The sequence below is a fragment of the Streptomyces sp. NPDC051563 genome (assembly GCF_044454225.1).
Lineage (GTDB): Bacteria > Actinomycetota > Actinomycetes > Streptomycetales > Streptomycetaceae > Streptomyces.
Genome location: NZ_JBITDL010000028.1, coordinates 54,900 through 111,174 on the forward strand (window position 1 = coordinate 54,900; position 56,275 = coordinate 111,174).

A 56,275-nucleotide genomic window follows, 5' to 3' on the forward strand; every position below is an offset into this window, starting at 1 on the left:
GGCCACCGCCGCGTACCAGATCGAGGGCGCCGCCCGGGAGGACGGCCGGACCCCGTCCATCTGGGACACCTTCTCGCACACCCCGGGCAAGGTCTTCGAAGGCCATACCGGTGACGTGGCGGTGGACCACTACCACCGCTTCCCCGAGGACGTCCGGCTGATGTCCGAACTCGGCCTGGGTGCCTACCGGTTCTCCGTGTCCTGGTCGCGCGTCCAGCCGACGGGCCGGGGCCCGGCCGTGCAGAAGGGGCTCGACTTCTACCGCAAGCTGGTGGACGAGCTGCTCTCCGCCGGTGTCACGCCCGCCCTCACCCTCTACCACTGGGACCTCCCCCAGGAATTGGAGGACGCGGGCGGCTGGCCGGAGCGCGCCACCGCCGAGCGCTTCGCCGAGTACGCGGGGCTCGTCGCCGACGCCCTCGGGGACCGGGTGAAGCACTGGATCACCCTCAACGAGCCCTGGTGCAGTGCGTTCCTCGGGTACGCCTCCGGTGTGCACGCCCCGGGCCGGACCGACCCGGTCGCCGCCCTGCGCGCGGCCCATCACCTCAACCTCGGCCACGGGCTCGCCGTGCAGGCCCTGCGCGCGGCGCTGCCCGGGGACGGCCAGGTCGCGGTCTCCCTCAACCTCCACGAGGTACGTCCCCTGACGTCCTCGGCCGCGGACCGGGAGGCGGCCCGGCGCATCGACGCCGTAGGCAACCGGATCTGGCTCGGGCCGATGCTGGAGGGTGCCTACCCCCAGGACCTGCTGGCCGACACCGCGCACCTGACCGACTGGTCCTTCGTACGGGACGGGGACACCGCCGCGGTGCACCAGCCCCTGGACCTGCTCGCCGTGAACTACTACACCCCGACGGTCGTCTCGCGGGCGGCGGAGGGCGAAGGGGTGCCGCAGGACGACGGGCACGGCGACAGTGCGCACTCGCCGTGGCCCGGCGCGGAGGGCGTGGCCTTCCACCGGGCGCCGGGTGAACGTACGGCGATGGGCTGGCCGGTCGATGCGAGCGCCCTGTACGAGCTGCTGACCCGGACCGCCGCCCGGTATCCCGGGCTGCCGCTGGTGGTCAGCGAGAACGGGGCGGCGTACGAGGACGAGGTCGGTCCGGACGGCACGGTGCACGACCCGCTCCGCGCCGCCTACATCCACGCCCACCTCGACGCCGTGCACCGGGCGATCAGCGAGGGGGTGGACGTGCGCGGGTACTTCCTGTGGTCGCTGCTCGACAACTTCGAGTGGTCGTACGGGTACGCCAAGCGGTTCGGTGCGGTCCACGTGGACTACGAGACGCTGGAGCGCACGCCCAAATCGAGTGCCCGCTGGTACGCCCGCGTGGCGCGCTCCGGTGAGCTGCACGCTCCGTCGTAGCGGGTGCACGTCCGCCGGCGCCGGGCGTCCGGGCGCCCGGGGTCAGGCCGGCGGCACGGCGGCCGGGCCCCGTAGGGAGCGGCGCATCAGCAGCCCGTAGAGGGCCGCGGACACGATGATCCCGGCGGGCAGGGAGAGGTCCACACCGCCCAGGGCCCGGGCGACGGGGCCCGTGTAGAGGGTGTCCACGCAGAGGGCGGAGGCCGCGATGCCCGCCGTCAGGGCCAGCGCGCCGGACCGGTTGACGCCCCCGGTGTACCAGAAGGGGCTGCCCGGGGTCTCGTCGGTGAGGGCGGGGCCGTCGTAGCGGCAGCGGCGGAGCAGGATGTCGGTCGCGTAGACGGCGGTACCGGGGCCCAGCACGACGACGGTCAGCTGGAGGAGGTTGCCGACCGTGTCGAGGAAGTTGGAGACGAGGAGGGCGTAGAGGGTCACGCCGACCCCGAGCGCTCCGTCGACCAGGACCCCGAGGGAGCGGCCGACGCGGACGCCGGCGGCCTGGAGGGCGAGGCCGGAGCTGTAGGCGGTCATGGCGTTGTTGGCGATCGTGCCGAGCACGATCGCCGACAGGAACACGGGCGAGAACCAGGAGGGCAGGATGCCTTCCAGTCCGGCCTGCGGTTCGGTCATGTCCACGACGGTCGCGGCGAGGGCGCCCAGGGTGCTGAGGAGGACTCCGGGCAGGAATCCGCCGAGCGCCGTCCAGCCCGCGACGGCCCACGGAGAGGTCGTGCGCGGCAGGTAGCGGGAGAAGTCCGCGCTGTTGGCGTATGAGAGCGGGCCGGACGCGATGAGGGTGACGCCCGCCGCGAGGGCGGCCCACAGGGCAATGCCGGTCAGGGGTTCTCCGGGCTGGTGGCCGAGGTCGGCGCGGGTGCACACGTAAGCGGCGACGAAGGCGAACGTGACCGTGAGGGCGATCGCGATCGGAGGGTAGAGCGTGACCATGGTGGCGTGTCCGTAGACGCCGATGGCCAGGGTGACGGCCGCGATGACCACCACGACGGCGACCTTGACTCCGCTGGTCGTCTCGATGCCCGCCTTCTCGACGAGGACGAAGGCGGCGACCGCGGCGGCGGCGAGGTTGAGGGCGATGTAACAGATGCAGAGCAGCCAGCCGTTGACGGCGATGTTCACCCGGTTGCCGCGGATGCCGTACATCGCCCGCGCGACCACCTCGCTCGGCGTCCCCGAGGCCGGCCCCGAGACGGCGAGCAGGCCGATCGGCGCCCAGAACAGGCTGCCCGCCACGATGACCGCGACGGCCTGCCACAGGCTCAGGCCCATGAGGACGAGGGCGCCGCCGACCACCATGCTCAGGTAGTTCACGTTCGCCGCCGCCCAGACGGCGAACAGCTCGCGGGCCCGGCCGTGGCGTTCCCCGTCGGGGACGTGGTCGATGCCGTGGGCCTCGATCCTGCCGGGGCGGTCCGTATCCGCGCCCGCGCCCGTGCCCTTGTCTCTGCCCCTGCCCCTGCTCGTGCCCGCGCCCTTGTCCGGATCCGTGGCTGCCATGGAGACCTCCGTCTGCGGTGTTGCCCATCTGCGTGTCATGGCGGAGGCGTTCGCGCGCTCTCTCCTGCGATCTTCACGCACCCGGGTCGCGGTGACGTACGACGACATCAGCGCTCTCGGGCGCCCCGGCCGGCCGGGGTCTCGGTCCCGGTACTCGGCCCGAACCCCTACGAGGGCCGCACGCAAGGCAGTTGTCGCTGACGGGTACGGTTTCGGCATGGACGATTACGCAACGAATTCGACATACGGCGACGCGATCCTGTCGGAGCTGATCAAGGACACCGCGCGGGTGCAGCTGGTGAAACTGGGCGGCGGCGGGCTGTCCCTGGACTCGGTGGCGCAGGACTGCGGTCGTACCGTCACCGAAGTGCGGGCCCTCTTCCCGGACCGGGACGAGCTGCTGACCGCGCTGGTCGTCGATGCCTACGACGCGTCCGGCGCCGCCATGGAACAGGCCGACGAGGCCGCCGCCGGGGTCGGCGCCACGGCGGGTGCGCGGCTGCTCGCGGTCACGCGCGCGCTGCGGCAGTGGTCCTTCGACCACCCCGCCGAGTTCACGCTGATCTACGGATCGCCCGTACCCGGTTACCACGCCCCGCAGGACACCGTCCTGCCCGCCTCGCGCACGCCCGGCGTCCTCGCCCGCATCGTGGGCGCGGCCTTGGCGGGCGGCGAACTCACCCCGCCCCGGCGAGCGGTGCCCGGGCCGCCGCTGCTGCTGCCGGCTGCCGTGGAGGCCTTCGGCGGCTTGCCCCCGGAGCCGTTCCCGGACGTCATCGAGCGCGGGATCGTGCTGTGGAGCAGCCTGATCGGACTTCTCGTGTTCCAGGTCTTCAGCCGCACCCACGACAGCGTCCGGGACGAGGCCGCCTTCTTCGACTACGCCATCGCCGTGGCGGCCGAGGGCATCGGACTCGTGGTCCCCCTGGACGGGGACGCCTCCTGACGACCGGGGTCCTCGACCAGGGATTTCGCGAGCGGGTTACCGTATCCCTTCATTCGAGGGGGAACACCGATGTCGCATCACAGTGGGTGGGAAAACCACCCGGGTCAGCCCGTGCCGCCGCAGTGGGGAGGTGGCTGGATGCCGCCTCCCGCACCACAGCCGGGCGTCATACCGCTGCGCCCGCTCGCCACGGGCGAGGTGCTGGGCGGGGCCTTCGGGACGTTCCGGCGCTACTGGAAGCCCCTGATCGGCGTCATGGCCGCGGTGCAGGGGATAGCGATCCTGCTCGTGACCGCGGCCTTGGCCCTCACTGTCGTCGTCGCCTACGACCGGTTCGGCGCCGTCTTCGACCTCGCCCCGGGAGAAAGCCCAGAGGGCTCGGACGTGGCGGCCCTCTTCCTGTCCTTCGTACCGGCGGGCGTGGTCCTGCTCCTCGTGATGACGGTGGCCGCCGGGATGTCCAGCGCCCTGTGCCCCGCGGTGATCCAGGAGGCGGTGCTCGGGCGTCCCGCGACCTTCGGCTCGATGTGGCGCCGCAGCTGCTCCCGGCTGCCGTCGGTGCTCGGCACCGTCCTGCTCGTCTCGCTGATCGCGGGCGCACCCGCGCTCGTGCTGTACGCGATCTGCATCCCGCTGATCATCATGAACACGGACCTGGACGGCTCCGGCCCGCCGGCCGCCTTCGGAGTGCTCCTCCTGGGCTCGCTGCTGTGCGTCCCCTTCTCCGTCTGGATCATGGCCAGGTTCAGCCTGGCGCCCGCCGCGGCGGTGTGCGAGGGGCTCGGCCCCGTCGGGGCCCTGCGTCGCTCTGCGCACCTGGTGCGCGAAGGCTGGTGGAGGGTGTTCGGCATCTCGCTGCTCGGGTACGTCGTGGCATCGGCCGCGGCGTACGCCATCCAGATGCCGTTCGGCTTCGTCGGCATGTTCGGCCTCTTCCCGGTCCTGCCGGGACCGGACGGTGCCGCGGCGGAGCCGAGCCAGTTGGTCTTCGGGTTCCTGATCTACGGGGTGACCATGCTGCTCGGCATCGTCATCAGCTCGCTGTTCCAGTTCAGCTACCCGCAGCTGGTCCTCGCCCTGCTCTACGTCGACCAGCGGATGCGCAAGGAAGACCTAGCGGCGACCCTCACGGCCGCCGCACATCCGGCGCCGGCGGCGGCGCCGTAGGGGGTGTCTTGCCGATCGGGCCGGGCGCGCGGGCGCGCACCTACAATGCTCGAATGATCTTCATTGTGGTCAAATTCCCCGTCAAGTCCGAGTACGTCGAGCAGTGGCCCGAGCTGGTCGCGGAGTTCACGCAGGCCACCCGTGCCGAGCCGGGCAACCTGTGGTTCGAGTGGTCCCGCAGCCTGGAGGAGCCGGACACCTACATGCTCGTCGAGGCCTTCCAGGACGGCGCCGCGGAAGCGCACGTCACCTCGGCGCACTTCCGCAAGGCCCTGGAGACCATGCGCCCGCTGGTCACCCGGACGCCGGAGATCGTCAGCACGACCATCGAGGGCGCGACCGGCTGGAGCCCGATGGGCGAGCTCCAGATCGACTGACAACCGCCCCGCACCACCCCGCACCCCGGATCCACGCCCGGGTCTGCTCCCCTTCACGCCCCGGCCGCTCCCGGGCCCTCCCCGTGCCACGTGCCGCGGAGCGCCCCCGGGAGCGGTGCGCGTGCAACACGTTCAGCAGCCGCGTCCGATTCAGCCTTTGAGGCGACACCCCGATGGCGCAGCGGCCGTAGCGTTTCTTCCTTCATGCCGCTGAGCTGCGGCGATGACGCCGTACCCGGCCTCCGGCACACGCGTTCCCCGTCCTCTCCGCACCCGCCGTTGTCTTGACGCGCCCTACAGTCGTGCCGCTCCCCCGCGATCCCCTGAGAGACGTGCGTGACTCCCCTCCTGCCTTGCCCAGAAGACCAGTCGACACTCTGGGCCACCCCTTCCGCCCCGCCCGCGGCGGTACTGGAGGGGATCGCCGGTTACGTTCCGCCCCGGGTGGTCGCCAACTCCGGACTCCCCTCGGCATGGGGCATCGACGACGCCTGGGTGCACCGCCGCACCGGGATCCGTGAACGGCGCCGGGCCGATCCCGGCGTCTCCACCGGCGAACTCGCCCTCGAAGCCGGGCGCCGGGCGCTGGCCGTGGCGGGCGGCGCTCCCGTGGACACCGTGCTCGTGGCCACCTCCACGCCGGACCGGCCCATGCCGGCCATGGCCCCGCAGCTGGCCACCCGTCTGGGCCTGGGCGGCGCCGCCGCCTGGGACGTGAACGCCGCCTGCAGCGGCTTCCTGTACGGGCTCGCCACCGCCGCCGGCGCCCTGCTGTCCGGCTGCGCGGACCGGGTGCTCCTCGTGGCGGCCGACCTGTACTCCACGCTCCTCGACCCCGAGGACCGCTCGGCCGGCATCGTCTTCGGCGACGGGGCGGGCGCCGTCGTACTGCGCCGGGGCCGCTCCGGGGAACCGGGGAGCATCCTCGCCTTCGACCTGGGCAGCGACGGCTCGGGCGACGAGCTCATCGAGGTGCGCGGCGGCGGAGCCCGGGAGCGCTCGGCCCCGGACGGCTACGGCCCCGCCGACCGGCACTTCCGCATGCAGGGGCGCGAGGTGTTCCAGCACGCGGTGACCCGGATGACCCAGTCCTCGCAGACCGTACTGAAGCACGCGGGCTGGTCGCCCAAGGACGTGGACCGGTTCTGCGCCCACCAGGCCAACGCCCGCATCGTGAAGGCCGTCGGGGAGCGCCTGCCCGTCCCCGGTCCGCGCCGGGTGAGCAACATCGAGCGGGTCGGCAACACCGGCGCCGCGTCCATCCCCCTCGCCCTGGCCGACGCCGCCTCGCGCGGCGAACTGCACGCGGGGGAACGCGTGTTGCTCACCGCCTTCGGCGCCGGACTCACCTGGGGGTCGGCCGCCCTGCTCTGGCCCCGGCTCGACCGTGCGGTGCCCGGTATCGAACCGTCGCCCTGATCGACCGGTCAGACCGTCCTCACCACCGTGCTCACAGGGAAGTTCGAGTTCGCCCCCGAGAGCGTCCTTCCCGGCGCCACCCCGGAGAACCTCGACCGGGACACGCTCGCCCTCGGTGAGCTCGTGCCCGTGCTCCACTCCAAGCGGACCGAGCAGGACGCCCTGTGACGGGCTCCCCGCGCCCCCGCGCCGTGTCCGTCACCGGTCTGGGGCTCATCACCCCGGCCGGGGTCGACCGCGAGGACACCTGGACCGGGGTGCTCCGCGGCCGCAAGGCCTGGCGGATGGGCCGCTTCACGCAGCTCGCGGTCCTGGCGGCCCGCGATGGTGGACCCGCTGCTGTACGCCGGCATCCTCGCCGATGTGGAGGAACCGGCCACCGCGCACGTGGTTGCGGCCGAACTCGGCCTTTTCCCGCGTCCGCGGAGAACCGAACGGGTCCGAACGGCGTGATACCCCACACCACATGCATGGGCATGCACACGGACTCGGGGGAACACGGGTGGGATTTACCAGGAAGGCCAGAACGGCAGCGCTCGCCGCAGCGGTGACGGGGACTCTGCTCACGGGCACGGCGGCGGCCGGCATCACACCGGCGCTGGCCGCGGGCACCGCCGCACAGGACGGCACGGGGGGTCCGGTCGCGGACCGGGCGAAGAAGGAGACGAAGCCGCCGGCGACGGTGACCCTGATCACCGGCGACCGGGTCGTCGTCAAGGGCGACGGCAGCGTCGAACAGCTGCTGCGCGGCGCGGGCCGCGAGGGGACCTCCTTCTCGGTGCGCCGCGAGGGCGCGCGCACGTACGTCGTTCCGCAGGACGCCTTGCGCCTGGTCGCCGACGGGGTGCTCGACCGGCGGCTGTTCGACGTCGCCGGGCTGGTCAGGGACGGGTACGACGACGCGCACCGCACCACGCTGCCCCTGATCGCCGGCTACCGCCGCGACGCCTCGGGGGCCAGGACCTTCGGGGCCTCCGGCGACACGCTGGCGGCGGTGGCCCGCGACCGCCGCGAACTGCCTGCGGTGGCGGGCGAGGCGTTCAACGCGCCGAAGGCCGACGCCGCGGCCCTCTGGACGGCGGTCACCGGCCGGAAGGACGCCCGCACGCTGGGCTCCGCGCCCGAACCGCCGGTCGCGCACCTGTGGCTGGACGGCAAGGTGAGCGCCACCCTGGACAAGAGCGTGCCGCAGATAGGCGCGCCCGCCATGTGGAACGCGGGCTTCACCGGCAAGGGCGTCAAGGTCGCGGTCCTGGACACGGGGGTCGACGAGACCCACCCGGACCTCAAGGGCGTCGAAGTCCTGCAGAAGAACTTCAGCAGTTCGCCCGACTCCAAGGACCGGTACGGGCACGGTACGCACGTGGCCTCCACGATCGGCGGGTCGGGCGCGCGGTCGGGCGGCCTCTACAAGGGCGTGGCACCCGATGCGCAGCTCCTGGACGGCAAGGTCCTGGGCGACGACGGGTTCGGCTCCGACTCCGAGATCATCAGCGGCATGCAGTGGGCCGTGGACCAGGGCGCGACGGTCGTCAACATGAGCCTGGGCTATCCGGACACCCCCGGTGTCGACCCCATGGAGGAAGCGGTCGCCCGGCTCTCCGGCAAGGCGCTCTTCGTGGTGGCCGCCGGGAACGAGGGCGACAAGGCCGCCACGCTGCGCTCGCCCGGCAGCGCCGCGGCGGCGCTCACCGTCGGCGCGGTGGACAAGCAGGACCAGCTCGCGGAGTTCTCCAGCCGCGGTCCGACCGCCGACGGACTGACCAAGCCGGACATCACCGCCCCGGGCGTCGACATCACCGCCGCCTTGACCACGCAGGGCCCCAACCCCGCGCCCGACGAGGGCTACACCAGCATGTCGGGCACCTCGATGGCCACCCCGCACGTCGCGGGCGCCGCGGCCCTGGTCAAGCAGCAGCACCCGGGCTGGAGCCCGGCCAGTATCAAGGCCCTGCTGACCGCCTCGGCCACGCCCAACCCGAAGCTCAACGCCTACCAGCAGGGCGCGGGCCGGGTCGACCTGGCCCGGGCCGTAAAGGCCGTCGTCAGGGCCGATCCCGGTTCCCTCGCCTTCGGTACGCACCTGTGGCCGCACGCCGACGACCAGCCGGTGTCCAAGCCCCTCACCTACCGCAACCACAGCACCAAGCCGGTCACGCTGAAGCTGAGCACGGCCGGCACCGGCCCGACCGGCCGGCCGGCACCGGCCGGGATGTTCACCGTCAAGGACCCCCAGCTGACCGTCCCCGCCGGGGGCAGCGCGACGACCACCGTCACCGCCGACCCCCGCAAGGGCTCCGTCGACGGCGTCTTCGGCGGAACCGTGCTTGCCTCCGGGGGCGGGCAGGAGGTGCGCACCGGTCTCGTGGTCGAGCGCGAGGTGGAGTCCTACGACATCACCCTGAAGCACCTGGACGTCAAGGGCGCGAACCCGGCGACGTACTACACCACGGTCACCCCGCTCGGCGCGGGCCCGGACGCCCGCCGCGAGGTTCCCTACGACCCGAGCGGCACGGTCGTCCAGCGGCTTCCCAAGGGCGACTACCTGCTGGAGGCCGTCGTCTGGGGCCCGGACGCCACCCTGGGCTTCTTCGTCCAGCCGGTGCTGAAGGTCGCCGGGAAGGCCACGATCACCTTCGACTCCCGCAAGGCCAAGCCGTTCGCCGTCATCCCGCCGGATCCCGGCGCGAAGCTGGTGAGCGGGTACGCCGGGTTCTCCGACGATGCCGCGATGGTGTCCGACATGTGGGCCACCGACGGGACGACGAAGATCCTCACCCAGCACCTGGGCCCGGCCTCGTCCACGCTGCGGGCTCAGTACAACGGTCTCTGGAAGACCCCGGGGGCGGCGGGCAGGAACGTCGACTACCGGCTGGTCTTCAACCGGACGGGCACGTGGTTCAACGGGCTCGAGCGCAAGCTCACCCGGGCCGACGTCGCCGAGGTCAAGCTCGGTTTCGGCGCCTCGGTCACCGGGGCGAAGGCCCAGGTGACCGCGATGGCGACGGACGACCACGGGTACACCGCCGGGGTGATGGACCCGCCGGTGCAGAGCCTGCCGCTGGCGAGCACCCAGTACGTCACCACGGAGGGGGTGCGCTGGTCCTGGACGGCCTCGCAGCTGGACTCCGCGGGCGAGACGCGCATCCTCTACACGCACGACCGGGCGTCCTACAAGCCGGGCAAGCGCTACGCGCTGAACTTCAACACCGGCGTGGTCGGCCCCGACCTGGATGCCGGTGACGAACAGGGCGGCTGGCGCAACGGCGACTACCTGGACGCCAACGTCGGACTGTTCAACGACGGCAGTGGTCACGCGGGCTACTCCTTCACCACCGGGGGCTTCACCCGGCTGGAGTCCGGCGGGCGCGTCATCGTCGAGACCCCGTCCACCGGCTGGATCAGCGCCGACGTCCCGGCCGGCTCCGCCGTGTACCGGCTGACGAAGGAGGCGACCCGGTCCGCCAAGGACACCGCCACCAGCACGAAGGTCCGGGCGAGCTGGACGTTCACCTCGGCGCGTCCGGCAACCGACCAGCAGGTGAAGCTGCCGCTGTCCTCGGTGCGGCTCTCGCCGAACCTGAGCCTGGCCGGAACGGCGCCCGCGGGCGGCGCGCTGAAGGTGCCGCTGCGGATCGGCGGGCCGGCCGCCGCGCAGGGGCAGGTCGCCGCGCTGACGGTCCGGGCCTCCTTCGACGGCGGCAAGACCTGGCAGCTCCTCCCGGTGGCGACGGACGCGCAGGGGGCTCGTTCGGTGACCGTGCAGCACCCGGCGACGGCCAAGGCCGTGTCCTTCCAGGTGGATCTGCGGGACAAGGCCGGCAACACCGTACGGGAGACGATCACGAACGCCTACCTGCTCGCTCCCTGAGCCGACCGCACGACGTTCCGGCCCGGCCCCGCACCTCGCGGGTGCCGGGCCGGACCGGTGCCCGGCCGGTGCCGGGCCGGTGCCGGGCCGCGTTCGGCGCTGCGGCGCGGTGCCCCCGGGGGGCGGTTTGACCCGGTGGTGGGCCGCTCGCTTTGATTGCTCCGGTCGACACGCGTAGGTTCGTGCGCTTGTCCGTGGAACCGTGTGCGCGAGAGAGCGAGGGCTGCGCCGATCATGCCGATCACGCCGATCACGCCGATGAAGCGGATCAAGCGCATCACGGGGACCAGGCGGTCGCTGGGCCGGCAGTTCCGGTGGCTCTGGACGGCGTACGCGGTCAGCACGCTCGGCACCTGGCTCGCGTTCGACTCCTTCGCCCTGATCGCGATCCTCGCACTGCACGCCGGTCCGGCCCAGGTGTCCGCACTGGCCGCCGCGGGGCCGGCGGTCGCCGCGGTGGTGGCACTGCCACTCGGCCCCTGGGTGGAGTTCCGCCGCAAGCGGCCGGTGATGATCGCGATGGACCTGATCCGGTTCGCGGCGCTGATGAGCGTGCCGGCGGCCTACGCCCTCGGGATGCTCGGCCTCACCCAGCTCCTCGTCGTCGCGGTCCTCGTCGGTGCGGCGGACATCGCCTTCACGGCGGCCGGCGGCGCCTGCCTGAAGGCCCTCGTCCGGCCGGAGGACCTGATCGTCGCGAACGGCCGCTTCGAATCCACCACCTGGACCGCCACCATGCTCGGCCCCCCGCTCGGCGGTGTCGCGATCGCCGCGTTCGGGCCGGTGATGACGGTGGTGGGCAATGCGGTGAGCTACCTGCTCTCGGCGGCGGGGATCCGTGCGATCGGCGGCGAGGAGCCGCGCCCCGCCGCACCGGGCCCGGACCAGGGACCTCCGGCCCGGCCGCGCTTCCGCGACCTGTTCGAAGGCTGGCGGTTCATCCTGGCCGACTCCGAGCTGCGTCCCCTCCTGGCCAACACGATCCTGGTCAGCGGCCTGATCATGGCAACCGCACCCCTGCTCGCCGTCCTCATGCTCGGCCCGCTCGGCTTCGCGCCCTGGCAGTACGGCCTCGCCTTCGCCCTGCCCTGCGCCGGCGGCCTGCTCGGCTCGCGGCTGGCCCCGCGGCTCGTCGAGCGGTTCGGGCAGCACCGGGTCATGATCACCGCCGGTGTGCTGCGGGCGTGCTGGCTGCCCTGGCTGGCCCTCGTCCACTCCGGGACCGGCGGGCTGGTGCTCGTCATGGCCGTCGAGTTCGGGCTGATCACCTGCATGGGCGTGTTCAACCCGGTGTTCGCCACCCGCCGGCTCAGCCGGACCCCGCCGGACCGGGTGGCCCGCGTCCTGGCCGCGTGGTCGGTCACCAGCAAGCTGTCCATCGCCGTACTGACCGCCCTGTGGGGGCTGCTGGCCGCCTTCACGGGCCCCCGCCCCGCCCTCCTGGCCGCCGGTCTCCTGGCCATGGCCACCCCGCTCCTGCTCCCCCGGCGCGAGCGCACCCTCCGGGAAGAGGGGCGCGCGCCGGGGGGCTGAGGCCGGGCCGCGGGTCAGGAGATGGTGAGGAAGCGGGCCGTGCTCGGTACTCCCTGGGCGTCGAGGGCGAAGAGCAGGTAGGTGCCCGGCAGGACCACGCCGGGGTCGGCGGGTATGGACACCGTGTGGGTGCCGGTTCCCGTGGCCTTGGAGACGAGGGGGATCCGGCGCTGGTCGTTGTCCGTGGAGTGGGTCGCGGCTGCCGCCCGCATCAGGACGAAGGATGCCGCCGGTGTGGACGTGGAGGTGGAGAGCGTCAGGGTGGTGCCGGGCGCCGTCCTGGCGGGGGCGCCCCCGGTGATCTCGGGGCGCGGCTTCGGCGATCCGTCCGGGTTGAGCAGGTACGGCGGCGTGAAGACGGCCCCGTCGGCGTGGTTGGTGGCGCAGTCGCCGCACAGGCCTCCGCCGCCGGAGAAGACGCGTCCGTCCGGCAGCAGGTTGGCCGTGCTGTGGTAGTTGCGCGGCACGGCCATGGTGGCGAGCGGGGTGAAGACACCGGTCGCGGGGTCCCACAGTTCGGGGGTCATGACCGAGGTCGCGTCGCTGAAGGGGACCGGGTAGCTCTGTCCGCCGAAGACGATGACCTTGCCGTCGGGCAGGACCACGCTGTTGGCGAAGGCCCTGGCGTAGGCCATGTCGCCGGTCCGGGCGGTCTCGACCTGGGTGCCCGCGATGTTCACGGTGTAGGCGCGGCGCGTGGCGGGGGTGTTCTGGTAGGCGGGCGAGCCGCCGAGGGTGAGCAGTTTGCCTATGTCGTAGGCGACGGCGTTGCCCGTCATGGCGTCGCCGCTGTCGGACCGGGTGCCGGCCGGGGTGATGCTGCCCGTACCGGTGGTCGAGATCCAGTTCATCTGCTTGCTCGGGCCCAGTTGCAGCACCTTGCCGCCCGAAGTGGCGTGCAGCCACATGTGGTTATCGGCGCGATAGGGGCCGGCCGGGTCGGCCGTGGAGGCCTGGAGGGCGGGGACTGCGGGGAGTCCGCGCCAGGTTCCGGTGGCCGGGGACCAGACCTCGGCGGCCTTGTCGCCCGCGGGACCGCTCCAGGATCCGCCGAGGACGAAGGCCTCTCCGGTGGAGAGCAGCGTCATGGCCTGGTAGCCGCGCGGGATGTTCATGCTGGCCGTGGCCGACCAGGCGTCGGTGGCGGGGTCGTAGATGCTGGCCTTCTCCGCGTTGCTGCCCCCGGTGACGAGGACGCGGCCGTCGGCCAGCATGGCTATCCCGGGGCAGAACATGTCGTGCCCGGTGTTGTCGATGCGGCGCTGGGTGACCTTGCCCGTCTTCAGGTCGAGGATCGCGGTCTGGGTGTAGCCGTTGCTGCCGCCGAAGCGGTCCACGGCGTACGCGGACCAGGCCAGCAGCTTGTCCCCCGGCAGGACGGCGGTGGCCACGGGAACCAGCGGGAAGCCGGTGATCCGGCCCCAGGAACCGTGGGCGGCGGGGCTGGCCGGACCGCTCAGGCGGATCTCGGCGGCCGATGTCCACGGTCCGCGGGCGCCGGCCTCGGTGGTCACCGTCAGCCGTACGAACCGGGCGTTCTCGGTACGGGTGAAGGTGGCGGTCTTGACGTTGTCGTCGTCGCGCCAGGTGCCCGCGGCCACCGGTGCGCCGAAGGCGGTTCCGTCGGTGCTGGTGGTGACGGTGTAGGCGCCCGCCCGGCCGTTGGCGCCGTTGGTGCGGGGGTGGTAGACGAGCGCCGAGGCCGCGGCCGTGCGGTGCATGTCGATGGTGATGCTGTGCGGCAGCGGGGCCGCGGTCGCCGACCACCTGCTGTGCCAGAGGGTGGCGGTGTCACCGTCGAGGACCTGAGAGGCGCGGCCGTCCTCGCGGACCGTCTCCTCGTCGCTCGCCACCGCCGTCCACCCGGTCCGGGCCAGGTCCACGGTGGCTTCCGGGGTGCCGGGGTCGCCGAGCAGGTTGATCTCGGCGGCGGAGGTCCACGGGCCGCGGGCGCCGGCCTCGGTGAGCGCCGTCAGCCGTACGAACCGGGCTCCCTGCGGGGCGAAGCCGAGTGTTTTGGCGCTGCCGTCGTCCGCGAGGGTGCCGCCGGCGACCGGCGCCGGCCAGCTGACCCCGTCCGCGCTGAGGCTCAGGGCGTACTCGCCCACGCGCCCGTTGACCCCGTTGGTCCGGGGGGTGTAGACGAGCGCCGAGACGACGGCCGTGCGGTGCATGTCGATGGTGATGCTGTGCGGCAGCGGGGCCGCGGTCGCCGACCACCTGCTGTGCCAGAGGGTGGCGGTGTCACCGTCGAGGACCTGCGAGGCGCGGCCGTTCTCCCGCACCGTCTCCTCGTCGCTCGCCACCGCCGTCCACCCGGTCCGGTCGAGGACGGGAGCCGCCGGCTCCATGGCGTTCGCCGGTGCGATGCCGTGGTGCGGCGACTGCTTCGCCGCCTGATCGCCGAAGGGCGCGGGTGACGGCGCGGAGGCCGACCGGGGATCGGGGCCTCGGCCGGCCGCGGCCTGGCTCGCGACCCCGAACCACGGCGTGAAGCCGATCAGCAGCGCGCCGAGGCCGAATGCGATGAGCAGACGTGACCGGCGGAGCAAGCGGGGTGGGGCGGGGAAGCGCCTGGACTGCAATCTGACCTCCTGGGGCGAACCGGCATGACCCATGGAAGATAGGTCAGCCCGTCAACAACTCACCCGAAGCGGAGGAGAGTTGACGCAAAAGCGCAGCCATCGACGCGATCCGGGAGGCGGGACTTCGCGGACACGCCCCAGCGGTGAACCCGTACCGGCAAGGGGCAGCGCGCCCCGGATCGGGCCGGGCGGTCCGGTCGCGGGTCCGGACCCGCGACCTAGACCGGCACCGTGCCCGCGGCGGTGAACGGGCCGCCGTGGCCGGTGACGATCAGGTCCGCCGCGGCGGGCACCCGCAGCCGGGATCGTCTCCGAGGTCCGCGTACGGGGGCGGGCGGCTCCCTGCTCGCCTGGGCCCGCGAGCACCTCCACGAACCGCTCCCCGTCACGGAACTGGCCCGCCGGTTCACCGCCGCTACGGGCACGCCCGCCCCCGCACGCCTGGCTACGGAACCCGCACCTGAGCAGCGCCGCGGTCCTGCGCGAGCAGATCGTGCGGCGCAGGGGAGTTCCGCCCTGCTCCTTCACGAGCACGCCCTAAGGCCGCCGCCGTCGTCGCCTCCCGCCGGGACCCCGCGGCGGTGCGGCCGCCCTGTCCTATGATCGCTCCCGTGACCTCCGCACTGATCCTCATCGACCTGATGCCCCGCATCATCGACATGCCGGTCGCCCCTCACTCCGGTGAAGAAGTACTGGGCCGCTGCCTCCGGCTGGCCGAGGCCTTCAGGGCGAACGGGCGCCCGGTGGTGCTCGTACGAGTGGACCGTCCGGGGGTCGCCGAGCAGCCGCCGGGCAGCGGTTTCGCCGACGGGCTGGTGCAGCCGGGCGACGTCCGGATCGTCAAGCACACCGTCGGAGCCTTCCACGAGACGGGCCTGGACGAGCAGTTGCGCGATCTGGGTGTGGACACGCTGGTGCTCGCCGGTCTGGTCACCACGATGGGGGTCGAGTCCACGGCGCGGGCCGCGAGCGACCTCGGCTACGAGCTGGAGTTCGTGGCCGACGCCATGTCGGGTTTCGCCGCGGACGAGCACGATTTCACCGTGGAGCGGATCTTCCCCAGGTTCGGCGACGTGCACGACACGGCGCACTACGCCTGACCACGATCCCTGTGGACGACGTGAACGACACGGACGACGTGAACGACGTGAACGACGGTGACGAACAGCCCGGGCCCGCGACCGTTCGCGTGTTCATCGCCCTCGCCCCGCCCGACGACGCGAAGGACGAACTCGCGCGTGAGCTGGGTCCCGCGTACGCCGCGTACCCGCACATGCGGTGGAACCGCATCGAGGACTGGCACATCACCCTGGCGTTCCTCGGCGAACTGCCGGTCGGGGCCGTCCCGCTCCTGCGGCCGCCGCTAGCTGAGCTCGCGGCGGTGCGCGGTCCCGTACGCCTGGCCCTGCGCGGGGGCGGTCACTTCGGCGAGCGGGTGCTCTGGAGCGGGATCGACGGGGACCTCGACGGGCTGCACCGGCTCGCCGCCGATGTCCGCGCCGTGGTCAAGGAGTGCGGCATCCCCTTCGAAGACAGGCCGCTGCGACCCCACCTGACGCTGGCCCGCGCCCGCCGCAACGATGCGTCCTCCGCGGTGGAGGCCGCCGCCGGGCTCGCCGGGTTCACCGGACGGCGCTGGCGGACGGAGCGTCTGCACCTGGTCGGCAGCAACATCGGCCGCGGCCCGGGGCCGATCCACTACCGCGACATCGAGGCATGGACTCTCGGCGGCACGGAGGATCCCGGCGTCGACGGCCGCGAGGGCTGAACCCCACCGCCCCTCCCCCGCTTCACCGTTCGGCGCCTCGGACGACGAGGCCGGCGAGGCCGACAAGGCCGACGGGCGGGCCTCCTTCATTCGCGTAACGCGCACAGCACCCCGCAGAGAAACCCCTTGACGCAAAGCCGCTTAGCACTAAGCTACTTCCTAGCAATCTAATCGGGGGGAGATCGACGTGACCAAGGGCATGCGCGAAGAACGGGTGACGGGCGAACGGTCGCTGCTGCTCGGGGTGGGCATCAGCGCGATCGGGATCGGGATGTACATCCCCTTCTCGCTCGTCTTCTTCCACCACGTCACCGGCCTCTCCTTCGCCCTGGTCGGCATCGTGCTGACGGCGACCGGTCTGGCCGGGCTCGCGGTCATGCCGCTCGCGGGCTCGGCCGTCGACCGGTTCGGGGCCAGGAAGGTCAACCTGCTGCTCTACGCGGTACGGGCCCTCGGCTTCGCCCTCTACCCGTTCGCCGGGTCCCTCCCCGCCTTCGCCGCCGTCGCGCTGATCACGGCCCTCGCCGACCGCTCCTTCCCCATCGTGCAGCAGTCGCTCATCGGCGAAGTGGCCCGCGGCGGCGCCCGTGACCGGCTCCAGGCCTCCATCCGGGCCCTGCAGAACGCGGGCATGGGGGCCGGCGCCCTGATCGTCTCCGGGGTCCTGGCCCTGTGGGGCACGGAGGGGTTCACCTACACCGCCTGGGGCAACGCGGTGGCGTTCGCCCTCGCCGGACTCCTCGTCAGCCGCGTGCGGCCGGTACGGGACCACGTACCCGGCGCGGCCGGCGCGGGCGGCGCACCCCTCTCCGCCAAGCGCCCGCCCGCCGGCTACCGGATGGTGCTCGCCGACCAGCCCTTCCTGGGCCTGACCGCCGCCAACTTCCTCACCGCGCTCGGGTATTCGGCCCTGTCCGTCCTCTTCCCGCTCTACATCACCACCTGGCTGGACGGCCCCGACTCCCTCACCGGTGCGGCGTTCACCGTCAACACCGCCCTCTGCGCCGGGGTCGGCGTCCTGATCGCCGGCCGGGTACGGCGCTCCGGAGCCCGGCGCACCCGCTCCGCCGCCCTCGGGGCGCTGCTCTTCGCCGCGGCCTTCGTGGGGCAGATCGTGCTCGGCACGGTCCGGCCGGGGCAGACCGCGACGCTGGTCGCCCTGCTGGTGATCGTGGTGGTCTACACGGTCGGCGAACTGGTCCACAGCCCCTCGGGCGGCGCCCTGTCGGTGTCGGCCGCGCCCGAGTCCGTGCGCGGCCGCTACCTCGCCACCTACCAGCTGTCGTACTCCCTGGCCACGGCCCTGGCCCCGTCGCTCTTCACCGGACTGCTCGCGCTCGACGGCCGCCTGCCCTGGGCCTTCCTGACCGTCGCCGCGCTGGGCGCCGCGTTCGCGCTGACCCGACTGGAGCGCCACCTCCCGGCGGAGGCGGTGTACGCCGCGCAGCCGTCGGCGACTCCGGCTCCCTCCCCCTCTCCGGCCCCGGCCCCGGCTCCGGCCCCGGCTCCGACTCCGGCTCCGGCTCCGGCTCCGGCACGCGAACCGGCCGTCAGCGCCGGCGCCTGAGGGCCGTGGTCAGGCGGGCTGCCACAGTTCGATCCGGTTGCCCTCGGGATCGGTGACCCAGCCGAACCGGCCGACGCCGTCCATGTCCTGGGTCTCCTGCGCCACGTCCGCCCCCTTGGCGCGCAACTGCGCGAGCATCGCGTCCAGGTCGCGGACCCGGAAGTTCAGCATGGTCTGCTGGGCGGGGGAACCGAAGTAGTCGGTCCCGGACTCGAACGGCGCGAACACGGTCGGCCCGGCAGCCTGGCGCCACAGCCCGTGCTCGTCCGAGTCCAGCCCCAGGCAGTCCCGGTACCACGCGGCCAGGGCCGCCGGATCTGCGGCCCGCACGAAATATCCACCGATTCCCAGCACACGTTCCATACCCGCGATCCTGCCAGGCAGCCGTCGCGATCCCTTGCCGAGCGCGCCGACTCACTCCCGCCCGGGTCCGGCCGTCAGGGTGGTGTGGAAGCGGTAGCGGTCGGCGCGGTAGACGATGCGGTTGCATTCGCAGGGGCGGCCGTGCTGGTCGTAGGTGAGCTGTTCGATGTGCAGTACGGGCGCCCCCTCGGGCAGGTCCAGCAGGGGGGCCTCGTCCGGGGGGACGAGGGAGGAGTGGACGGTGTAGCTCGCGCGGGTGGGGACGATGCCTCGTGCGGTGAGCTCCGTGTACAGCGAGGCCGTGGTGTAGTCGGGCTCGCCGATGCCCGGGGCGCGCTCGGCCGGGACGAGCGTGACGGAGTGGCACATCACCACGTCGTCGAAGAGCCGCACCCGGTCCAGCTCGAAGATCAGCGCCCCGGGCAGCACCTGGAGGGTGTCCGCCTCCTCGAAGTCCGCCGGGCGCAGCCCGGCGGCGAACACCCGCGCGGTCGGCGTGAAACCGAGCCGGCGGCCGTACTCCTTGAGCCCGCCGATGAGCTCGGAGGTGTGGTCGAAGGCGGGGAGCGCTCCGGAGCCGGCGCCGGCCGCGACGTGCCAGCCCGCCCGCTGCGCCGAACCGACCTTCCCCTCCTCCTGGAGCGCGTGCAGTGCTTTGCGGAGCGTGACCCGGCTGACGCCGAGGCGCTCGCAGAGGTGGCGCTCGGAGGGGAGGCGCATGCCGGGGGCGAGGGCGCCGGCGGCGAGGGCTTCGGCGATCGCGTCGCGCGCCTGTACGTGGACGGGCCGCGATCCGTCCCGGAGGACGGGCCGCAGGTCGAGAGGCTGATTCACCGCTCCAGTATTCACCGGCGCGCCCGTCTCCGTACCAGGAATGGACCAGAAGGACGAGCCCCATCCGGGCCGGTTCGGGCTACGGGCCTGGGATGACGGGACCTTCGGCCGGGTTCCCGTCCTCCAGGGTGGTCTAGTTTTGGTCTATATCTGGTCCATGAAAAACAGGAAGAAGCACACGGAATGAGCAGCCGACGGGGCTTCGGGATCGTCAAGGGCATGCAGGAGATCGGCCGGAGCCTGCAACTCCCGCTCGCGGCGCTGCCGGCCGCCGGGATCATGGTCCGCCTGGGCCAGCCGGACGTGTTCGGCTCGGACGGCCTGGGCTGGACCAAGGCGGCCGAGGTCTTCGGCCTCGCCGGCAACGCGCTGCTGGGTGCGCTCCCCCTGCTGTTCTGCGTGGGCGTGGCCATCGGGTACGCGAAGGAGGCGGACGGCTCGACCGCGTTCGCCGCCCTCGCCGGCCACCTGGTCTTCGGCAAGGTCCTGGAGGCGTTCCCGGACCAGGTCACCGACAAGCCGACCGATCCGGGCGTCCTCGGCGGCATCGTCATCGGACTGATCACCGCCGTGCTGTGGCAGCGGTACCACCGCACCCGGCTCCCCGACTGGCTCGGCTTCTTCAGCGGACGCCGCCTGGTCCCGGTCCTCATGGCGTTCGCCGGCCTCGCGATGGCGGTCGCCTTCGGTCTGCTGTGGGCGCCGGTCGGCAACGGCCTGAACGCCTTCGCCGCCTGGTTGTCCTCCCACGGCGCGGTCGGCTCCGGCATCTTCGGCTTCATCAACCGGATGCTGGTCCCGATCGGCATGCACATGCTGCTGAACACCTACGGCTGGTTCCAGTTCGGCTCCTTCACCGGCCCCCAGGGCCAGGAGGTGCACGGGGACATCGCCCGCTTCCTCGCCGGCGATCCCTCGGCCGGGATGTGGATGACCGGTTTCTTCCCGATCATGATGTTCGCCCTGCCCGCCGCCGGGCTCGCCATCGCCCACTGCGCGCGGCCGGAACGCCGCAAGGCCGTCACCGGAATGATGGTCTCGATCGGCCTCACCGCGATGATCACCGGCGTGAGCGAGCCGCTGGAGTTCTCGTTCATGTTCATCGCACCGGTCCTCTACGGGATCCACGCGCTGCTGACCGGCCTGTCGATGTTCGTGACCATGGCCCTGGGTGTGAAGGCGGGCTTCACCTTCTCCGCGGGCCTCTTCGACTACACGCTGAACTGGTCGCACGCCACCAGGCCCTGGCTGATCATCCCGATCGGCCTCTGCTTCGCGGCGGTCTACTACGTGGTCTTCCGCTTCGTGATCACGAAGTTCGACCTGCCGACCCCGGGCCGCGAGCCCGAGGAGGAGATCACGGAGGAGGCGGAGACCGAGGCCGCGACCGGCGATGGGGCGGCGGCCGAGCGCGCGGACGCGTCCGGGAGGCGGCCGTGAGCGACCAGGTGCGCCGGATCAGTCTGGCGACGGGCAAGCTGACCGCCGCTTCCCGGCGCCACCACATCGTGGAGACGGCGTGCCGGGAGGGCTACGTCTCCCTGGAGCGGCTCGTCCGCGAACTGGACGTCAGCGCGATGACCATCCACCGCGACCTGCGGCTCCTCGACTCGCGGGGCGAGGTGCGCCGGGTCCGCGGCGGCGCGGTCGCCCCCCGGATGACCACGGCCCCGTGACGCAGCAGAACGCCGCCCGCGGTCCCCAGCGGGACCACGGGCGGCGCATCACGTCCTGCGGCCGGCAACCGGCGGCCGGCACTCGGCGGCGACTAGTCGGTGCCGAACTCCATCGCGGCGCGGTCCAGCAGCTCGTCGTCGCCGGAGACCTCGCCGCGCGAGGCGATCGCCTCGGCGCCGCCCTCGGGCATGGCGCCGATCAGGCCGGAGCCGGGCGCCTCGACGGCGCCGATCAGCGCGGGGTGCGTGCTCCCGACGATGCCGAGGCCGGCGTACTGCTCCAGCTTCGCGCGGGAGTCGGCGATGTCGAGGTTGCGCATCGTGAGCTGGCCGATGCGGTCCACCGGGCCGAACGCCGAGTCCTCGGTGCGCTCCATGGAGAGCTTGTCCGGGTGGTAGCTGAACGCCGGGCCCGTGGTGTTCATGATCGAGTAGTCCTCGCCGCGGCGCAGGCGCAGCGTCACCTCACCGGTGATCGCCGTACCGACCCAGCGCTGCAGGGATTCGCGGATCATCAGCGCCTGCGGGTCCAGCCAGCGGCCTTCGTACATGAGGCGGCCGAGGCGGCGGCCCTCGTTGTGGTACTGGGCGACCGTGTCCTCGTTGTGGATCGCGTTGACGAGGCGCTCGTACGCGGCGTGCAGCAGGGCCAGGCCCGGAGCCTCGTAGATCCCGCGGCTCTTGGCCTCGATGATCCGGTTCTCGATCTGGTCCGACATGCCCAGGCCGTGGCGGCCGCCGATGGCGTTGGCCTCCATGACCAGGTCGACGGCGGAGGCGAACTCCTTGCCGTTGATCGTGACCGGGCGGCCCTGCTCGAAGCCGATGGTCACGTCCTCGGTGGCGATCTCGACCGAGGGGTCCCAGAACCGGACGCCCATGATCGGGTCGACGGTCTCCACACCGGTGTCGAGGTGCTCCAGGGTCTTCGCCTCGTGCGTGGCGCCCCAGATGTTGGCGTCGGTGGAGTAGGCCTTCTCGGTGCTGTCGCGGTAGGGCAGCTCGTGGGCGAGCAGCCACTCCGACATTTCCTTGCGGCCGCCGAGCTCGGTCACGAAGTCCGCGTCGAGCCACGGCTTGTAGATGCGCAGGTGCGGGTTGGCGAGCAGGCCGTAGCGGTAGAACCGCTCGATGTCATTGCCCTTGAAGGTCGACCCGTCGCCCCAGATCTGGACGTCGTCCTCCAGCATCGCGCGCACCAGCAGCGTGCCGGTGACGGCGCGGCCGAGCGGCGTGGTGTTGAAGTAGGCGCGGCCGCCCGAGCGGATGTGGAACGCGCCGCAGGCGAGAGCGGCCAGGCCCTCCTCCACGAGCGCCGCACGGCAGTCGACCAGGCGCGCGATCTCGGCGCCGTACGCCGTGGCACGCGTGGGCACCGACGCGATGTCGGGCTCGTCGTACTGGCCGATGTCGGCGGTGTAGGTGCAGGGGACGGCACCCTTGTCGCGCATCCAGGCGACGGCGACGGAGGTGTCGAGCCCTCCGGAGAAGGCGATACCGACGCGCTCGCCGGTGGGCAGGGAGGTGAGAACCTTTGACATGGGATGAGTATGCGCGATGATGCATGATCATGCAAAATCCGGGTCGGGAAGTTTCGCGGCGAGTCCGGCGCGTCCGGCGGGACCCCCGTGGGGCCGCCCCGCCGGGCCGCGGCACGGGCTTGGTGAAGCGCAGGTCCGGAGGCGGCTCAGCCGGCCGGCGGGGCGAAGGGCCCACCGGCGGCGAAGGCGTGGCGGGCGAAGTTCTCGGCGATGCGCACGTGGCCCGCCGGGTCGGGGTGGAGGTCGTCCGGCAGCGGCAGCTCGGCGTGGTCCGCAGCGCCGTAGAGCTCGCGGCCGTCGAGGTAGTGCAGGTGCGGGTCCCCGGCCGCCCGCTGCGCGACGATCCCGGCGAGCGCCTCGCGGATGACATTGAGCGTGAGCCGTCCGGCGGCCCGTTCGGCCGGGTCGCCCAGTGCCTTGAACCGCAGGGTCCCCGTGCTGAAGTCCGTGGTGAGGGGCCCGGGGGTGTCCTCCTGGATCGGGCACAGGAGGGGTGACACGACGAGGAGCGGGGTCACCGGATGGCCCTCGCGGAGGGTGTCGAGGAAGCCGTGGACCGCGGGGGTGAAGGCGCGCAGCCGCATCAGGTCCAGGTTGGCGAGGTTGATCCCGATCTTGATGCTGATCAGGTCGGCGGGGGTGTCGCGCATCGCGCGGGCGGTGAAGGGGTCCAGCAGGGCGCTGCCGGAGAACCCCATGTTGACCAGGTCCACCACACCCCGCATCGCGGCCAGGGCCGGCCAGGTGCCGGTGGGGCGCTCCGCGTTCGAGCCGTGGCTGATGGAGCTGCCGTGGTGCAGCCACACCCTGCGCCCGCTGTCCGGGGCGGGGGTGACGGGGGCGTCGGTGCGCAGGGCGATCAGTTCGGTGATCTCGGTATGGGGCAGCCAGATCTCGACGTCCTTGTCCCGCGCGGGCAGATCCGCGAAGCGGGCGGTGCCGGGCGGGCCCTCTTCGACTTCGACCGCCTGGGTGGCCAGGTCGAGGGTGCGGACCCGGCCGCCCGGCACGGTGGCCCGGGCGGTGAGCACGCCGTCGACGACGAGGTCGTACGCGCCGTCCGGCGAGGCCGGGAAGCCCCGGTAGGCCCGCTTCGTGGGCAGGGCGTCCAGTTCGATGACGGTGGCGCGGGTACGGAAGGCCAGGCGCACGCCGGACGGGCGGGCCTCGGCCGTGGCCAGCTGGTCGTCGGGGATCTGCAGGCGGGCCCGGGCGGGCAGCCGGTGGGGCAGCAGTCCGTGCGCGGTGCGTTCCACGTCGACGGCGCCGCGCAGGAGGTCCGGGGTGACCGGCGTGGTGACGGACGGGGTGGCAGGTGTGTTCATCGGTTCGGCCTCGCGATCGGGGGACAGCGGTCCCGGGGTGCGCGCGTGCCCGCGCGCGGGTGTGCGGGGACCGGTCGGGCTTCAGCCCCGCAGGTGCGTGGGGGGCCTCTGACACCTCGGCCCCGCGGGTGCATGGGGGGCGCTCAGGCCGTCGGCCAGTTGCGCAGCATCACGTCGAGGGAGTCCACCATCCGGTCCCAGGACTCCTGCGGGTCCACGGCCGTGTGGCTGAAGCCGCCGCCCAGCTCCAGGCTGACGTAGCCGTGGAAGACGCTGCCGAGCATCCGTACGGCGTGCGTCTGTTCCGGTTCCGCCAGGTCGTAGCCGCGCAGGAGCGCCCGCGTCATCTGGGCGTGCCGGACGCCCGCGCTGGCGGCGGCCGTCTCCGGGTCCAGCCGGAACCGGGCTGCGTCGTAGCGGCCGGGGTGCTCCCGGGCGTAGTCCCGGTAGGCGTCCGCGAAGGCCGCGAGGGCGTCCTTGCCGGCCCGCCCGGCCAGGGCGGCCGCGACCCGGTCGGCCAGTTCCTCCAGGGCGAGGAGGGCGATCCGGGTCTTGAGGTCCCGGGAGTTCTTCAGGTGCGAGTAGAGGCTCGCGACCTTGACGTCGAACCGCCGGGCGAGCGCCGAGACGGTCACCTGCTCGAAGCCGACCTCGTCGGCCAGTTCCGCGCCCGCCCGGGTCAGCCGCTCGGTGGTCAGTCCTGCTCGAACCATCATGTGCCTCCTAGCTGGCGACAGCCATTATGCATTTGCCTAAAACCTTTAGGCAAATTAGCCTGCCGCTCATGAAGCCGTTGACCGAGCAAGAGATCCGTACCGCCTTCGTGAACTGCACCAAGGGCGAGGCAAAGCGCCTGTCCGTACCCCGCGACCTGGCCGAGCGGCCCTGGGCCGACCTGGACTTCCTCGGCTGGTGGGACCCCAAGGCCCCCGAGCGCGCCTACCTCGTCACCGAGCTCGACGGCCGCACGGTCGCCGTCGCGCTGCGCTCCTCCGGCGCCGCTCCCTCCCAGGCGCGGCGCAGCATGTGCTCGCTGTGCCTGACCACCCACACCGGGGGCGTCGCGCTGATGGTCGCGCCGAAGGCGGGCAAGGAGGGGCAGCAGGGCAACACCGTGGGCGCCTACATCTGCGGGGACCTCGCCTGCTCGCTCTACCTGCGGGGCAAGAAGAACGCGGGCCCGGACGGCCGGCTCCACGAGTCGCTGACCCTGGAGGAGAAGATCGAGCGGACGGTCGCGAACCTCGCCGCGTTCCTCGCCAACGTCACGGGCGAGGGCCGCACCACGGCCGCCGGCGAGGCCTCGGCCGCGACGGCGACGAGCGCCTGACGCGCCCCTCCCCTACTCCGTACGAGCCCTCTTCGGTGCCCGTTCGGCCCCATGGGCCGAGTTCATGATCATCGGGCTGCCCGGAAATCGTTTTGATGCTGCCATCCGGCCGAAGGCGATCTGGGAGGGCTGCGTGACGCGCATGCTGTCATCGACACACCGTGGAGGATTCCGACTCCGGCTCCGGCGACGGGGCAGGACGTGGCGGGTGGCCGGGGCGGTGGCCGGGGTGGTCTTCGTGGTCGCCGCCGCGCCGCAGTCGGCGTCGCGCTCCGCCGACGGGCCGCAGGCGGGCGGCGAGCCCGCCGGCTCCGTCGAGCTGCTGGTCGGCCGGGTGCTGGCCGACGGGGGCCGGCGGTGCGCGATGGACGCGTTCCGGGCGGAACGGTGCGGCGGACTGGAGCAGCAGCTGGTCCGGGCCACCGCCAGCGGAGCCGGTTCGATGGTGCGCGATCCCTCGTCCCGCGGCGCGGCCCGGCCGGCCGCCCGTACGGTCGTCCTGCCCACCGACGCGGCCGGCCCCCTGGAGATCGCCCTCGCCGGACCGGGCCTGCTCACCTACGTCACCGTCCACGATGGCCACGGCCGCTACGTGGGCGGCGCCATGGGCGCCCGGGGCCACCACTGGGGCAACACCGAGCCGCTGCGCGCCGGTGAGACCTACACCGTCCGGGTCGGCGCCCAGGACGCGGCGGGCACCCCGGTCGGGGTCACCATGGCGTTCCGGACCGCGGCGGCGGCGCAGGACGAGCGGCTCACCGCCGAGTTCGGGCCCCGGCCCGGGACGTACGGCGCGGGGCAGATCGTGACGGCCTCCCTGAGCCGCCCCGTTCCCGCCGGCGACCCGGCCGCGCGGGCCCGGCTGGAGCGGGCCCTGCAGGTCACCTCGGAACCGGCGGTCGAGGGGGCCTGGCACTGGGTCGACGACTCGACCCTGCACTACCGGCCCCGCACCTACTGGCCCGCCCACGCGGTGGTGCACGTGGTCAGCGGTCTCGACGGGGTCGAGGTCGGGGAACACGAGTACGGCGGCCCCTCGGAGGACCTGCGCTTCACCGTCGGGGACCGGATCGAGGCGCTCACCGACGCCGCCGCGCACGAGATGACCGTACGCCGCAACGGCCGGACCGTCCGGACCATCCCGGTGACCACCGGCAAGGAGGGATTCCTGACGCGCAGCGGCATCAAGGTCGTGCTCGGCAAGGAGCGGAAGGTGCGCATGCGCGGGGACACCGTGGGCATCAAGCGCGGCACGAGCGAGTTCTACGACCTGCCCGTCTTCTACGCGACCCGCGTGACGTGGAGCGGGGAGTACGTGCACGCCGCGCCCTGGTCCGTCGACGCGCAGGGCGAGGAGAACGTCAGCCACGGCTGCACCGGCATGAGCACGGCCGACGCGGCCTGGTTCTTCGACACGGTGCGGGAGGGCGACGTGGTGTCGGTGGTCAACAGCGGCGGTGAGCCGATGGCCCCGTTCGCCAACGGCTTCGGCGACTGGAACCTCACCTGGGACGCCTGGCTGGCCGGCAGCGCCCTGGGCGGCGCCACCGACGCCCCGCTCGCATCCGCCTCGGCGACCACGTCGGCGCACACACCGTCCCGCCTCCTCCCCCTCACCTGACCGCCCGCTGCCGGCGGGAGCAGCCTTCAGGCCCCGGAGCCCTTTGGGGCCGTGGTTCAGGGGCCCGGGCGGTGGGTTGCGTCGTAGGCCGTGAGGGCGGCCGCCAGGTGGCGGGCCGAGGTGGGGTCGGTGGCGTCGTGGCCGGTGAGGAGGCGGATGCGGCCCAGGCGGTAGGTCAGGGTGTTGCGGTGGACGGTGAGGGCTTCGGCGGCCTCCGCGCGGCGGTAGCCGGCCGCGATGAACTCCCGGAGCGTGGCGATCAGATGGGGCTGGTCGTCCAGGGGGGCCAGGACGCGGGCCAGGGCGTCGCGGGCGGGGCCGGGCTGTACGAGCTGGTATTCGACGGCCAGGTCGGACAGTCGGTAGAGGCCCGGCGGGCGCCCCAGGTCCTCGGCCAGGGCGAGGACTTCGGAGGCCTCGGTCTGGGCCTGCGGGATCGCTCCGTGGTCCTCGGCGACGGCGGCGGCCGCCGTGCACCGGAGCTCGGCCGCGGTGTCGAGGCGGGTGAGCAGGCGCCGGGTCGCGCCGTCCGGGCCGAGCGGGACCAGCAGCACGCCGCCTTCGCCCTTGAAGGTGGCCAGCACCTCGGGGTTGCCGTCCAGTTCGGAGCGCAGGGCGCGCAGCATCCGGTTCGTCGCGCCGCCGGGCGCCTCGGGCAGGCGCAGGACGACCACCTCGTACCGTTCGGCGAGGGTGCGCCCATACCGTTCGGCCGCGCGCCGCGCCGGGCGGCCCGCCAGCAGGACTCCGGCGAGGTTGCGGCCGTGTTCGCGCTGCTCCCAGTCGAGGTCGGCCTGTTCGCGCAGGTAGGCCTCGGCGACCTTGGGCATGACCTCGCCGAGGAACGCCAGCAGGCTCGTGACCAGGGCGTACGGGTCCGCGACGGGGTCCGGGCCGGTCGCGGCGAGCTCCCAGGCCCGCCGGGCGCCGAGCGGGTAGACGCGTAGCACCGCCTCCAGGGGGACCCCGTCGCGGGCCCGCTCCGCGCCCCAGGCGACGGGGGCCGCCAGCTCCGCCTCGGTGGGCGCCCGGCCTTCGGCGACGGTGGTGAAGAACAGCTTCAGCACGGCTTCGGTGTTCGCGACGAGGTCCCCGCCGAGGACGCTGTCGGGCAGCAGCCGGTAGGCGGGAATGGCGGCGGTCAGCCGGGCGACGGTCTCGGCCGCCATCTCCGGTATCCGGGGCAGCAGCGCGGCGGCGAGCTCCGGCGCTGCCGCCGCCTCCCCGCCCGGGGCGGTGTCCGGTGTCACGTCCGAGGTCCCGCTCGAGGTCACGCCCGCGTCGTCCATCCCCGCATTGTCACCGTGCACAAACGCGGGAGGAAGCATTCTGCGCGTACCGCCAGGGGACAGCGGCGGCGCGCCGGAGCATTCTGTGCAGTCCGACCAGTGCATGACCCCCCGTCAGGAGATGTCGTATGGTCCGCCGTACCCGTGCGTCGCGCACCCGCACCCTGCTCGCCAGGGCCGCCCTCCCGCTGGCCCTCATGCTCGGCGCCGCCTTCCCGGCGCACGCCGCCACCGAGGGCGCCACCGGAGGCGGGGTCAACGACTTCTCCTGCCGGCCCAGCGCCGCGCACCCCGAGCCCGTGGTGCTCCTCCACGGCACCTTCGCCACCTGGTACGAGGACCTCAACTTCCTCCAGCTCGACCTGGCCGCCCGCGGCTACTGCACCTTCGCCCTGACCTACGGCGCCTACGACGGCTTCCCGCTGGTCGGCGGCCTCAAGCCGGTGGCCGTCTCGAACGTGGAGATCAAGGAGTACGTAGAGAAGGTGCGCGGCGCGACCGGCGCGGCCAAGGTGTCCGTCGTCGGCCACTCCGAGGGCGGGCTCCAGGCCCTCTACCTCGCCAAGATGCAGGGCATCCAGCCCCACATCAAGGCGGTCGTGGCCATCGCTCCCCCGACCCACGGCACGAACGCCGCCGGGCTGCTGGACCTGGGCGACAAGCTGATCGGCCGGGAGACCCTGGAGAAGATCGTGACCACGATCGGCATCCCGGTGCTCGCCGACGAGGTGCCCGGGGGGCCCGCGATCCTGGCGCTCAACGACGGTCCGTTGGCCCAGCCCGGAATCGCGTACACCGTCATCACCTCGCGCTACGACGAGCTGGTGACCCCGACCGAGACGGCGTTCGTCCGCGAGCCGGGGGTCAAGAACCAGTACGTGCAGGACTTCTGCCCCCTCGACCCGGTGGGCCACATCGGCGAGGCCTACGACCTCAACGTCTGGCACATGGTCCGCAACGCCCTCGACCCGCGCCGCGCCACCCCGATCCTGGTCTGCGCGGTCGGCTCGCCGGGCTAGTCGCCGGGGGCCGGGGGTGTCGTCACGCCCGCCCTAGGGAAGCGGTCCGCCCCGGGCCGTGAGCCACAGGGAGTACCACTCCTCGTGGCCGAGGTCCGGGACGCGCAGCGAGGCGTCGCGGCAGGCCCGGATGCGCTCGGGGCGGCCGGTGCCGATGACGGGGGCGATCCGGGCCGGGTGGCGTTGCAGCCACCACAGCAGGATCGCCTCCGGCGTCGTGTCCTTCGCCTTGGCCAGGGCGCGCAGGTGCTCGGCGGTCGCATGCTCCCCCACGCTGGACTCCCGCCCGGTGAAGCGTCCCTGGGCCAGGGCCCCGTAGGCCTGGAGGCGGACTCCGTTCGCCGTGCAGTACTCGACGGTGCCGGCCGGGAAGCCCACGGCCGCCGCGGGCGGGGTGTTCACGAGGACCCCGTCCTCGAGCCAGTCCCGCCGGTGCAGGCTCATCTCCAGCTGGTTGGCGACGAGCGGGACGTCGAGGTGGCGTTGCAGGTGGGCGCACTGGGCGGCGTTCATGTTGGAGACGCCGAACTGCCGTACGAGGCCCTGGCGGTGCAGCGAGGACAGCGCCTCGGCGATGTCCGCCGGGTCGGCCAGGGGGTCGGGCCGGTGCAGGAGCAGGACGTCGATGACGTCGGTGCGCAGCCGTGTGAGGCTCTCCTCCACGCGGCGCAGGATGCTCGCGCCCCGCAGGTCGTAGATGCCGGGGCGGTCGCCTTCGGCGAGCCGGATGCCGCACTTGGTCTGCAGCGTGATGCGCTCGCGCAGACCGGGGGTGCGGGCCAGCACCTCGCCGAAGACGGCTTCCGCCTTTCCGTGCCGGTAGATGTCGGCGTGGTCGAACATCGTGATGCCGCTGTCGAGGGCGGCCTCGATGGCCGCCTCGGCCTCGTCGATGTCCTCGGCCCCGTACGGGCCGGGCTCCCAGCTCCCGCCGAGAGCCATGCAGCCGTAGATCAGCCGGGTGTCGCCTGTCACTGGTGCCGTGATCGCCATGCGGCCACCCTACGAGGCGGACGCCTTCCACAGAACCCGCTTCCCGTCCACGATCACCAGCTCGCCGGAGCGGCGCAGGAGCAGGCGGGCGCCGGGGTGGCCACCGGTTCCGCTGGACCAGACCGTGGCGCCGCCGGCGTCGCGCACGAGCAGTTCGCCGTCCTTGAGCACGGCGTCGTGGCCGGCGCCGCCCGTGTACGTGCGCCAGGTGCGGGTGCCCTTGGTGTCGAGCAGGGTCAGGTCGCCCGAGGAGTCGAGGGTCAGCCGGGCCTTCCCCGCGTCGAGGACGTCGCCGGGGTGCAGGACGGAGGCGGCGTGGAACTCGATGGAGTCGTCGAGCTCCCCCTTCGCCAGGGCGCGCAGGACGGGGAGGGAGGGGCTGAAGGCGTAGACGGAGCCCTCGGTGCGCACGAACCGGCTGAAGGAGAGGGTGTTGGCCCGGCTGCCGGTGCCGTCCGCCGAGGGGGTTTCGAAGGCGATGGGCGAGTCGGGGCCCAGCACCGGGTCGCAGCCGGTGCGGGGGTTGCGGCCGGCCGGGAAGTCCGGCTCGTTCACCCACTTGCGCATCACCAGCTCGAACTGCCCCACCAGGTCCGACTGGTGGCATACGAAGACCAGCCCGCGCGGGCTCTGCGGGCCGTGCTCCTCGCCCAGCTCGGGCTTGTAGACGGGGCCGTACGGGATTCCGCGCCGCATCAGGCGCCGCGCGTCGAGCTCCGCCTGGGCCACGGGGGGCCGTCCCGGGGTGAGGACGAGGCCGCCGCGCGGGTTCCCCTTGCGGATGTGCGCGAACAGCGGCATCCGCCAGCCCTGCGGGTCCTGGCTGTAGTCCAGTCCGGCGTCGGGATGCTTGCCCGGCACGGGCAGTTCCTCCGCCGCGGGGCACAGGGCCACGGGCATGCCGCCCGGCCAGCGGCCCATCAGGCGGGCTCCGAGCCACTCCCGGCCGGCGTCGGCGGGAGCTGCTCCGGCGCGCTGGAGTTCGGCCAGGCGCAGCGCGACCTGGGTCCACCAGCCGGGCACGTCCTGCGCGAGACGGCGCACCACCTGGAAGGCGCCGCCGGTGGCCCAGGCGGGCAGGCCGGTGGGGCGCTTGTTCACACGCTCGGGGCCGACGACGAACTCGCCGGCCGGGATCAGCCTGGTTCCGGGCTTGCCGAGCACGCCGGTCGGGTCGGCCGGATCGGGCTCGTCGAAGCCCCGTACGCCGGGCTGGCTGATGCAGTCGAGGAACCCGAAGTGCTCGTGCCCGCGCAGCGCGCCCGGCAGGGTCGCCCCGTCCTGGCGGAACAGCACCGTCCCGTCGGCCCCGGCCGCGGCCGCGCGGTGTTCGGCGACGGCGACGGCGAGCCGCTCGGGCTGGTCGGCGGCGAGCGTGAGGACGGCGTGCACCGCCGGGCCGGACTCCTCGGAGCCGAACAGCCAGGACTCCGGGGCGCTCGTGCCGGTGTCGCCGAGCTGCTGCGCGCGGGCGGCGCAGCCCTGGGTGAAGGCCTCGGCGCTGGAGCCGGGCGGGGCGGCGGGGAAGGGCTCCTTGCCGGCCAGCAGGCGCAGACCGGGATGGGTCAGGCCGAGCCCGGTCCACAGGGTGGCCATGGAGACGGGGTCGATGCCGCCGCTGCGCCGGCGGGCCCTGCTGAACGCCCGGTTGAAGCGGGCCACTTCCTCGGTGGTGGAGATCGAGGGCAGCAGGTCGGTCAGCCAGCGCCGGGCCTTCTCGGTATCGCCGAAGTGGAGGAACAGGAAACAGGCATGGTCCTTGCGGAACCCGGCGAGGATGTCGCCCTGCGAGTCCCGGTCGGTGCGCAGCGGGAGGGCGGCGGGGTCGGTGTCCCGCCGGGCAGGCCCCGTGGCCGCTCCCGCGGCCGGTCCCGCGGCCGGGAGGACCGGCGCCTCGGCGGCCCGGGCCGTGGAGGCGAGGCCTGCGGTCAGACCGGCGGCGGCGAGGGCCGCGGCCTGGACCACGGTCCTGCGGGCGGGTCCGGTGTGGGGGCAGCCCGGGGGCGGCGACGGGGCGAGGGCCATCGGCTTGCTCCAAGTGGCGAAGGGGCGGGGGGGATCGGAACCGGGGGTGGCGGAACCGGGGTTCTCGGAGCCAGGAGGCATCGGAACCAGGGACGGGAAGAGAGAAGAGAAGGGAGAAAGCGGCAAACAGGGACACGGCCCGGTTCAGCGCGGCGGCGTCGCGGGCGATCCGGAGTCGGGCTCGATCCGCAGTTCCACGTGGCGCCGGACGGTCCCGGCCGCGTGCGCGGCGGTGGACGCCGGCCGGGCGGCCCGCTCGCCCCGGTCGGGGGTGCGCGTGGCGGCCGCGAGGCGGGTGGGACGGCCGCACGGGCCGGCGGGCGCCGTACCGGGTGCGGGCCGGGCACGCCTACCGAGGCCGGAGGGCTCGTGGATCTCGATGGTGCCGTTCATCCCGTCGGCGAAGTCGGCGCCGTGGGCGCGCTGCTGGAGTGCGTCCCCGGTGACCCCGGCCCGGAAGGGGTGGCCGGAGCTGCGTGCGCGGCTGCGGAGTCCGAGGCGCGGGCGTGGGCGCAGTCGTAGGCGTAGGGGTGGTCGCGTCGGCGGACCAGCCGGGCGCCGTACCCGCAGAGACCGCCGGGCGCAACGATGCCGAGGACCCCGCACACGGCTTGGGGGCGGCCGGTCAGAACGGGGGCGGCCATCGTGAGGACGGCCGTACCGATCTTGGTGACCACCTTGATGGCCGGCCGTCGGTCCTGGACGTCCGCCACCCGGGCCCGGCGCCGCGCGAGCAGCCGGCCGGCCGGGTCCCGGGCTTCGTCGACGGCCTTCGGCCGGGTCTGCGCGGGGACCTTGGCGCTCAGCGCGCTGCATGAGACGGAGAGAACGGCGGCGACAGCCATGGGGCCGGGAACTCCTCAGTGCGGGGGCCGACGGACAGCGCACGCTGCCGGTGATCAACACACTCGGTGATCAACGCCGTGCGCGCGCGCCGGGGCCACCGATGGGGTGACGGATCCCTGGCGAACCGTCACCCGGACGCACCAGAACCGGGACTGTCGCCCCGTCCGGGCGGCGCGGGGGCGCCGCAGCGCGGGCCGCGGGGGCCCAATGGCGTAGCCACGGAGCAGGACGGAGGGCCTGGGTGGGGGGGCAGGCACGACACAGGGCAACGTGCCCGAGCGGTGCTCCGCCGAGAGGCACGGGACGCCAGGGCGCAAGGCCGTGCGTCCCACGCGCGGAGCCGCCCAAGAGCAACAGGACGGCAGAGCCGTGACGGCCAAAGGCGAAGCCCCCGATGGAACTCACGGCGGCACGCCCCGGGGCCTGCGGGCGGAGCCCGGACAGAGTCGCAAGGCGACAACCCGCAGGGCCGCAGGGCCCGCGCGCGGAGCCCCCGGCAAAGCCACCCGGCGACACGCCGTGAGGCCGTGAGGCCGTGAGGCCGTGAGGCCGTGAGGCCGTGAGGCCCACGCTCGGAGCCACGCAAGGCGGCACGGCACAGGGCCGTGGGGCGCGGGTGACGGGTGCGCGAATGACGCAAGAGCCGCAGGGCGGCCCAGCCCAGATCCGCGGGAGTCACGGAAGAGGCACAGGTCGACGCGCCGGGCGGGGCGAGCACGCGACGGCGCCGTCGACCGTCCGCCCCCGCGGTGAGCGCCTGGTGGCGGGCCGGTACGGGGCAGCCGACCAAACCTCGCAAGCGGAACAGGGGCGACACGGCACGGAGCCGTGAGGCCCACGCGCGGAAGGACGCAAGAGCCGCAGGGCGGCACACCCAGAGCCGCGGGAGTCACGTACGAGCCGCAGAGCGGCGCGCCAGGCGGGTGTGCATGCGCCCGCGCCGTCGGCGGTCAGCCCTCCGGGGTGAGGGTCCGGCGGTAGGTCAGGCCGGGGTTGTCGTTCAGGACGGTCTCCCCCGTCACCGTGAACCCGGTTCGCCGGAGGACCGCCGCCGAGGCCGGGTTGTCCAGGGCCGCGGACGCGGTGAGGACACCGAGGCCGTACTCCGTGGCGGCGAGCCGGCAGACCTCCCTGACGGCGGCGGTGGCCGTGCCGCGGCCCGCCGACCGTTCGCCGATGCGGTAGCCGAGGTCGGCGGCGCCGTCCGCGAGGTCGACCAGGTTGACGCGTCCGATCAGTTCCCCGGCGGCGTCCAGCACCACGTGGAAGCGGCACGCACCCGTGTCCTGCTCCGCGAGCAGGGCGCGGTGACGGGCCGGGTAGTCCGCGAAGAACGCGTCCCCGCGATCCGGTACGGAGCGGGCGAAGTACGCCCGGTTGTCCCGCTCGAAGGCCAGCAGGGCCTCTTCGTGATCGGCCCGCAGGCGTTCGATGCGCAGCATCCCGGGAGGATATACGTGCTGCTCGGACGAGCGCCGCGGATTTTCGGGGCGCCTCCGGGGGAAGGTCGCGACGGGGCGGTGGGGGCCGAAATCCCCGCTCCCCGTCCGGAAGTTGTGCGAGCGTAGGACGGTCAAGCCCCGTCCGGGGGACGGGCGACGGGGACGACGGCCGAACCAGGGGTGGGGAATGAAGGCAGGGACACTCACGACGAGCATCGCGGCGGCCGTGATCGTGACGGCGGGACTCAGCGGCTGCACGACCGGGGACTCCGTCGGCGAGAAGGCGGCGGACTCGGCGGAGACGCTGGTCGCCACGCTCGCGAAGGCCTCCGACGAGGCCGCCGAGGCGGGCTCGGCCGAGGTCGTGATGAACGTGACGACGCCCGACACGGGCGGCAAGCCGGTGGAGATGAAGGGCACCTACTCCTGGGGCAACGGCCTCGCGCTCGAGGCCGAGATGCCCGCCGAGTCCCTCCGGATGCAGGAACTCGTCGCCGACGGCACGATCACGTACCGGCTCGTCCAGGGGGCGTACTACTACGGCATCGATCCGGCGCCGAGCGGCCCCCTCAAGGGCAAGACCTGGCTGAAGGTCGAGGCCTCGGCCGTGCTCGGCGAGCAGGGGGCCGCCGGGATGAACGCGGGCAACGGCGACCCGACGGCCGGGCTGAAATCCCTCAAGTGGGCCAGCGGCGTCACCAAGGTCGGCCGGGAGGACGTCAACGGCAAGGACTCCGTCCACTACCGCGCCACGGTTCCGGTGGACAAACTGGGCGATGCCAAGGCGATGTTCGGCGCGGTGGGCGGGAGCGGTGCGACCGAGCTCGTCTCGGACGTCTGGGTCGACGACAAGGGCATGCCCACCCGGCTGAACCAGACCGTGGGCGACGTCACCGTCAACCTGGACTTCCTGTCCTTCGGCGTCACGAAGGACATCGCGATCCCGCCGGCCGCCGACACGGCCGATGTCACCGAGGACGTCAAGAAGGGGCGCGCCGCACAGGGCTGACGGACGGGGCCGCATCGCCTGCGTGCCACCCGGACACGCGGTGCGAGGTGCGCGGTGCGCGGTGCACGGTGTGTACCGAACCGGTCCGGTTCCTACACTGGCCCCGCACGCACCGCACCGTCCCCACCCCACGCCACCGCACCCCACCGCCCCGCAGGTACGAAGGACTCCCCCATGGAAGCCGACACGGCGAACGCCACCGACGCCTACGGCATCCCGGTCATCCCCGCAGCCTCCGACGCCGTCCGGCGCAAGCGCCGGGCGATCGTCGACGCGGCCGCCGCGGAGTTCCTCGCCGAGGGGTTCGCGGCTGCGTCCATGGACGCGATCACCAGCCGCGCCGGGGTTTCAAAGGCGACGCTCTACAAGCATTTCGGCACGAAGGAGCGGCTGTTCCTCGCCGTCGTCGGCGGCATCCTGCGCGAGACCTACGCCGGCCTCGAACCGGACGGCTCCGCCCTCGTGGAGGCCGCCGATCTGCGCGCCGCCCTGATCGCTCTCACCGGCGACTGGGCCGCGCTCCTGCTGCGCCCCGAGGTCATGGCCCTGCGCCGCCTGGTGATCGGCGAGATCGACCGCTTCCCCCAGCTCGGCCGGCTCTGGTACCGGGTCACCTACGACACGTACAACGGGCCCCTGGTCGAGGCGTTCACCGAACTCGCCCGGCGCGGAAGGCTGCGCCTCCCGGACCCCGAGCTCGCCGTCCGGCAGCTCGTCGCCGCCACCGCCGGCGTCCCGCAACTGGTGCACACCTTCGCACCCGGCACCGGGACCGGCGCGGCGGAGCTGACCCGTGTCGTCACCTCGGGGGTGGACCTCTTCCTGGCCGGCTACGCCGCTCCGTAGCCGCGCCCGCACGGGACCCCGCTCCGTAAACGGAGCCACGGAGCGGGGCGGGGCGCGCGGGTCAGCGGTCCTGTGAGAGCCCGTACAGCTCGGCGAACGTGCCGCCGAGGGCGGTCAGTTCGGCGAAGGTGCCGGTCTCGATGACCCGGCCCTTGTCGAGGACGATGATCCGGTCGGCGAGGCGGCAGTTCTCCATGCGGTGCGTGACGATCATGGTGATCCGGTCCTCCTTCATCTCCTGCAGGCCGGTGAAGATCCGGTGCTCCCCCCGGGCGTCCATCGCCGAGGTGGGCTCGTCCATGATCAGCAGCCGGGGCCTGCGGTGGAAGGCGCGGGCGCACGCCAGTCGCTGCCACTGGCCCCCGGAGAGCTCGTGGCCGCCCCACAGGGAGCGGGCCAGGAGCGTGTCCAGGCCGTTCGGACAGCCGCGTACGGCCCCGCTCATGCCGACCGCGTCGAGGGCGGCCCACACGGCGTCATCGCCCCCCGCGCCGGGCTGGCCGAGGGTGACGTTGTCGCGCACCGTGAACGGCCACTGCGCGTAGGACTGGGCGACCAGCCCGACGTGGGTCCACAGGGTCCGCTGGTCGTGCGCGCGGGTCGGGGTGCCGTCCCAGTACGCCTCCCCGTCGCTCGGGACCGTGAGGCCGGTCAGCAGGCGGATGAGGGTGGACTTCCCGGCGCCGTTCTCGCCGACGACGGCGATGATCTCGCCGCGGGACAGGGACAGGCTCACCGGCCCGAGCGCCGGGGTGTCCTTGCCCGGGTAGGTGTACGAGGCGTTCTCCAGGCTGACCTTCTCCGGCGGACCCGCCTCCGCTGTGCCCCGGGTGACGGCCAGTTCGCGGGCCTGCTCCAGGAAGAGCCGGTAGTCCTCGAGGTAGAGGGCGTGTTGGAACATGGCGGCGCCGTAGACCACGAGACTGGACAGGGCGGAGGCGGATGTCCGCATCGCGACGATGGCGGTGCCGGCCGCCGCCAGGGCCATGGAGCCGGACAGGACCAGGGCGCCGAGCGCGGCCCATGTTCCGAGCTGGAAGAGGCCGCCGAGAGCCGCGGCGAGGAGCGAGACCCGCAGGTACCGCGGGGCGGAGCCGACGAGTTTGGCGTCGATGCGGGCGCAGACGGCGGCGTACCAGTCGTGTGCGTGGGGGCGCATGGAATTGCAGCGCAGCTCGTCGCCGAGCTTGTGCGTGGTGAGGTACCAGCGCATCATCCCGCGGATGTTGCGGGAGGCGATCGTCTCGTTGTGGAGGGCGTGGTCCAGGCGGGCGGCGATGACGGCGCCCACGCCGCGCGGTACGACGGAGAGCAGGAGGAGCGGCATCAGAACGGGGTGCACGACGGCGAGGACCCCGGCCACCGCCACCAGGTTGACCAGGCCGTTGGTGAAGGCCATCGCGTCCTTGACGAGCATGGAGGACCGGGCCGCGCCGATCTCGGCGGCCTCCGAGCGGTCGGAGAACGCGGGCTCGTCGTAGGCGGAGACCTCCACGTCCATGTGGGCGTCGACCATCTCCAGGTCGGCCGTCGTGGACAGGCGCGGGGTCAGGCGGCGGGCCGCGCCGCCGGCGACGATCTGGGCGGTCGTGCCCGTTCCGGCCGCCACGGCGGCGACGGCCAGCGGCCGGGCGGCGTCCACGATGCGCTCGGCCGCGCCGCCGCCGGTCAGGAGCGGGCCCATCGCTTCGGCGACGGCCCCCAGCGACACGGCCGTGCAGACGCCGGCGAGGATCTGCCCCGCCAGCAGGAGGGTCGCGGAGGCGGGGTCGATGCGCCAGGCCATCCGGGCGGTCTGCGCGAGGGCGGCGGGCAGCCGCGCGGCCATGTCCCGGAGCGAGAGCTGCTCCATGGCCTCCTGGTGCGCGCCCCAGGCGAACGTGAACTCGGGTGGGCCGGAGGGCGCCGGACCGTGGGGTGCCGCCGGTTTGTCCTGGGTGCTCCGTGCCGTCTTCTCAGCCACGTGCAGCTCCTTCACGTCGTCGTCGAACAGCGGCGGTTCCCGTCGGACGGCGCCGCTCCGCGGCATGGCGGAGCGGGGCCGCGGTGCGTCCCGGGGAACCGGTTGAGAGGTCGAGTGAGGGAGTACATCCGAGCCCGGGACGCGGAGTAACCAGAACCGGCCTTCGTCGCAGGGCGGTGGGAACGGGCGCGCGAGGCCGCGGGGGCCGGGGGTCCGGAGCGGGCACGGGGGCCAGAACGGCCTGATCCCGCCGGAGCGCGGGGGACATGCCTTGCACGCCCCCGGCTCACGCCGTCAGGGGCCCAGCGGCAGGGTGGCGACCAGCCGGGCGCCCTTCGGGGAGTCCCGGACGGTGAGGGTTCCTCCGAGCCGCAGGGCGATGTCACGGGCGATGGCCAGGCCCAGGCCGGTGCCGCCCTCGTCGCGGGCGCGGGCGTCGTCGAGCCGGGTGAAGCGTTCGAAGACCCGTTCGCGGTCGGCGGGCGCGATGCCGGCTCCGTCGTCGGTCACTTCGAGGACGGCCTCCCCCCGGGCCTCGTCCAGCCGCAGGACGAGGCCGACGTGCTGCTCGGCGTGACGGCCGGCGTTGTCCAGCAGGTTGGTGACGAGCCGCGACAGCCAGATGGTGCTGCCGCGGACCGCGATCCCAGGGGCGACGTCCGCCCGGACGGCGACCCGCGCGCCCCGGCGCGTACGGGCCGCTTCGCGGACCACCTCCGTGAGGTCGACGGCGGCGGCCGGCGGTGGTTCCGAGGTGTCGAGGCGGGCCAGCAGGAGCAGGTCGGCCGCCAGGTCCTGGAGCCGTACGGTGTCCTCCAGCGCGCCGCTGACCAGCTCGCCCCACAGCTCGGGATCCGGGTGGGCCTGCGCGACCTCCAGCTGGGTGCGCAGCACCGTGATCGGGCTGCGCAGTTCGTGCGAGGCGTCCGCGATGAAGCGGCGCTGGCGTATGCCGGCCGCTTCCAGCCGGTCCAGGGTGGCGTTCATGGTGACGGCGAGCCGGGCCACCTCGTCGCGGGTGGGCGGCACGGGCACCCGGCGGTGGAGTTCGCGGTCGCCTATCTCGGCGACCTCGGCGCGGATCGCCTCGACGGGGCGCAGGGCCCAGCCGGTGACCCGCCAGGTGATCAGGGCGACGACCAGGACGAGCAGCGGGACCACGACGGCCAGCACCGTCATGATGGTCTCGTCGGCGGTGTCGGCGTCCCGGAGCGAGGTCCCGGCGTAGACGGTGACCAGCCCGTTCGCGGTGACGGTGGTGACCTGGACGACGCGTTGGCGGTGTTCCTGGCGGACCCGGCCGCCCTTCCAGGTACCGCGGACCGTGCCCGGTGCGTCGGGCGGTTCCGGGACGAGGGCGGGGCGGCCGCTGAGGTTGGGGCTGGACGCGAGCACGCGGCCCTGCGCGTCCACGACCTGGAGGAAGTCCGTGCCGCGGCCCGGCGGCGGTACGGGCTCCAGCCGGCCGGTTGCCGCCATCGCGGCCACCTTGACGGCCTGGCGCTCGGCGTCGGCCTGGGCGCTCATGGTCAGGTTGGTCTCCAGGGCCCCGAGCAGGGCGAAGGAGGCGATGCCGAGGGCCAGGGCCACCACCGCGGACGCACCGAGGGTGGCCTGGGCGCGGACGGAGCGCGGACGGAGCCGGGACAGGGCCCTGCGCAGCCGGTACGGGAGCACGCGCGGGCGGCGCCGGACCTCGCGGGGGCCGTCCCCGTCCCCGTCCCCGTCCCCGTCCTCGTACGGTGCGTTCGGCTCGTACGGCTGCTTCGGCCCCTTCGGCTGGTACGGCTCGTACGGCTCGTACGGCTCAGCCACCGTCGGCCGCCAGCCGGTATCCGGCGCCCCGGACGGTCTCCACCGCGGCCCGGCCGAAGGGCGCGTCTATCTTCCGGCGCAGGGCGCTGACGTGGACCTCGACGACGTTGAGGTCGCCTTCGTAGGCGGCGTCCCAGACGTGGTCGAGGATGTCCCGCTTGGGCACGACCTCGCCCGCACGGCGTGCCAGGTGCAGCAGGACGGCGAACTCGCGCGCGGTCAGCCGGGCTTCGACGCCGCCGCGGGTGCAGCGCTGCCGGGCCGGGTCCACGAGCAGGTCGCCGAACTCCATGACCTGCGGGCTGCGGCGGCCGGTGCGCCGGATCAGGGCCCGCAGGCGGGCCACGAGGACCACGTAGGAGAAGGGCTTGGAGAGGAAGTCGTCGGCTCCGGTGTCCAGTGCCTCGGCCTCGTCGTACTCGCCGTCCTTGGCGGTGAGCATGAGGATGCCCGACTCGCAGCCGGCCGCGCGCAGCCGGGCGCAGACCCGGTAGCCGTTGAGGCCGGGCAGCATGATGTCGAGCACGATGGCGTCGTAGTCGTGTTCGCCGGCCATCCACAGGCCTTGCGGGCCGTCGTGTGCCGTGTCCACGGTGAAGCCCTCGGCCCGCAGACCACGTTGCAGGGCGGCGGCCAGCCGCCGCTCGTCCTCGACCACCAGTACGCGCATGGGGCAAGGTTCTCAGGTCGCGCCGCCGGCTTGCTGAAGGGTTCTTCAGCTCGCTTCAGCGGGGCTTCAGCATCCTGCTCGCAGGATCGGCCGAGCCGGGCACGTCGCCCGGAGAACGCGAGGAGTGTCCAGATGACTCAGTCCAGTCCGCAGCCGCCCGAGTTCCCCCCGGCCGCTGCTCCCGTCGAGGGTGGCGCCGAGGGTGGCGGCGACCCGGCCGGCAAGGCGTCGGGGCGCGGCGCCCGGACCGCCCGCCGCTTCACCCGGTTCGCCCGTGAGGGCCGGGGACGCTGGGTGGCGCTCGGGCTCGTGGTGGTGGCGTCCGCCGGAGCGGGGGCGGCGGCGGTCGCGGTGACGGATCACGAGCACGACATCCGCCGTACGCGTGCGGAGCGGATGTGGGACCGGTTCGACGTGGAACGGGAGGGGGGCGGCGCGATGACGGCTCCGCTGCCCGCTCGCCCCGGGAAGCCGGGCGAGCCCGGCAAGCCCGGCCTGCGGGGCGGCCAGAAGGGCGAGCGCGGCGTCTTCCCGCCGGACGGTCAGGGGCGGCCCGCGCTCTCCGGCGACGAGGAGGGGTCCGCCGTGGACGGGCCCGGCCGGGCCCCCGTACCGCTGCCGGCGCTGCCGGCGGCCCAGGCGCTGGAGAAGGCGGAGGCCGCCGTGCCCGGCGGCAAGGCCGAGGCGCTGTGCGTGATCGCCCAGGAGGGCGGCGGAAGCGCCTGGCGCGTTGTGGTCCTCGGCTCCGACGGGGTCCGGCACGCCGTGACCCTGGCCGGCGCCGACGGCGCGGTCACGAGCAACACCGTCGCGGGGAAGGGTGCCGGAGCCTCCCGCTGACCGGGCACGGGCGGCGCCCGCCCGGTGTCCCGTACCGCAGCGCAGACGGCGGTACGGGACGGCGGACGCGCGGACGGACGGAAGGGCGGGCGCGCGGACGGCCCGCCCGGCCGGCCGGGCGCAGGCGGATCCCCGGCCGGCCCCAGGCGGCCCTGTCAGGAGGAAAGGCCCAGCAGCCGGGCCGCCGTCTCCCGCATCTCGATCTTGCGGATCTTGCCCGTCACCGTCATGGGGAACTCCTCCACGACGTGGACGTAGCGCGGGATCTTGAAGTGGGCCAGCCGGCCCTCGCAGTACGCGCGTACGGCCTCCGCGGTCAGCGGCTCGGCGCCCTCGCGCATCCGCACCCACGCCATGAGCTCCTCCCCGTACTTCGGGTCGGGCACGCCGATCACCTGGACGTCCATGACGTCGGGGTGGGCGTGCAGGAACTCCTCGATCTCGCGCGGGTACAGGTTCTCGCCGCCGCGGATCACCATGTCCTTGATCCGGCCGGTGATGCTCAGGTACCCGTCCGCGTCCATGACGGCGAGGTCTCCGGTGTGCATCCAGCGGGCCGCGTCGACGGCCTCGGCGGTGCGCTCGGGCTGGTCCCAGTAGCCGAGCATCACGGAGTAGCCCCGGGTGCACAGTTCGCCCGGTTCGCCGCGGGGGACGGTCCGGCCGGTGGCCGGGTCGACCACCTTGACCTCCAGGTGCGGCCCGACCCGGCCCACCGTCGAGACGCGGCGCTCCACGGAGTCGTCCACGCGGGTCTGGGTGGAGACCGGCGAGGTCTCCGTCATCCCGTAGCAGATGGACACCTCGCGCATGCCCATCCGGTCGATGACCTCCTTCATCACCTCGACCGGGCAGGGCGACCCCGCCATGATGCCGGTGCGCAGGCTGGAGAGGTCGTAGGTCTCGAAGTCCGGGTGGGCCAGCTCGGCGATGAACATGGTGGGCACCCCGTAGAGCGAGGTACAGGCCTCCGCCTGGACGGCGGCCAGGGTGGCCCCCGGGTCGAAGGCGGGCGCGGGGATGATCATGGCGGCGCCGTGGCTGGTGCAGGCGAGGTTCCCCATGACCATGCCGAAGCAGTGGTAGAAGGGCACCGGGATGCAGACCCGGTCCTGCTCGGTGTAGTGACACAACTCGCCGACGAAGTAGGCGTTGTTGAGGATGTTGTGGTGCGAGAGGGTCGCGCCCTTGGGGAAGCCGGTGGTTCCGGAGGTGTATTGAATGTTGACCGGGTCGTCCGGGCTCAGCACGGCCTGGGCGCGCAGCAGTTCGGCCCGGTCGGCGCGACGGCCTCGTTCCCGGAGGGAGTTCCAGAGCGGGCCGTCGAGCAGGGCGGTGAACTCCAGGTCCGGACAGCCCGGCCCGACCTCCTCGATCATGGCCGCGTAGTCGGAGGTCTTGAACCGCTCCGCCGCGACCAGCAGCCGGATCCCGGACTGGCGCAGGACGTACTCCAGCTCGTGGGAGCGGTAGGCCGGGTTCACGGTGACGAGGACCGCGCCGATGCGGGCCGTGGCGTACTGCACCATCGTCCACTCGGGGCAGTTGGGGGCCCAGATCCCGACCCGGTCCCCCTTGACGATCCCGAGGTCCAGCAGGCCGAGCGCGAGGGCGTCCACGTCCGCGGCGAACTCCGCGTACGTCCAGTGGCGCCCGGAGGCCATGTCGACGAGGGCGTCGCGGCCGGGGAACCTTCGGACGGCGCGGTCCAGGTTCTCGCCGATGGTGTCGCCCAGCAGCGGCACCTCGCTGGTCCCGGACGCGTAACTCGGCTCGACGGACGACGCCGACGCGGACGACGTGGACGAGGCGAACTGCTCGGACGGCTCGGACGGCTCGGACGGCACATGGACCCCCAGGACTCGGTGGCGGGCGCGCGCCGGGGCCCCATTGCTCCGGCGCCCCCTCATGATCCACGCGGCCCGCGGCCGGGGCCAGCCCCCGAGGGAGCGCGGTACCGGGCCCGCCGACGGGGCGGGCGGGTGACCGGAGGCCTCGCTCCAGGTCACCCGCCCGGGTGCTCCGTACGTCTGCGCCCTACGCCCTGCGCCCTACGCCGGCAGGGTCAGCAGGACCAGGGGGCTGGTCGTCGGCTGCGGCGATCCCCCGGCGGGCTCCAGCGTCAGGCCGACCGCCGTGGCCGTGCCGAGGTCGCCGTCCAGTACGGCCGCCCCGTCGCCGGTGAGGAAGCCGGCCGGGTGCATCGTGCCCCCGTCGGCCAGCCACAGCTGGTACGTGCGGCCCTCCCCGGCGGCCGGCAGCCGGTCGGTGAGGAACACGGCCCGGTCCCGCGCGGCGGAGGTGACCACCGTGGCGGCGGCTCCGCCGCTGGTGCGGCCGTGGACGCTACGGGCGTCCGGGGCGGTGACCACGGCCCGCAGCTCCTGGCTGCGCGCCTCGGCCTGCCGGGCCTCCTGCCGGGCCCGGTCCGCCTGCCCGTTCTCGTGGAGCGCGGCGCCGCCGAAGAGGGCGGCCCCGACGAGCGAAGCGGCGACGACGAAGGCTCCGGTCTTGCGCGGCAGCCGGTCCAGGAAGCCGGCCGCGCGGCGGACGCCGACCCTCGGGGGCAGCTGGCGGACGGACTCGATGCGGGCGAGCACGTCCGCCTTCATCTGCGGCGGTGGCACGAGGGACACCGCCACGGCCAGCCTGCCCGCCGTGGCGGAGAACTCCGCGACGTCTCCGGAGCACGGCGCGCAGCGGGCCAGGTGCCGGGAGAAGGCCTCCTGTTCACCCGGGCCGAGCGCGTCCAGTACGTAGGCCGCGGTGAGGGTGTGCAGTTCTTCGTCGTGCTTCACGTGGTCACCCCCATGCAGTCGCGCAGGCGGATCAGTCCGTCGCGCATCCGGGTCTTGATCGTGGGAAGAGGAGTCTGGAGTGTCTCGGCGACCTCACGGTAGGTCAGCCCCTGGTAATAGGCGAGGGTGACGGCCTGGCGCTGGAGCTCGGTCAGCCGCCGCAGGCAGCGTTTGACCTGGTCGCGTTCCAGCCGGGTCTCCACCTGCTCGCTCACCTCGTCGAAGGGCCGTTCCTGGTCGCGCACGCCCACATCGTGCTCGCGGGTGGCCGAGGCCTGGGCGGAGCGGACCCGGTCGACGGCGCGGCGGTGGGCGATCGTGGCCACCCAGGCCATGACGCTGCCCTGGTCGGGGCGGTAGCGGGCGGCCTGGCGCCACACGTCGATCATCACCTCCTGCGCGACCTCTTCCGACTGTGCGCGGTCGCGCACCACCTTGACGGCGATGCCGAAGACGGTTCCGGCCACGGCGTCGTAGAGCGCGGAGAAGGCGTCCTGGTCGCCCTGGGCGACGCGCGCCATCAGCTCCGCGAGTTCGGCCGCGACCGATCCGGGTCCGTTGCCCTGTCCGGGGCCGGTGCCCGGGCCCGGGCCGGGGAAGCGCAGCTTCTCGGGGTTCACCTGTGCGGCCCCCGTGTACGGCCGGGCCCGGGCGGGCACGCCGGTGCCGCGAGTGGTTCTCGCCGGTCCATCCATCGCATGAACGATCCTTCGTGGCAGGCGCACCTGTTCCCCGTCCGCCGGGGCCTCGGTGCGCGCCGGGTCCTTGCTGTCTCACCTTGTCTTCGGAGCGGGCCCGTGCGCGGATTGGTCGGCACATGTGCGGAAGTGCATCCGTTCGGGGGAACCGGCTCCCCTGGACCAAACCGCGCCGGTGCTCCGGACCGAAGGAGGGTCGCGGGCCCGTTCCAGGGGCCGTCGTGCGGCAGGTCACGGAGCCGATGGGCCCCGGGATCCGCCGCCGCACAGCCAGCAAGGAGATCTGTCGTGTCGCGTGTCCTCAAGACTGCCGCACTCGCCCTCGCCTCGGGCGCCCTTCTCGTCGGCGGGGCCTCGGTGGCCTCGGCCGACGCCGGAGCCCAGGGCCTCGCCGCCTACTCCCCGGGAGTCGGCTCGGGCAACCTGATCCAGATCCCCATCCACATCCCGATCAACGCGTGCGGCAACTCGATCAACGTGATCGGGCTGCTCAACCCCGCGTTCGGCAACACCTGCGTCAACGGCTGACCCAGGCCCCGGACCGCAGACTCCGGCCCGCCGCCCGCAACGGGGCGGCGGCGGGCCGGTGGTCCTCCGGACCGGCGGGGAGTGGATCACCGCTCCTGAGCGCCGCCGGGTCCGGAGGACCCGCGCGGGCGGTGGCCGTCGGCGCCGCCGCCCGCGCGTTGGGCCGCAGGGGAATTCCGGTCCCAGGACCCCGCCCCGGGACCCTCCGCAGAACGGTCAACACACCCACGGGTCTTCACTTGATCGGATGACCGACCCATCCGGGAGCGATCCCGCGCCGAAGGAGGGTCGTGAGCATCAACCGAAGGACAGTCGAGTGCGGCGCCCCCGCCGCAGCGAGCGGCCTCCCGCCGGGTCGCACCGCACCGGCCGACACCCCGACTAATCCCGGTTCCAGCCCACTTCACACACTTTCCCTTCTTTTCCCTATGCACCGCACCCTCCTCTGGAGCACACCATGAGCACCCTTCGTTTCCGCCGCACCGCCCTCGCCGTCGCCACGGCAGCCGTACTGCCCTTCGCGCTGGCCGCCTGCTCCGACTCCGGCTCCGGCAAGGACTCGGCCTCCGGTGCGGCCGCCGAGGCGAGTGCGGACGCCTCCTCCCCCGCCGCGGACGCCTCGGCCCCGATGACGGCGGACGGACCCTTCGGCGCCGCCTGCGCCGGTGTCCCCAAGGAGGGTGCGGGCAGCTTCGACGGGATGGCCAAGGACCCGGTCGCGACCGCCGCCTCCAACAACCCGGCGCTATCCACCCTGGTGGCCGCCGTCAAGCAGGCCGGGCTCGTCGACACCCTCAACAACGCGAAGGACATCACGGTGTTCGCGCCGACCAACGACGCCTTCGCCAAGATCCCGAAGGCCGACCTCGACAAGGTCCTCGCCGACAAGGCCACCCTGACCAAGATCCTCACGTACCACGTCGTCGGCCAGAAGGTGACCCCGAAGCAGCTGGAGAACGGCTCCTTCACCACGCTGGAGACCGGGAAGGTGACCACGGCCGGCTCGGGCGAGTCCTACAAGGTCAACGGCACGTCCAACGTGGTCTGCGGCAACGTCCCGACCGCCAACGCCACCGTGTACATCGTCGACACCGTGCTCATGCCCAAGTAGCCGTGGCTTCGGACCGGTGACCCGCAGGGACACCGGTCGTTGTAGAAGCGGTCAGCGAAGTGGCCCCCGGAGTCCCGGACCCGTCCTCAGGGTCCGGGACTCCATGCCGTGTTCACCGGCCCCTCACCTGGTCGGCACACGGGGCGGCGGATTGGACAAGTGGCCGATGTTACTAACACCATGGCCCCGCAAGTTCGCGGCTGCGCAGGGGGGCAATCCGCTCGTTCCACGTCCCTCCGCACGGGCCGCTCGTCCCCGCCACACCCCTGGAGAGACTTCGCCATGAGCTTCGGCGACCCGAACAACCCCTACGGCCAGCAGCAGCCCCCGCAGGGTCAGCCCGGCTACCCCCAGGGCCAGCCCGGCTACGGCTACCCGCAGCAGGCGCCGCAGGGTGTCCCCCCGCAGTACGGGTACCCGCAGCAGCCCGCCGGCGGCGTCCCCCCGCAGCAGCCGTACGGCGCGTACCCGCCGGCCGGCATGCCGCCCATGCCCGGCACCGGAATGCCGCCGCTGGCGCACTGGGGCCTGCGCGTCGGCGCGACCCTCCTCGACGGTCTGATCATCGCGGGCCCGATGTACGCCCTCATGTTCATCGGCGTCGCGATGAGCGACGGCTCCAGCAACTCCGCCGTCGGCATCCTCGTCACCCTCGGCTACCTCTACGCCCTCGGCATGGGCATCTTCCAGCTCTACAAGGAAGGTGCGACGGGCCAGTCGATCGGCAAGAAGATCGTCGGGATCAGCGTGCGCCGCGAGGCCGACGGCAACGTCCTCGGTTTCGGCATGGCCTTCGTCCGCAAGCTGGCGCACTTCCTCGACGGCATCGCCTGCTACATCGGCTACCTGTGGCCGCTGTGGGACGCCAAGAAGCAGACCTTCGCCGACAAGGTGTGCAGCACCGTCGTCATCGTGGTTCCCAAGGGCTGACCCGCCCTGCCGTCGGGGCCCGTCCGGATTCCGGGCGGGCCCCGACGCGTTCACGCTACGGCTTGGGAAGCGTGCAGCCGGGGCGGTTCAGGTCGATCGCGTTGCCGGGGCCCACGCAGGGGACGATGATGTACGTCTGCTGCGCGTAGTTGATGCCCTGCCGAACCGTGACCGTGCCGCTCTCGGACACCTCGCACGGGTTGTTGAGCGTGCAGGAACCGCCGTCCTCGTTGCCCGTGTTGTTCACGGCGACCACCTTGCCCGTCGCCGTGTCGATCACCGGGGAGCCGGAGGTGCCACCGATGGTGTTGCAGGCCGAGGTGTAGCGCAGGGAGTCCTTCCAGGTCCACTCGCCCTCCTTGAGGCGGTAGACGAACCCGTCGGCGTTGCAGCTGTACGTTCGCTTCCAGTACCCGGACACCACCTTGATCGCGGTGCCCTGCACCGGGTGGGCATCGTTCAGAGTCAGCGCGCTGATCCCGTACTGGCTGCTGATCTGCGCGTAGGTCTTGGTCAGCTGGTAGATCGAGATGTCCGTGTCGGTCATCGTGGCGTACGAGATCTTGCTCGCGCGCAGCGTCGCGACCTTGGATCCCGAGGCGTTGAGCAGCGAGAAGGAGCGGCTGGACGCCTTGTCCTTGACGACCTGACCGGCTCCCGGCATGCCGGACTCCAGACAGTGGCCGTTGGACAGGACGAGCGCCGGGTCGGACGGCAGCGAGTTCGGTACGCGGACCACGGACCCGGAACAGTTGCTGAGCGCGACCGTACCGGCGAAGTTGACCGCGACGGCCCGGGTGGCCGTGTCCCGGGGTGCCTGGGCCACGGCCGGCGAGGCCGCCGCTCCGGTGAGGAGCAGGGCGAACGCGGCGCCGGCGAGAGGCTTGTTCATGTGGGGGTTCCCCTCTGGGTGACAATGCGACCGAAGATCCTTCGGTTGTCATGCGCATTGTTGGGAGCGGTGGCTCAACTCACAAGAGGGCATGGGTAGTTCAGGCTCTTCGGGCGAACGGCCGTAATCGCACTTGCGGCGCCGGCTCCGCGACCGATAGGCGGACGGCGGCCCGGAGGGTTTCCCCGCGCCCTCCCTTGACGACCCCGGAGCCGGAGAGCACAGTGACCACCGGCAAGTCTTGAGAGCGCTCTCAAAACTCTCCGGTCCCTGCCTCCGCGCTCCCCCCACTCCCCCCGCTTCCCCCCACACCGCCTCAGAGAGGGCACCCATGCGCCTGACATCCGGCAGGAGACGACCGTCCGCCCGGCGGCGGTCCGCCATCGCCGCACTGAGCACCCTGGCCGTGGCGGCCGCGGCCGCCGCGGTCGTCACCCTGCCCGCCAACGCCGTCGCGCCGCCGGTTCCGACGGGCTGGTCCCAGGTCTTCCTGGACGAGTTCGACGGGGCGTCCGGATCCGGGGTGAACACGGCCGACTGGCAGTACACGACCGGTACGAGCTACCCCGGCGGCCCGGCCAACTTCGGCACCGGCGAGGTCGAGACGATGACCGCGAGCACCGCCAACGTCTCCCTCGACGGTGCGGGGAACCTCCGCATCACCCCGAGGCGCGACTCCGCGGGCAACTGGACCTCCGGGCGGATCGAGACCAAGCGCTCCGACTTCCGGCCCCCGGCGGGCGGGAAGCTGCGCACGGAGGCCCGTATCCGGATGCCCGACGTCACCGGCGCCGCCGCCAAGGGGTACTGGCCGGCGTTCTGGATGCTGGGCGCGCCCTACCGCGGCAACTGGTGGAACTGGCCGGGCATCGGCGAGCTCGACATCCTGGAGAACGTCCAGGGCATCAACAACCTCTGGGCCACGATGCACTGCGGCACGAGCTCCGGCGGCCCGTGCAACGAGAAGTCGGGCATCGGCGGCCAGCGCGTCTGCACCGGCACCACCTGCCAGGGCGGCTTCCACACCTACGCGGTGGAGTGGGACCGCTCCACCGCGGTGGAGGAGATGCGCTTCTCCCTCGACGGGGTCGGCTTCCACACCGTGCGCGCCAGTCAGATGGACGCCGCCACCTGGACCAATGCGACCGACCACGGCTACTTCATCATCCTGAACGTGGCCATGGGCGGGGAGTTCCCGGCAGCTTTCGGCGGCGGCCCCGACGCGGGAACCCAGCCCGGCTACTCCATGGTGGTCGACTACGTCTCCGTCCTGCAGTCCACAGGCGGCACGGCCCCGCCGACCACTCCGCCCACGACCCCGCCCACCACCCCGCCCCCGTCCGGGAACCGCGACGCCTACGCCGCCATCCAGGCCGAGTCCCACGACAGCCAGGCCGGCACGGCCAAGGAGACGACCACGGACGCCGGGGGCGGCCAGGACCTCACCACGATCGGCAACGGCGACTGGGCGCAGTACAAGGGCGTCGACTTCGGGTCGGCGGCCGCGACCCAGTTCCACGGGCGGGTGGCCAGTGGGGCGGCCGGCGGGGTGAGCGGGCTCGTCGAGGTCCGGCTCGACAGCCGGACGAACGCGCCGATCGGCAGCTTCGCCGTGGCCGGCACGGGGGGCTGGCAGAGCTGGAAGACCGTACCGGCGAACATCTCGGGGGTCACCGGCACGCACGACGTGTACCTGACCTTCACCAGCGGCCAGCCGGCCGACTACGTGAACCTCAACTGGTTCGACTTCGGGCACTGAAGGGACCGGGGAGCACATCCATGCCACCCTGACGCCGCCGCCCCCGGACACCACCGCCGGGAGCGCTCTCAGCGTTCCCGGCGGTACGGGTTACCCTGCTGTCCGACAGGGCCGGGGCCTCCACACCCCGGGCCGCCGCCCCGGACCCGCACGAGGAGCGCCGATGGCCGAACAGGGTCCCGCCGGCCGGCCCACGCTGGAAGCGGTGGCGGCACGTGCCGGGGTGTCCAGAGCCACCGCGTCCCGGGTCGTCAACGGCGGCGACGGAGTGCGCGCGCACCTGATCGACAAGGTCCGCGCCGCCGTCGTGGACCTCGGCTACGTGCCCAACCACGCGGCCCGCACACTGGTCACCCGGCGCACCGGCGCGGTCGCCGTGATCATCGCCGAGCCGGAGATCCGGATCTTCTCCGACCCCTTCTTCTCCCGCCAGGTCCGCGGCATCAGCAAGGAGCTGACCGCGCACGACACCCAGCTGGTGCTGCTCCTGGTCGAGGACCGCGGGGATTACGACCGCATCGAGCGGTACCTGGCGGGCGGTCACGTCGACGGCGCGCTCGCGTTCTCGCTGCACACCGACGACCCGCTGCCCGCGATCACGCACCGCATCGGCATGCCCACCGTCTACGGCGGCCGGCCCGGCTGGACCGGGCAGGCCGATGGGGCCGCGCCGTACGGCCCGCTGTCGTACGTCGACGCCGACAACCGCGGGGGCGCGCGCGAGGCCGTACGGTACCTGCTGTCCCGGGGGCGGCGGCAGATCGCGCACATCGCCGGACCGCTGGACCAGACGTCGGCGACCGACCGGCTCGACGGGTACCGGGACGTCCTGCTCGACGCGGATCCGGCGCTGGTCGCCGAGGGGGACTTCACCGCGGCGGGCGGAGCCCTGGCGATGGCCGAACTGCTGGAGCGCTGCCCGGATCTCGACGCGGTGTTCGCCGCGAACGACCTGATGGCGACGGGCGCGCTGGGCGTGCTGCGCGAGCGGGGCCGGTCCGTGCCGGGGGACGTGGCGCTGGTCGGCTTCGACGATGCCGAGCTGGTCGCGGAGGGCGCCGATCCGCCGTTGACGACGGTGCGCCAGGACATCGAGGGCATGGGACGGCTGATGGTCCGGCTCCTCCTGCGGTCCCTGGATCCGGCGCACGCAGCGCACCGGGTGCCGGGTTCCGTGATCACCCCGACCTCGCTGGTGCTGCGCGGCTCCGCCTAGACCGTCTCCTTCGGAACTGCCGCCCCGGGGCCCAACTCCCCTGCGCGCAGAGGGGAACCGGCGATTCCCGGCCGTCCGCCGCAGGGCTCTTGACTGGGCGCCCGTGTGGGGTGCACGCTCCAGTCGCGCTTTGAGAGCGCTCTCAGAACCGAGCCGAATCCGCCCCACCGCAGGAGGCCGCACCATGCCCATCTCCCGAGCCGCCCGAAGAGCACCCCTGCGCCTCGGCGCACTCGCCCTCGCCGGGGCCCTGCTCACGGCCGCCTGCGGTTCCGGCTCCGACGCGGGTTCCGGCGCATCCGGGGCCCCGGGCGGCGGCGGTCGGGTCACGCTCACCGTGGACCTGTTCGGGGCCTTCGGGTACCAGGAGGCCGGGCTCTACGCCGAGTACGAGCAGCTCCACCCCAACGTCAAGATCAAGCAGACCGACACCGAGGACGAGCAGGACTACTGGAAGTCGCTCCAGACCAGGCTGGCCGGCGGGGGCGGCCTGGCCGACGTCCAGGCCCTGGAGGTGGGACGCATAGCCTCGGTGACGCAGAAGCAGGCCGACAAGTTCGCCGACCTCAAGGAGTACGGGGCGGCCTCGCTCCAGGGGGAGTTCGCCACCGCCAAGTGGGCCGCGGCGACGACGAAGGAAGGCAAGGTCCTCGGTCTCGGCACCGATGTCGGCCCCGAGGCCATGTGCTACCGCAGCGACCTGTTCAAGGCGGCCGGACTGCCCACCGACCGTGCGGAACTCGCCACCCGGTGGGCCACCTGGGACGGCTACCTGGAGCTCGGCCGGCAGTACAAGGCCAAGGCCCCATCCGGCAGCGCCTGGCTGGACAGCGTCGCCAGCCTGAACTCGGTCATGGTCGGCCAGGCGAAGGAGAGGTACTACGACGCCTCGGGTGCGCTGATCTACGAGAACGGCTCCGCGGTGAAGTCCGCCTGGGACGCCTCGGTCAGGGCCGCGGCGGACGGACTCAGCGCCAAGCTGGACCAGTGGTCACCACCGTGGAACCAGGCCTTCTCCTCCGGCTCCTTCGCCACGATGCCCTGCCCCGCCTGGATGCTCGGCTACATCAAGGGCCAGGCCGGCGAGGCGGGCAAGGGCAAGTGGGACGTGGCGAAACTGCCCGGCGGCGCCGGCAACTGGGGCGGCTCCTACCTCGCCGTGCCGCGGGCCGCGCAGCACAAGAAGGAGGCCTACGAGCTGGTGAAGTGGCTGACCGCGCCCGAGCAGCAGACCAAGCTCTTCCGCAAGCAGGGCAACTTCCCCTCGGCCGTGAAGGCCATCGGGCAGATCGCGGACGCCAAGGACCCGTACTTCTCGGACGCCCCCATCGGGCAGATCTTCGGCGAAGCGGCCGAGCAGGCCCCGGTCCAGGTGCTCGGCGTGTACGACAAGGACATCGCGGACCAGATCACCAACGCGCTGAGCGAGGTGGAGCGCAAGGGCACACCGCCGGAGGCGGCCTGGTCGAACGCGAAGAAGGCCGTCAAGAACGCCCTGGGCTGAGCCGTGACCCGTACCTCCCGCAGGGGCGCGGCCCCGTACGCCTTCATCGCCCCCTTCTTCGCGCTCTTCGCCGCCTTCGGCCTGTTCCCGCTCCTCTACACGGCGTACGTCTCCGTCTACCGCGTCGAGCTGCAGGACCCGGGCCGGATGGAGTGGCGCGGCCTGGACAACTACACCGCCCTGTTCGGCGATCCGTTCTTCTGGACGGCCCTGCGCAACACCGTCACCATCGGCGCCCTGTCCACCGTGCCGCAGCTGCTGATCGCGCTCGGCCTGGCCCACCTCCTCAACTACCGGCTGCGGGCCCGGACCTTCTTCCGCACCGCACTGCTGCTGCCGTACGCCACCTCGGTGGCCGCGGCTTCGTTGATCTTCGCGCAGCTCTTCGGACGGGACTTCGGACTCGTCAACACCGTGCTGGACGCGGTCGGCCTGCACCCCGTGGACTGGCAGACCGGGACGGCCGCCTCGCAGATCGCCGTCTCGTCCATAGTGGTGTGGCGCTGGACCGGCTACAACACGCTGATCTACCTGGCGGGGATGCAGTCCATCGCGGCCGAACTGTACGAGGCGGCCGAGGTCGACGGGGCGTCCACGTGGCGGCAGTTCCTGCACGTGACCCTGCCGGGGCTGCGGCCCACCATCGTCTTCACGGTGGTGGTCTCCACCATCGGCGCCACCCAGCTCTTCGGGGAGCCGCTGCTCTTCGAGGGCTCCGTGTCGGGGGGCATCTCGCACCAGTACCAGACCCTGGGGCTCTACATGTACGAGCAGGGCTGGGGCTTCTTCCACCTGGGCCGGGCGGCGGCCATCGCCTGGGTGATGTTCCTGCTGATCGTGGCGCTGGTCGGGGCCAACGCCCTGCTCGTGCGCCGCCGTTCCGTCAAGGAGGCCGGCCGGTGAGCTCCTCCCCCGTCGCCCGCCACGGCGGCCGGCTGACCTACGCGGTGCTGGTCGTCGCGGTCCTGGTGTCCGCGTTCCCGCTGTACTGGACCCTGGTCGCGGCGAGCCGCTCCAACGCCGACATGGCCCGTCCCGTGCCCTCGCTGCTTCCCGGTCCCAGGCTCGCGGCCAACTTCCAGGCGGTCCTGGACGAGGCGGACATCGGCACGGCGCTCCTCAACTCGCTGATCGTGTCGAGCGCGATCACCGTGGGCACCGTGCTCTGTTCCACGCTCGCCGGCTTCGCCTTCGCCAAGCTCCGGTTCCGGGGGCGCGGCGCGCTGCTGGGCGCCGTGGTCGCGTCGATGATGATCCCGCCGCAGCTGGGCGTGATCCCGCTGTTCATGCTGATCGTGAAGCTGCACTGGGTGAACGAGCTCCAGGCCGTGGTGCTGCCCGGGCTGGTCTCCGCCTTCGGGGTGTTCTTCATGCGGCAGTTCCTCGCGCAGTCCCTGCCCGACGAGCTGATCGAGGCGGCCCGGGTCGACGGGGCCTCGTACGCCCGGATCTTCTGGTCGATCGTGGTGCCGGTGGCCCGGCCGGCCATGGCGGTGCTCGGTCTGCTGACCTTCATGACGGCCTGGAACGACTTCTTCTGGCCGGTGGTGGCGCTGTCCTCGCAGGAGCCGACGGTGCAGGTGGCGCTGCGCCAGCTCGGCGGCGGGTACGTGCACGACCAGTCCGTGATCATGGCGGGCACGCTGCTCGGGACCCTGCCCGTGCTGCTGGTCTTCGGTCTGCTGGGGCGGCAGATCGTGGGCGGCGTCATGCAGGGCGCGGTCAAGGGCTGAGGCCCGCTCGCCTCCCCTCACCTCCCTTCCCTCCCTCATCCCTCCAGGAGTGCCTTCATGACCACTGTCGACGCCTCCCCCTCCGCCGGGGCCGCGCTCCTCTTTCCCCCCGGGTTCCGGTGGGGCACGGCGACGGCCGCCTACCAGATCGAGGGCGCGGCCGGGCTGGACGGGCGGGGTCCCTCGATCTGGGACACCTTCAGCCACACCCCGGGCAAGGTGCTGGGCGGCGACACGGGGGACACGGCCGCCGACCACTACCACCGGATGGCCGAGGACGTGGGCCTGATGAGCCGGCTCGGCGTGAGCGACTACCGCTTCTCGGTGGCCTGGCCGAGGGTGCAGCCCACCGGCCGGGGCCCCGCCGCGCAACGCGGGCTCGACTTCTACCGGCGGCTGGTGGACGCACTGCTGGAGGCGGGGATCCGGCCCGTGGCCACGCTCTACCACTGGGACCTCCCACAGGAACTGGAGGACCGCGGCGGCTGGCCGGAGCGCGGCACGGCGGAGCGGTTCGCAGAGTACGCGGGCCTCGTCGCGCAGGCGCTCGGGGACCGGGTGGCGAGCTGGACCACCCTCAACGAACCCTGGTGCGCGGCCTTCCTCGGCTACGCGGCGGGGGTGCACGCGCCCGGCCGCATCGAGCCGGCCGCCGCCCTGAGGGCCGCCCACCACCTCAATCTGGCCCACGGGCTGGGCGTACGGGCGCTGCGCGCGCAGCTGCCCCGGTCGGCGGAGGTCTCGCTGACGCTCAATCTGCACGCGGTGCGGCCGCTGACGGACGCGGCCCCCGACCGGGACGCGGCGCGCCGCATCGACGCGGTGGGGAACCGGATCTTCCTCGACCCGGTGTTCCACGGGCGGCTGCCGCCGGACCTCGTCGGCGATACGGCGGCGCTCACGGACTGGTCGTTCGTGCGCGACGGCGATCTGGCGGCGGCCCGCGAGCCGCTCGACTGGCTGGGGGTGAACTACTACTCCCCCACCGTGGTCGCGGCCGCCGGCCCGGGCGAACCCGCCGCGGAGCGGGCTCCGTCCCCCTGGCCCGGGGCGGAGGGACGCGTACGGTTCCTGCCCGCGCCCGGTCCCCGTACGGAGATGGACTGGCCGGTGGATCCGGACGGGCTGTACGAGCTGCTGGCGCGGCTGCGCGAGGAGCTGCCCGGGGTTCCGCTGGTGATCACGGAGAACGGTGCGGCGTACGCCGACCGGGTGGGCCCGGACGGGGAGGTCGCCGATCCGCAGCGGATCGCCTACCTGCGCCGCCATCTGGAGTCGGTGCACCGTGCGATCGCGGACGGGGCGGACGTGCGCGGCTACTTCGTGTGGTCGCTGCTGGACAACTTCGAGTGGGCGTACGGCTACGGCAAGCGGTTCGGGATCGTGCACGTGGACTTCGCCACGCAGCGGCGCACGCCGAAGGACAGCGCGCGCTGGTACGCGGACGTCATCGCCCAGGGCGGCCTGGCGCCCTGAGGGACGGTGGCACGGTGGCGGGCGCACGGTGGCGGGCCCCGCACCCGGGTGGGTGCGGGGCCCGAG

The 56,275-nt window shown here is 73.0% G+C and carries 48 protein-coding genes and 1 pseudogene (1 of these 49 running past the window's edge); 29 read left to right on the forward strand and 20 right to left on the reverse strand.

Going from position 1 to position 56,275, the window contains the following annotated elements:
• Positions 1-1,369 carry the 3' portion of a GH1 family beta-glucosidase gene (locus tag ACIA8F_RS29140; RefSeq protein WP_399383176.1) on the forward strand. Its footprint begins 68 nt before the window's first position, so 1,369 of the gene's 1,437 nt are visible here — the last part of the coding sequence; the start codon falls outside the window, past its left edge; the stop codon is at positions 1,367-1,369.
• A 42-nt stretch (positions 1,370-1,411) separates the two neighbouring features.
• On the opposite strand, the gene ACIA8F_RS29145 is transcribed toward ACIA8F_RS29140, so the two are convergent.
• A complete protein-coding gene (locus ACIA8F_RS29145) occupies positions 1,412-2,884 on the reverse strand; it encodes a purine-cytosine permease family protein (RefSeq protein WP_399383178.1) in 1,473 nt (490 codons plus the stop codon).
• 217 nt (positions 2,885-3,101) lie between these two features.
• On the opposite strand from ACIA8F_RS29145, the gene ACIA8F_RS29150 reads away from it, so the two are divergent.
• The 7 genes from ACIA8F_RS29150 to ACIA8F_RS29180 all read left to right on the forward strand — a co-directional run bounded on the left by ACIA8F_RS29150 (position 3,102) and on the right by ACIA8F_RS29180 (position 12,197).
• On the forward strand, positions 3,102-3,830 hold the full coding sequence (locus ACIA8F_RS29150; protein WP_399383180.1) for a TetR/AcrR family transcriptional regulator: 729 nt from the start codon (positions 3,102-3,104) through the stop codon (positions 3,828-3,830).
• 138 nt (positions 3,831-3,968) lie between these two features.
• Positions 3,969-4,997, forward strand: a complete 1,029-nt coding sequence (locus tag ACIA8F_RS29155) for an oxidoreductase (RefSeq protein WP_399383182.1) — start codon at positions 3,969-3,971, stop codon at positions 4,995-4,997.
• Positions 4,998-5,050: 53 nt separating this feature from the next.
• Entirely contained in the window at positions 5,051-5,374 is a 324-nt protein-coding gene (locus ACIA8F_RS29160) for a putative quinol monooxygenase (protein WP_399383184.1), read from the forward strand.
• Positions 5,375-5,722: 348 nt separating this feature from the next.
• A complete protein-coding gene (locus ACIA8F_RS29165; protein WP_399383270.1) occupies positions 5,723-6,793 on the forward strand; it encodes a beta-ketoacyl-ACP synthase 3 in 1,071 nt (356 codons plus the stop codon).
• Positions 6,794-6,820: 27 nt separating this feature from the next.
• Positions 6,821-6,961, forward strand: a complete 141-nt coding sequence (locus tag ACIA8F_RS29170) for a hypothetical protein (protein ID WP_399383186.1) — start codon at positions 6,821-6,823, stop codon at positions 6,959-6,961.
• 334 nt (positions 6,962-7,295) lie between these two features.
• Entirely contained in the window at positions 7,296-10,664 is a 3,369-nt protein-coding gene (locus tag ACIA8F_RS29175; protein ID WP_399383188.1) for a S8 family peptidase, read from the forward strand.
• A 234-nt stretch (positions 10,665-10,898) separates the two neighbouring features.
• On the forward strand, positions 10,899-12,197 hold the full coding sequence (locus ACIA8F_RS29180; RefSeq protein WP_399383189.1) for an MFS transporter: 1,299 nt from the start codon (positions 10,899-10,901) through the stop codon (positions 12,195-12,197).
• A 14-nt stretch (positions 12,198-12,211) separates the two neighbouring features.
• Here ACIA8F_RS29180 and ACIA8F_RS29185 read toward each other — a convergent pair whose 3' ends face one another.
• A complete protein-coding gene (locus tag ACIA8F_RS29185) occupies positions 12,212-14,782 on the reverse strand; it encodes a discoidin domain-containing protein (protein ID WP_399383191.1) in 2,571 nt (856 codons plus the stop codon).
• Between the two features lie 342 nt (positions 14,783-15,124).
• On the opposite strand from ACIA8F_RS29185, the pseudogene ACIA8F_RS29190 reads away from it, so the two are divergent.
• From ACIA8F_RS29190 to ACIA8F_RS29205, 4 genes and pseudogenes are all read left to right on the forward strand, one after another.
• Positions 15,125-15,323: pseudogene (locus tag ACIA8F_RS29190) on the forward strand (AraC family transcriptional regulator); the annotation flags it as partial.
• 70 nt (positions 15,324-15,393) lie between these two features.
• The gene (locus tag ACIA8F_RS29195) at positions 15,394-15,882 is read left to right on the forward strand and encodes an isochorismatase family protein (protein ID WP_399383193.1); all 489 of its coding nucleotides are present in this window, start codon (positions 15,394-15,396) and stop codon (positions 15,880-15,882) included.
• A 20-nt stretch (positions 15,883-15,902) separates the two neighbouring features.
• On the forward strand, positions 15,903-16,550 hold the full coding sequence (gene thpR, locus ACIA8F_RS29200) for an RNA 2',3'-cyclic phosphodiesterase (protein WP_399383195.1): 648 nt from the start codon (positions 15,903-15,905) through the stop codon (positions 16,548-16,550).
• Between the two features lie 187 nt (positions 16,551-16,737).
• The gene (locus ACIA8F_RS29205; RefSeq protein ID WP_399383197.1) at positions 16,738-18,117 is read left to right on the forward strand and encodes an MFS transporter; all 1,380 of its coding nucleotides are present in this window, start codon (positions 16,738-16,740) and stop codon (positions 18,115-18,117) included.
• A 9-nt stretch (positions 18,118-18,126) separates the two neighbouring features.
• Here the strand turns inward: ACIA8F_RS29205 and ACIA8F_RS29210 are convergent, their stop codons facing one another.
• Positions 18,127-18,480 (reverse strand): VOC family protein, encoded by a 354-nt coding sequence (locus tag ACIA8F_RS29210; protein WP_399383199.1) that lies wholly within the window; start codon positions 18,478-18,480, stop codon positions 18,127-18,129.
• Positions 18,481-18,531: 51 nt separating this feature from the next.
• The gene (locus ACIA8F_RS29215; protein WP_399383201.1) at positions 18,532-19,314 is read right to left on the reverse strand and encodes a GntR family transcriptional regulator; all 783 of its coding nucleotides are present in this window, start codon (positions 19,312-19,314) and stop codon (positions 18,532-18,534) included.
• A 183-nt stretch (positions 19,315-19,497) separates the two neighbouring features.
• On the opposite strand from ACIA8F_RS29215, the gene ACIA8F_RS29220 reads away from it, so the two are divergent.
• Together ACIA8F_RS29220 and ACIA8F_RS29225 are read left to right on the forward strand one after the other, a co-directional pair.
• Positions 19,498-20,754 (forward strand): PTS transporter subunit EIIC, encoded by a 1,257-nt coding sequence (locus tag ACIA8F_RS29220; RefSeq protein WP_399383202.1) that lies wholly within the window; start codon positions 19,498-19,500, stop codon positions 20,752-20,754.
• Positions 20,751-20,990, forward strand: coding sequence for a DeoR family transcriptional regulator (locus tag ACIA8F_RS29225; RefSeq protein ID WP_399383204.1), 240 nt, complete (start codon positions 20,751-20,753; stop codon positions 20,988-20,990). Before ACIA8F_RS29220 ends, ACIA8F_RS29225 begins: the two co-directional genes overlap by 4 nt.
• Positions 20,991-21,082: 92 nt before the next feature.
• On the opposite strand, the gene argG is transcribed toward ACIA8F_RS29225, so the two are convergent.
• The 3 genes from argG to ACIA8F_RS29240 all read right to left on the reverse strand — a co-directional run bounded on the left by argG (position 21,083) and on the right by ACIA8F_RS29240 (position 24,569).
• Positions 21,083-22,531 (reverse strand): argininosuccinate synthase, encoded by a 1,449-nt coding sequence (argG, locus tag ACIA8F_RS29230; protein ID WP_399383206.1) that lies wholly within the window; start codon positions 22,529-22,531, stop codon positions 21,083-21,085.
• A 146-nt stretch (positions 22,532-22,677) separates the two neighbouring features.
• A complete protein-coding gene (locus ACIA8F_RS29235) occupies positions 22,678-23,856 on the reverse strand; it encodes an SGNH/GDSL hydrolase family protein (RefSeq protein WP_399383207.1) in 1,179 nt (392 codons plus the stop codon).
• Positions 23,857-23,999: 143 nt separating this feature from the next.
• Positions 24,000-24,569, reverse strand: coding sequence for a TetR/AcrR family transcriptional regulator (locus ACIA8F_RS29240; protein ID WP_399383272.1), 570 nt, complete (start codon positions 24,567-24,569; stop codon positions 24,000-24,002).
• A 71-nt stretch (positions 24,570-24,640) separates the two neighbouring features.
• Between ACIA8F_RS29240 and ACIA8F_RS29245 the strand changes: the two genes are divergently transcribed.
• Both ACIA8F_RS29245 and ACIA8F_RS29250 read left to right on the forward strand, forming a co-directional pair.
• Complete coding sequence (locus tag ACIA8F_RS29245; protein ID WP_399383209.1) at positions 24,641-25,186, forward strand: FBP domain-containing protein; 546 nt, start codon at positions 24,641-24,643, stop codon at positions 25,184-25,186.
• A gap of 364 nt (positions 25,187-25,550) precedes the next feature.
• Positions 25,551-26,807: an Ig-like domain-containing protein gene (locus ACIA8F_RS29250; RefSeq protein ID WP_399383273.1), complete on the forward strand. Its 1,257-nt coding sequence runs from the start codon at positions 25,551-25,553 to the stop codon at positions 26,805-26,807.
• A 56-nt stretch (positions 26,808-26,863) separates the two neighbouring features.
• On the opposite strand, the gene ACIA8F_RS29255 is transcribed toward ACIA8F_RS29250, so the two are convergent.
• Positions 26,864-28,096 (reverse strand): PucR family transcriptional regulator, encoded by a 1,233-nt coding sequence (locus tag ACIA8F_RS29255; RefSeq protein ID WP_399383211.1) that lies wholly within the window; start codon positions 28,094-28,096, stop codon positions 26,864-26,866.
• A 128-nt stretch (positions 28,097-28,224) separates the two neighbouring features.
• Between ACIA8F_RS29255 and ACIA8F_RS29260 the strand changes: the two genes are divergently transcribed.
• Positions 28,225-29,115 carry an esterase/lipase family protein gene (locus ACIA8F_RS29260; protein ID WP_399383212.1) on the forward strand — a complete coding sequence of 297 codons (891 nt, stop codon included), beginning with the start codon at positions 28,225-28,227 and terminating at the stop codon, positions 29,113-29,115.
• A 33-nt stretch (positions 29,116-29,148) separates the two neighbouring features.
• On the opposite strand, the gene ACIA8F_RS29265 is transcribed toward ACIA8F_RS29260, so the two are convergent.
• From ACIA8F_RS29265 to ACIA8F_RS29285, 5 genes are all read right to left on the reverse strand, one after another.
• Positions 29,149-30,108 carry an aldo/keto reductase family oxidoreductase gene (locus ACIA8F_RS29265; protein ID WP_399383214.1) on the reverse strand — a complete coding sequence of 320 codons (960 nt, stop codon included), beginning with the start codon at positions 30,106-30,108 and terminating at the stop codon, positions 29,149-29,151.
• Positions 30,109-30,117: 9 nt separating this feature from the next.
• Positions 30,118-32,133: a peroxidase gene (locus ACIA8F_RS29270; RefSeq protein ID WP_399383216.1), complete on the reverse strand. Its 2,016-nt coding sequence runs from the start codon at positions 32,131-32,133 to the stop codon at positions 30,118-30,120.
• Between the two features lie 144 nt (positions 32,134-32,277).
• Positions 32,278-32,526, reverse strand: coding sequence for a hypothetical protein (locus ACIA8F_RS29275; RefSeq protein ID WP_399383217.1), 249 nt, complete (start codon positions 32,524-32,526; stop codon positions 32,278-32,280).
• The gene (locus ACIA8F_RS29280; RefSeq protein WP_399383218.1) at positions 32,523-32,978 is read right to left on the reverse strand and encodes a hypothetical protein; all 456 of its coding nucleotides are present in this window, start codon (positions 32,976-32,978) and stop codon (positions 32,523-32,525) included. The genes ACIA8F_RS29275 and ACIA8F_RS29280 overlap by 4 nt, the downstream gene beginning before the upstream one ends.
• Before the next feature lie 951 nt (positions 32,979-33,929).
• The gene (locus tag ACIA8F_RS29285; protein WP_399383220.1) at positions 33,930-34,421 is read right to left on the reverse strand and encodes a GNAT family N-acetyltransferase; all 492 of its coding nucleotides are present in this window, start codon (positions 34,419-34,421) and stop codon (positions 33,930-33,932) included.
• 187 nt (positions 34,422-34,608) lie between these two features.
• On the opposite strand from ACIA8F_RS29285, the gene ACIA8F_RS29290 reads away from it, so the two are divergent.
• Both ACIA8F_RS29290 and ACIA8F_RS29295 read left to right on the forward strand, forming a co-directional pair.
• Positions 34,609-35,430 (forward strand): hypothetical protein, encoded by an 822-nt coding sequence (locus ACIA8F_RS29290; RefSeq protein ID WP_399383221.1) that lies wholly within the window; start codon positions 34,609-34,611, stop codon positions 35,428-35,430.
• Positions 35,431-35,604: 174 nt separating this feature from the next.
• Entirely contained in the window at positions 35,605-36,276 is a 672-nt protein-coding gene (locus tag ACIA8F_RS29295; protein ID WP_399383223.1) for a TetR/AcrR family transcriptional regulator, read from the forward strand.
• A 61-nt stretch (positions 36,277-36,337) separates the two neighbouring features.
• On the opposite strand, the gene ACIA8F_RS29300 is transcribed toward ACIA8F_RS29295, so the two are convergent.
• The 3 genes from ACIA8F_RS29300 to ACIA8F_RS29310 form a co-directional block, all read right to left on the reverse strand.
• The gene (locus tag ACIA8F_RS29300) at positions 36,338-38,239 is read right to left on the reverse strand and encodes an ATP-binding cassette domain-containing protein (RefSeq protein ID WP_399383225.1); all 1,902 of its coding nucleotides are present in this window, start codon (positions 38,237-38,239) and stop codon (positions 36,338-36,340) included.
• A 294-nt stretch (positions 38,240-38,533) separates the two neighbouring features.
• The gene (locus ACIA8F_RS29305) at positions 38,534-40,054 is read right to left on the reverse strand and encodes an ATP-binding protein (protein WP_399383227.1); all 1,521 of its coding nucleotides are present in this window, start codon (positions 40,052-40,054) and stop codon (positions 38,534-38,536) included.
• Positions 40,047-40,724: a response regulator transcription factor gene (locus tag ACIA8F_RS29310; protein ID WP_383949953.1), complete on the reverse strand. Its 678-nt coding sequence runs from the start codon at positions 40,722-40,724 to the stop codon at positions 40,047-40,049. The genes ACIA8F_RS29305 and ACIA8F_RS29310 overlap by 8 nt, the downstream gene beginning before the upstream one ends.
• A 132-nt stretch (positions 40,725-40,856) precedes the next feature.
• On the opposite strand from ACIA8F_RS29310, the gene ACIA8F_RS29315 reads away from it, so the two are divergent.
• A complete protein-coding gene (locus ACIA8F_RS29315; protein ID WP_399383229.1) occupies positions 40,857-41,564 on the forward strand; it encodes a hypothetical protein in 708 nt (235 codons plus the stop codon).
• A 155-nt stretch (positions 41,565-41,719) separates the two neighbouring features.
• On the opposite strand, the gene ACIA8F_RS29320 is transcribed toward ACIA8F_RS29315, so the two are convergent.
• From ACIA8F_RS29320 to sigK, 3 genes are all read right to left on the reverse strand, one after another.
• A complete protein-coding gene (locus ACIA8F_RS29320) occupies positions 41,720-43,309 on the reverse strand; it encodes an AMP-binding protein (RefSeq protein WP_399383274.1) in 1,590 nt (529 codons plus the stop codon).
• Positions 43,310-43,615: 306 nt separating this feature from the next.
• A complete protein-coding gene (locus tag ACIA8F_RS29325) occupies positions 43,616-44,362 on the reverse strand; it encodes an anti-sigma factor domain-containing protein (RefSeq protein ID WP_399383230.1) in 747 nt (248 codons plus the stop codon).
• Positions 44,359-44,883, reverse strand: coding sequence for an ECF RNA polymerase sigma factor SigK (gene sigK / locus ACIA8F_RS29330; RefSeq protein WP_399383276.1), 525 nt, complete (start codon positions 44,881-44,883; stop codon positions 44,359-44,361). Before sigK ends, ACIA8F_RS29325 begins: the two co-directional genes overlap by 4 nt.
• Positions 44,884-45,348: 465 nt before the next feature.
• Here sigK and ACIA8F_RS29335 point away from each other — a divergent pair, with 465 nt between their 5' ends.
• The 3 genes from ACIA8F_RS29335 to ACIA8F_RS29345 all read left to right on the forward strand — a co-directional run bounded on the left by ACIA8F_RS29335 (position 45,349) and on the right by ACIA8F_RS29345 (position 47,629).
• Positions 45,349-45,588: a chaplin gene (locus ACIA8F_RS29335; RefSeq protein ID WP_399383232.1), complete on the forward strand. Its 240-nt coding sequence runs from the start codon at positions 45,349-45,351 to the stop codon at positions 45,586-45,588.
• A gap of 457 nt (positions 45,589-46,045) precedes the next feature.
• Positions 46,046-46,699 carry a fasciclin domain-containing protein gene (locus ACIA8F_RS29340; protein ID WP_399383234.1) on the forward strand — a complete coding sequence of 218 codons (654 nt, stop codon included), beginning with the start codon at positions 46,046-46,048 and terminating at the stop codon, positions 46,697-46,699.
• A 282-nt stretch (positions 46,700-46,981) separates the two neighbouring features.
• Positions 46,982-47,629 carry an RDD family protein gene (locus tag ACIA8F_RS29345; RefSeq protein ID WP_399383236.1) on the forward strand — a complete coding sequence of 216 codons (648 nt, stop codon included), beginning with the start codon at positions 46,982-46,984 and terminating at the stop codon, positions 47,627-47,629.
• A 55-nt stretch (positions 47,630-47,684) separates the two neighbouring features.
• Here the strand turns inward: ACIA8F_RS29345 and ACIA8F_RS29350 are convergent, their stop codons facing one another.
• Positions 47,685-48,521: a serine protease gene (locus tag ACIA8F_RS29350; protein WP_399383237.1), complete on the reverse strand. Its 837-nt coding sequence runs from the start codon at positions 48,519-48,521 to the stop codon at positions 47,685-47,687.
• A 331-nt stretch (positions 48,522-48,852) separates the two neighbouring features.
• On the opposite strand from ACIA8F_RS29350, the gene ACIA8F_RS29355 reads away from it, so the two are divergent.
• From ACIA8F_RS29355 to ACIA8F_RS29380, 6 genes are all read left to right on the forward strand, one after another.
• Positions 48,853-50,280: a glycoside hydrolase family 16 protein gene (locus tag ACIA8F_RS29355; protein WP_399383239.1), complete on the forward strand. Its 1,428-nt coding sequence runs from the start codon at positions 48,853-48,855 to the stop codon at positions 50,278-50,280.
• A gap of 163 nt (positions 50,281-50,443) precedes the next feature.
• Positions 50,444-51,496 (forward strand): LacI family DNA-binding transcriptional regulator, encoded by a 1,053-nt coding sequence (locus ACIA8F_RS29360; RefSeq protein ID WP_399383240.1) that lies wholly within the window; start codon positions 50,444-50,446, stop codon positions 51,494-51,496.
• A gap of 184 nt (positions 51,497-51,680) precedes the next feature.
• Positions 51,681-53,000: an extracellular solute-binding protein gene (locus tag ACIA8F_RS29365; protein WP_399383242.1), complete on the forward strand. Its 1,320-nt coding sequence runs from the start codon at positions 51,681-51,683 to the stop codon at positions 52,998-53,000.
• A 3-nt stretch (positions 53,001-53,003) separates the two neighbouring features.
• Positions 53,004-53,903 carry a carbohydrate ABC transporter permease gene (locus tag ACIA8F_RS29370; RefSeq protein WP_399383244.1) on the forward strand — a complete coding sequence of 300 codons (900 nt, stop codon included), beginning with the start codon at positions 53,004-53,006 and terminating at the stop codon, positions 53,901-53,903.
• Entirely contained in the window at positions 53,900-54,733 is an 834-nt protein-coding gene (locus ACIA8F_RS29375) for a carbohydrate ABC transporter permease (RefSeq protein WP_399383245.1), read from the forward strand. Before ACIA8F_RS29370 ends, ACIA8F_RS29375 begins: the two co-directional genes overlap by 4 nt.
• A 57-nt stretch (positions 54,734-54,790) precedes the next feature.
• Positions 54,791-56,209, forward strand: a complete 1,419-nt coding sequence (locus tag ACIA8F_RS29380; RefSeq protein WP_399383248.1) for a GH1 family beta-glucosidase — start codon at positions 54,791-54,793, stop codon at positions 56,207-56,209.
• The last annotated feature ends 66 nt before the right edge of the window (positions 56,210-56,275 follow it).

Excerpts from the sequence above, each read along its gene's own strand:
- ACIA8F_RS29145 (WP_399383178.1), bottom strand. The coding sequence starts at position 2,884 with ATGGCAGCCACGGATCCGGACAAGGGCGCGGGCACGAGCAGGGGCAGG.
- ACIA8F_RS29150 (WP_399383180.1), top strand. The coding sequence starts at position 3,102 with ATGGACGATTACGCAACGAATTCGACATACGGCGACGCGATCCTGTCG.
- ACIA8F_RS29155 (WP_399383182.1), top strand. The coding sequence starts at position 3,969 with ATGCCGCCTCCCGCACCACAGCCGGGCGTCATACCGCTGCGCCCGCTC.
- ACIA8F_RS29160 (WP_399383184.1), top strand. The coding sequence starts at position 5,051 with ATGATCTTCATTGTGGTCAAATTCCCCGTCAAGTCCGAGTACGTCGAG.
- ACIA8F_RS29180 (WP_399383189.1), top strand. The coding sequence starts at position 10,899 with ATGCCGATCACGCCGATCACGCCGATGAAGCGGATCAAGCGCATCACG.
- ACIA8F_RS29210 (WP_399383199.1), bottom strand. The coding sequence starts at position 18,480 with ATGGAACGTGTGCTGGGAATCGGTGGATATTTCGTGCGGGCCGCAGAT.
- ACIA8F_RS29220 (WP_399383202.1), top strand. The coding sequence starts at position 19,498 with ATGAGCAGCCGACGGGGCTTCGGGATCGTCAAGGGCATGCAGGAGATC.
- argG (WP_399383206.1), bottom strand. The coding sequence starts at position 22,531 with ATGTCAAAGGTTCTCACCTCCCTGCCCACCGGCGAGCGCGTCGGTATC.
- ACIA8F_RS29235 (WP_399383207.1), bottom strand. The coding sequence starts at position 23,856 with ATGAACACACCTGCCACCCCGTCCGTCACCACGCCGGTCACCCCGGAC.
- ACIA8F_RS29240 (WP_399383272.1), bottom strand. The coding sequence starts at position 24,569 with ATGGTTCGAGCAGGACTGACCACCGAGCGGCTGACCCGGGCGGGCGCG.
- ACIA8F_RS29245 (WP_399383209.1), top strand. The coding sequence starts at position 24,641 with ATGAAGCCGTTGACCGAGCAAGAGATCCGTACCGCCTTCGTGAACTGC.
- ACIA8F_RS29250 (WP_399383273.1), top strand. The coding sequence starts at position 25,551 with ATGGACGCGTTCCGGGCGGAACGGTGCGGCGGACTGGAGCAGCAGCTG.
- ACIA8F_RS29255 (WP_399383211.1), bottom strand. The coding sequence starts at position 28,096 with ATGGACGACGCGGGCGTGACCTCGAGCGGGACCTCGGACGTGACACCG.
- ACIA8F_RS29260 (WP_399383212.1), top strand. The coding sequence starts at position 28,225 with ATGGTCCGCCGTACCCGTGCGTCGCGCACCCGCACCCTGCTCGCCAGG.
- ACIA8F_RS29265 (WP_399383214.1), bottom strand. The coding sequence starts at position 30,108 with ATGGCGATCACGGCACCAGTGACAGGCGACACCCGGCTGATCTACGGC.
- ACIA8F_RS29270 (WP_399383216.1), bottom strand. The coding sequence starts at position 32,133 with ATGGCCCTCGCCCCGTCGCCGCCCCCGGGCTGCCCCCACACCGGACCC.
- ACIA8F_RS29275 (WP_399383217.1), bottom strand. The coding sequence starts at position 32,526 with ATGAACGGCACCATCGAGATCCACGAGCCCTCCGGCCTCGGTAGGCGT.
- ACIA8F_RS29280 (WP_399383218.1), bottom strand. The coding sequence starts at position 32,978 with ATGGCTGTCGCCGCCGTTCTCTCCGTCTCATGCAGCGCGCTGAGCGCC.
- ACIA8F_RS29285 (WP_399383220.1), bottom strand. The coding sequence starts at position 34,421 with ATGCTGCGCATCGAACGCCTGCGGGCCGATCACGAAGAGGCCCTGCTG.
- ACIA8F_RS29290 (WP_399383221.1), top strand. The coding sequence starts at position 34,609 with ATGAAGGCAGGGACACTCACGACGAGCATCGCGGCGGCCGTGATCGTG.
- ACIA8F_RS29295 (WP_399383223.1), top strand. The coding sequence starts at position 35,605 with ATGGAAGCCGACACGGCGAACGCCACCGACGCCTACGGCATCCCGGTC.
- ACIA8F_RS29310 (WP_383949953.1), bottom strand. The coding sequence starts at position 40,724 with ATGCGCGTACTGGTGGTCGAGGACGAGCGGCGGCTGGCCGCCGCCCTG.
- ACIA8F_RS29315 (WP_399383229.1), top strand. The coding sequence starts at position 40,857 with ATGACTCAGTCCAGTCCGCAGCCGCCCGAGTTCCCCCCGGCCGCTGCT.
- sigK (WP_399383276.1), bottom strand. The coding sequence starts at position 44,883 with ATGGCGCGCGTCGCCCAGGGCGACCAGGACGCCTTCTCCGCGCTCTAC.
- ACIA8F_RS29340 (WP_399383234.1), top strand. The coding sequence starts at position 46,046 with ATGAGCACCCTTCGTTTCCGCCGCACCGCCCTCGCCGTCGCCACGGCA.
- ACIA8F_RS29345 (WP_399383236.1), top strand. The coding sequence starts at position 46,982 with ATGAGCTTCGGCGACCCGAACAACCCCTACGGCCAGCAGCAGCCCCCG.
- ACIA8F_RS29350 (WP_399383237.1), bottom strand. The coding sequence starts at position 48,521 with ATGAACAAGCCTCTCGCCGGCGCCGCGTTCGCCCTGCTCCTCACCGGA.
- ACIA8F_RS29355 (WP_399383239.1), top strand. The coding sequence starts at position 48,853 with ATGCGCCTGACATCCGGCAGGAGACGACCGTCCGCCCGGCGGCGGTCC.
- ACIA8F_RS29360 (WP_399383240.1), top strand. The coding sequence starts at position 50,444 with ATGGCCGAACAGGGTCCCGCCGGCCGGCCCACGCTGGAAGCGGTGGCG.
- ACIA8F_RS29365 (WP_399383242.1), top strand. The coding sequence starts at position 51,681 with ATGCCCATCTCCCGAGCCGCCCGAAGAGCACCCCTGCGCCTCGGCGCA.
- ACIA8F_RS29380 (WP_399383248.1), top strand. The coding sequence starts at position 54,791 with ATGACCACTGTCGACGCCTCCCCCTCCGCCGGGGCCGCGCTCCTCTTT.